At 72.4% G+C, this 56,810-nt stretch carries 52 protein-coding genes (2 of these 52 running past the window's edge); 29 read left to right on the top strand and 23 right to left on the bottom strand.

Annotation, left to right across the window (positions count from 1 at the left end):
- The 4 genes from ACFPCV_RS35515 to ACFPCV_RS35500 all read right to left on the bottom strand — a co-directional run.
- A protein-coding gene (locus ACFPCV_RS35515; RefSeq protein WP_378061525.1) for a DUF1416 domain-containing protein crosses the window boundary here: on the bottom strand, positions 1 to 142 show its beginning. Its footprint begins 170 nt before the window's first position; the window shows 142 of its 312 coding nt (coding positions 1-142); the start codon lies at positions 140 to 142; its stop codon lies off the left edge, out of view.
- Positions 143 to 153: 11 nt separating this feature from the next.
- Positions 154 to 996 carry a sulfurtransferase gene (locus ACFPCV_RS35510; protein WP_378061524.1) on the bottom strand — a complete coding sequence of 281 codons (843 nt, stop codon included), beginning with the start codon at positions 994 to 996 and terminating at the stop codon, positions 154 to 156.
- A gap of 289 nt (positions 997 to 1,285) precedes the next feature.
- Positions 1,286 to 1,456 (bottom strand): DUF397 domain-containing protein, encoded by a 171-nt coding sequence (locus ACFPCV_RS35505; RefSeq protein ID WP_378061523.1) that lies wholly within the window; start codon positions 1,454 to 1,456, stop codon positions 1,286 to 1,288.
- A gap of 13 nt (positions 1,457 to 1,469) precedes the next feature.
- Entirely contained in the window at positions 1,470 to 2,354 is an 885-nt protein-coding gene (locus ACFPCV_RS35500) for a helix-turn-helix domain-containing protein (protein WP_378061522.1), read from the bottom strand.
- A gap of 138 nt (positions 2,355 to 2,492) precedes the next feature.
- Between ACFPCV_RS35500 and ACFPCV_RS35495 the strand changes: the two genes are divergently transcribed.
- A complete protein-coding gene (locus ACFPCV_RS35495; protein WP_378061520.1) occupies positions 2,493 to 2,774 on the top strand; it encodes a hypothetical protein in 282 nt (93 codons plus the stop codon).
- A 472-nt stretch (positions 2,775 to 3,246) separates the two neighbouring features.
- Here the strand turns inward: ACFPCV_RS35495 and ACFPCV_RS35490 are convergent, their stop codons facing one another.
- Positions 3,247 to 4,125, bottom strand: coding sequence for an LmeA family phospholipid-binding protein (locus tag ACFPCV_RS35490; protein WP_378061518.1), 879 nt, complete (start codon positions 4,123 to 4,125; stop codon positions 3,247 to 3,249).
- A gap of 302 nt (positions 4,126 to 4,427) precedes the next feature.
- On the opposite strand from ACFPCV_RS35490, the gene ACFPCV_RS35485 reads away from it, so the two are divergent.
- From ACFPCV_RS35485 to ACFPCV_RS35440, 10 genes are all read left to right on the top strand, one after another.
- Complete coding sequence (locus ACFPCV_RS35485) at positions 4,428 to 5,150, top strand: winged helix-turn-helix transcriptional regulator (RefSeq protein WP_378061517.1); 723 nt, start codon at positions 4,428 to 4,430, stop codon at positions 5,148 to 5,150.
- Positions 5,151 to 5,264: 114 nt separating this feature from the next.
- Positions 5,265 to 6,128: a mycothiol synthase gene (gene mshD / locus ACFPCV_RS35480; protein ID WP_378061516.1), complete on the top strand. Its 864-nt coding sequence runs from the start codon at positions 5,265 to 5,267 to the stop codon at positions 6,126 to 6,128.
- 180 nt (positions 6,129 to 6,308) lie between these two features.
- Positions 6,309 to 7,418 (top strand): phosphate ABC transporter substrate-binding protein PstS, encoded by a 1,110-nt coding sequence (gene pstS / locus ACFPCV_RS35475; protein WP_378061515.1) that lies wholly within the window; start codon positions 6,309 to 6,311, stop codon positions 7,416 to 7,418.
- Between the two features lie 145 nt (positions 7,419 to 7,563).
- On the top strand, positions 7,564 to 8,526 hold the full coding sequence (gene pstC / locus ACFPCV_RS35470) for a phosphate ABC transporter permease subunit PstC (RefSeq protein ID WP_378061723.1): 963 nt from the start codon (positions 7,564 to 7,566) through the stop codon (positions 8,524 to 8,526).
- Positions 8,526 to 9,617: a phosphate ABC transporter permease PstA gene (gene pstA, locus ACFPCV_RS35465; protein ID WP_378061514.1), complete on the top strand. Its 1,092-nt coding sequence runs from the start codon at positions 8,526 to 8,528 to the stop codon at positions 9,615 to 9,617. Before pstC ends, pstA begins: the two co-directional genes overlap by 1 nt.
- Positions 9,618 to 9,638: 21 nt before the next feature.
- On the top strand, positions 9,639 to 10,418 hold the full coding sequence (pstB, locus tag ACFPCV_RS35460; protein ID WP_378061513.1) for a phosphate ABC transporter ATP-binding protein PstB: 780 nt from the start codon (positions 9,639 to 9,641) through the stop codon (positions 10,416 to 10,418).
- A 171-nt stretch (positions 10,419 to 10,589) separates the two neighbouring features.
- The gene (locus ACFPCV_RS35455) at positions 10,590 to 10,946 is read left to right on the top strand and encodes a hypothetical protein (protein ID WP_378061511.1); all 357 of its coding nucleotides are present in this window, start codon (positions 10,590 to 10,592) and stop codon (positions 10,944 to 10,946) included.
- Entirely contained in the window at positions 10,939 to 11,523 is a 585-nt protein-coding gene (locus ACFPCV_RS35450; protein WP_378061509.1) for a DUF3558 domain-containing protein, read from the top strand. The genes ACFPCV_RS35455 and ACFPCV_RS35450 overlap by 8 nt, the downstream gene beginning before the upstream one ends.
- Positions 11,524 to 11,532: 9 nt before the next feature.
- Positions 11,533 to 13,230 (top strand): PPE domain-containing protein, encoded by a 1,698-nt coding sequence (locus tag ACFPCV_RS35445; protein WP_378061508.1) that lies wholly within the window; start codon positions 11,533 to 11,535, stop codon positions 13,228 to 13,230.
- A complete protein-coding gene (locus ACFPCV_RS35440) occupies positions 13,230 to 14,000 on the top strand; it encodes an ESX secretion-associated protein EspG (protein WP_378061507.1) in 771 nt (256 codons plus the stop codon). Before ACFPCV_RS35445 ends, ACFPCV_RS35440 begins: the two co-directional genes overlap by 1 nt.
- A 102-nt stretch (positions 14,001 to 14,102) precedes the next feature.
- On the opposite strand, the gene phoU is transcribed toward ACFPCV_RS35440, so the two are convergent.
- The 8 genes from phoU to ACFPCV_RS35400 all read right to left on the bottom strand — a co-directional run bounded on the left by phoU (position 14,103) and on the right by ACFPCV_RS35400 (position 24,775).
- On the bottom strand, positions 14,103 to 14,768 hold the full coding sequence (gene phoU, locus ACFPCV_RS35435) for a phosphate signaling complex protein PhoU (RefSeq protein WP_378061506.1): 666 nt from the start codon (positions 14,766 to 14,768) through the stop codon (positions 14,103 to 14,105).
- An 81-nt stretch (positions 14,769 to 14,849) separates the two neighbouring features.
- A complete protein-coding gene (locus ACFPCV_RS35430; protein WP_378061505.1) occupies positions 14,850 to 18,494 on the bottom strand; it encodes an LCP family protein in 3,645 nt (1,214 codons plus the stop codon).
- A 265-nt stretch (positions 18,495 to 18,759) separates the two neighbouring features.
- Positions 18,760 to 19,485 carry a GGDEF domain-containing protein gene (locus tag ACFPCV_RS35425; RefSeq protein ID WP_378061722.1) on the bottom strand — a complete coding sequence of 242 codons (726 nt, stop codon included), beginning with the start codon at positions 19,483 to 19,485 and terminating at the stop codon, positions 18,760 to 18,762.
- Between the two features lie 386 nt (positions 19,486 to 19,871).
- Positions 19,872 to 20,339, bottom strand: a complete 468-nt coding sequence (locus ACFPCV_RS35420; RefSeq protein ID WP_378061504.1) for a hypothetical protein — start codon at positions 20,337 to 20,339, stop codon at positions 19,872 to 19,874.
- A gap of 45 nt (positions 20,340 to 20,384) precedes the next feature.
- Positions 20,385 to 21,038 (bottom strand): response regulator transcription factor, encoded by a 654-nt coding sequence (locus ACFPCV_RS35415; RefSeq protein WP_378061502.1) that lies wholly within the window; start codon positions 21,036 to 21,038, stop codon positions 20,385 to 20,387.
- 25 nt (positions 21,039 to 21,063) lie between these two features.
- Positions 21,064 to 22,710: a right-handed parallel beta-helix repeat-containing protein gene (locus ACFPCV_RS35410; protein WP_378061500.1), complete on the bottom strand. Its 1,647-nt coding sequence runs from the start codon at positions 22,708 to 22,710 to the stop codon at positions 21,064 to 21,066.
- A complete protein-coding gene (locus ACFPCV_RS35405; protein WP_378061498.1) occupies positions 22,710 to 23,429 on the bottom strand; it encodes a helix-turn-helix transcriptional regulator in 720 nt (239 codons plus the stop codon). Before ACFPCV_RS35405 ends, ACFPCV_RS35410 begins: the two co-directional genes overlap by 1 nt.
- Entirely contained in the window at positions 23,426 to 24,775 is a 1,350-nt protein-coding gene (locus ACFPCV_RS35400; protein WP_378061496.1) for a hypothetical protein, read from the bottom strand. Before ACFPCV_RS35400 ends, ACFPCV_RS35405 begins: the two co-directional genes overlap by 4 nt.
- A 187-nt stretch (positions 24,776 to 24,962) precedes the next feature.
- On the opposite strand from ACFPCV_RS35400, the gene ACFPCV_RS35395 reads away from it, so the two are divergent.
- From ACFPCV_RS35395 to ACFPCV_RS35350, 10 genes are all read left to right on the top strand, one after another.
- On the top strand, positions 24,963 to 25,634 hold the full coding sequence (locus ACFPCV_RS35395) for a response regulator transcription factor (RefSeq protein WP_378061494.1): 672 nt from the start codon (positions 24,963 to 24,965) through the stop codon (positions 25,632 to 25,634).
- On the top strand, positions 25,631 to 26,881 hold the full coding sequence (locus ACFPCV_RS35390) for a sensor histidine kinase (protein WP_378061492.1): 1,251 nt from the start codon (positions 25,631 to 25,633) through the stop codon (positions 26,879 to 26,881). The genes ACFPCV_RS35395 and ACFPCV_RS35390 overlap by 4 nt, the downstream gene beginning before the upstream one ends.
- A gap of 141 nt (positions 26,882 to 27,022) precedes the next feature.
- The gene (locus ACFPCV_RS35385) at positions 27,023 to 29,092 is read left to right on the top strand and encodes a fibronectin type III domain-containing protein (RefSeq protein WP_378061490.1); all 2,070 of its coding nucleotides are present in this window, start codon (positions 27,023 to 27,025) and stop codon (positions 29,090 to 29,092) included.
- Positions 29,089 to 30,051, top strand: coding sequence for an AAA family ATPase (locus ACFPCV_RS35380; protein WP_378061488.1), 963 nt, complete (start codon positions 29,089 to 29,091; stop codon positions 30,049 to 30,051). The genes ACFPCV_RS35385 and ACFPCV_RS35380 overlap by 4 nt, the downstream gene beginning before the upstream one ends.
- A gap of 54 nt (positions 30,052 to 30,105) precedes the next feature.
- Entirely contained in the window at positions 30,106 to 31,260 is a 1,155-nt protein-coding gene (locus ACFPCV_RS35375; RefSeq protein ID WP_378061486.1) for a DUF58 domain-containing protein, read from the top strand.
- Positions 31,257 to 33,368: a transglutaminase TgpA family protein gene (locus ACFPCV_RS35370; RefSeq protein WP_378061484.1), complete on the top strand. Its 2,112-nt coding sequence runs from the start codon at positions 31,257 to 31,259 to the stop codon at positions 33,366 to 33,368. Before ACFPCV_RS35375 ends, ACFPCV_RS35370 begins: the two co-directional genes overlap by 4 nt.
- A gap of 120 nt (positions 33,369 to 33,488) precedes the next feature.
- Entirely contained in the window at positions 33,489 to 33,875 is a 387-nt protein-coding gene (locus ACFPCV_RS35365) for a YbaB/EbfC family nucleoid-associated protein (protein ID WP_378061482.1), read from the top strand.
- Between the two features lie 5 nt (positions 33,876 to 33,880).
- Complete coding sequence (locus ACFPCV_RS35360) at positions 33,881 to 34,219, top strand: hypothetical protein (RefSeq protein WP_378061480.1); 339 nt, start codon at positions 33,881 to 33,883, stop codon at positions 34,217 to 34,219.
- Positions 34,206 to 35,465, top strand: a complete 1,260-nt coding sequence (locus tag ACFPCV_RS35355; RefSeq protein WP_378061478.1) for a WXG100-like domain-containing protein — start codon at positions 34,206 to 34,208, stop codon at positions 35,463 to 35,465. The genes ACFPCV_RS35360 and ACFPCV_RS35355 overlap by 14 nt, the downstream gene beginning before the upstream one ends.
- 18 nt (positions 35,466 to 35,483) lie before the next feature.
- Positions 35,484 to 35,978: a hypothetical protein gene (locus tag ACFPCV_RS35350; RefSeq protein WP_378061477.1), complete on the top strand. Its 495-nt coding sequence runs from the start codon at positions 35,484 to 35,486 to the stop codon at positions 35,976 to 35,978.
- 135 nt (positions 35,979 to 36,113) lie between these two features.
- On the opposite strand, the gene ACFPCV_RS35345 is transcribed toward ACFPCV_RS35350, so the two are convergent.
- Complete coding sequence (locus ACFPCV_RS35345; protein WP_378061475.1) at positions 36,114 to 36,407, bottom strand: hypothetical protein; 294 nt, start codon at positions 36,405 to 36,407, stop codon at positions 36,114 to 36,116.
- Positions 36,408 to 36,594: 187 nt separating this feature from the next.
- Positions 36,595 to 36,924, bottom strand: a complete 330-nt coding sequence (locus ACFPCV_RS35340) for a WXG100 family type VII secretion target (RefSeq protein ID WP_378061473.1) — start codon at positions 36,922 to 36,924, stop codon at positions 36,595 to 36,597.
- A 195-nt stretch (positions 36,925 to 37,119) separates the two neighbouring features.
- Here ACFPCV_RS35340 and eccCa point away from each other — a divergent pair, with 195 nt between their 5' ends.
- The 4 genes from eccCa to mycP all read left to right on the top strand — a co-directional run bounded on the left by eccCa (position 37,120) and on the right by mycP (position 44,220).
- The gene (gene eccCa / locus ACFPCV_RS35335) at positions 37,120 to 41,109 is read left to right on the top strand and encodes a type VII secretion protein EccCa (RefSeq protein ID WP_378061472.1); all 3,990 of its coding nucleotides are present in this window, start codon (positions 37,120 to 37,122) and stop codon (positions 41,107 to 41,109) included.
- Between the two features lie 36 nt (positions 41,110 to 41,145).
- Positions 41,146 to 41,433 carry a hypothetical protein gene (locus ACFPCV_RS35330; RefSeq protein WP_378061471.1) on the top strand — a complete coding sequence of 96 codons (288 nt, stop codon included), beginning with the start codon at positions 41,146 to 41,148 and terminating at the stop codon, positions 41,431 to 41,433.
- A 3-nt stretch (positions 41,434 to 41,436) separates the two neighbouring features.
- Positions 41,437 to 42,858, top strand: a complete 1,422-nt coding sequence (locus ACFPCV_RS35325; protein ID WP_378061469.1) for a hypothetical protein — start codon at positions 41,437 to 41,439, stop codon at positions 42,856 to 42,858.
- A 69-nt stretch (positions 42,859 to 42,927) separates the two neighbouring features.
- On the top strand, positions 42,928 to 44,220 hold the full coding sequence (mycP, locus tag ACFPCV_RS35320) for a type VII secretion-associated serine protease mycosin (RefSeq protein ID WP_378061467.1): 1,293 nt from the start codon (positions 42,928 to 42,930) through the stop codon (positions 44,218 to 44,220).
- Between the two features lie 42 nt (positions 44,221 to 44,262).
- Here mycP and ACFPCV_RS35315 read toward each other — a convergent pair whose 3' ends face one another.
- The 6 genes from ACFPCV_RS35315 to eccD all read right to left on the bottom strand — a co-directional run bounded on the left by ACFPCV_RS35315 (position 44,263) and on the right by eccD (position 49,824).
- The gene (locus ACFPCV_RS35315; protein WP_378061466.1) at positions 44,263 to 44,751 is read right to left on the bottom strand and encodes a hypothetical protein; all 489 of its coding nucleotides are present in this window, start codon (positions 44,749 to 44,751) and stop codon (positions 44,263 to 44,265) included.
- Between the two features lie 16 nt (positions 44,752 to 44,767).
- Positions 44,768 to 45,847 carry a WXG100-like domain-containing protein gene (locus ACFPCV_RS35310; protein WP_378061464.1) on the bottom strand — a complete coding sequence of 360 codons (1,080 nt, stop codon included), beginning with the start codon at positions 45,845 to 45,847 and terminating at the stop codon, positions 44,768 to 44,770.
- Position 45,848: 1 nt separating this feature from the next.
- Positions 45,849 to 46,196 carry a hypothetical protein gene (locus ACFPCV_RS35305; RefSeq protein ID WP_378061463.1) on the bottom strand — a complete coding sequence of 116 codons (348 nt, stop codon included), beginning with the start codon at positions 46,194 to 46,196 and terminating at the stop codon, positions 45,849 to 45,851.
- Positions 46,193 to 46,507, bottom strand: coding sequence for a YbaB/EbfC family nucleoid-associated protein (locus ACFPCV_RS35300; RefSeq protein WP_378061462.1), 315 nt, complete (start codon positions 46,505 to 46,507; stop codon positions 46,193 to 46,195). Before ACFPCV_RS35300 ends, ACFPCV_RS35305 begins: the two co-directional genes overlap by 4 nt.
- A gap of 511 nt (positions 46,508 to 47,018) precedes the next feature.
- Positions 47,019 to 48,440: a type VII secretion protein EccB gene (eccB, locus tag ACFPCV_RS35295; RefSeq protein WP_378061461.1), complete on the bottom strand. Its 1,422-nt coding sequence runs from the start codon at positions 48,438 to 48,440 to the stop codon at positions 47,019 to 47,021.
- Position 48,441: 1 nt separating this feature from the next.
- Entirely contained in the window at positions 48,442 to 49,824 is a 1,383-nt protein-coding gene (eccD, locus tag ACFPCV_RS35290) for a type VII secretion integral membrane protein EccD (RefSeq protein ID WP_378061460.1), read from the bottom strand.
- A 126-nt stretch (positions 49,825 to 49,950) separates the two neighbouring features.
- On the opposite strand from eccD, the gene ACFPCV_RS35285 reads away from it, so the two are divergent.
- Entirely contained in the window at positions 49,951 to 51,789 is a 1,839-nt protein-coding gene (locus tag ACFPCV_RS35285; protein WP_378061458.1) for a serine/threonine protein kinase, read from the top strand.
- On the opposite strand, the gene dusB is transcribed toward ACFPCV_RS35285, so the two are convergent.
- Entirely contained in the window at positions 51,790 to 52,917 is a 1,128-nt protein-coding gene (dusB, locus tag ACFPCV_RS35280; RefSeq protein ID WP_378061457.1) for a tRNA dihydrouridine synthase DusB, read from the bottom strand.
- A gap of 169 nt (positions 52,918 to 53,086) precedes the next feature.
- Positions 53,087 to 55,576, bottom strand: coding sequence for a DEAD/DEAH box helicase (locus tag ACFPCV_RS35275; protein WP_378061455.1), 2,490 nt, complete (start codon positions 55,574 to 55,576; stop codon positions 53,087 to 53,089).
- A gap of 177 nt (positions 55,577 to 55,753) precedes the next feature.
- On the opposite strand from ACFPCV_RS35275, the gene ACFPCV_RS35270 reads away from it, so the two are divergent.
- The 3 genes in view from ACFPCV_RS35270 to ACFPCV_RS35260 are tightly spaced (at most 27 nt apart) and all read left to right on the top strand, a layout consistent with a single transcriptional unit that may run on beyond the window.
- The gene (locus ACFPCV_RS35270; RefSeq protein WP_378061454.1) at positions 55,754 to 55,957 is read left to right on the top strand and encodes a hypothetical protein; all 204 of its coding nucleotides are present in this window, start codon (positions 55,754 to 55,756) and stop codon (positions 55,955 to 55,957) included.
- A gap of 27 nt (positions 55,958 to 55,984) precedes the next feature.
- Positions 55,985 to 56,794, top strand: a complete 810-nt coding sequence (locus ACFPCV_RS35265; RefSeq protein WP_378061452.1) for an FHA domain-containing protein — start codon at positions 55,985 to 55,987, stop codon at positions 56,792 to 56,794.
- A protein-coding gene (locus tag ACFPCV_RS35260) for an FHA domain-containing protein (protein WP_378061450.1) crosses the window boundary here: on the top strand, positions 56,791 to 56,810 show its beginning. It continues 772 nt past the right edge of the window; the window shows 20 of its 792 coding nt (coding positions 1-20); its start codon is at positions 56,791 to 56,793; its stop codon lies beyond the right edge, outside the window. The genes ACFPCV_RS35265 and ACFPCV_RS35260 overlap by 4 nt, the downstream gene beginning before the upstream one ends.

The following is a 56,810-nucleotide window of genomic DNA, read 5'->3' as shown; positions in this document are numbered from 1 at the left end:
CGTCGAGCAGCCGGACGTACGCACCGCCGACGGGCGAGCCGTCCGCGGTCACCTTGCCGCCGAGCACGATCTCCTTGCCGAGGTCGATGCCGGCGGGCAGCACTGCGGTCTGCTCAGGCGCGCCGCAACCGTCGTTGGCCATGCGTGTTCTCCTTAGTTGGTGCCGGGACCGACCTCGACCGGCACGCCCACGAGTGAGCCGTACTCGGTCCAGGACCCGTCGTAGTTCTTGACATCCGAGTAGCCGAGCAGCTCGTGCAGCGCGAACCACGTGTGTGAGCTGCGCTCACCGATGCGGCAGTAGGCGATGGTGGCCTTGCCCTCGTCGATCCCGGCTTCCTTGTACAGCGCGCGCAGCTCCTCGGAGGAGCGGAACGTGCCGTCCTCGTTGGCCGCCTTGCTCCACGGCACGTTGATCGCCGACGGGATGTGCCCGGCCCGCTGCGCCTGCTCCTGCGGCAGGTGGGCGGGGGCGAGCAGCTTGCCGGAGAACTCGTCCGGCGACCGCACGTCGACCAGGTTCTTCGCGTTGATCGCGTCGACGACCTCGTCGCGGAACGCGCGGATCGCCGGGTCCTGCTCCTGCGCCTTGTACTCGGTCTGCTCGCGGGTCACGGTGTCGGCGGACAGGGGACGCCCGTCCAGCTCCCACTTCTTGCGGCCGCCGTCGAGCAGTTGCACGTTCTGGTGGCCGTACAGCTTGAAGTACCAGTACGCGTAGGCCGCGAACCAGTTGTTGTTGCCGCCGTACAGGACCACGCGGTCGTCGTTGCCGATGCCCTTGGCGGACAGCAGCTTCTCGAAGCCCTCGCGGTCCACGAAGTCCCGCCGCACCTGGTCCTGCAGCTCGGTCTTCCAGTCGATCCGCACCGCGCCGGGGAGGTGCCCGCCGTCGTACGCGGAGGTGTCCTCGTCGACCTCGACGAACACCACCCCAGGGGTTTCGAGGTTGTTCTCGGCCCATTCGGCCGTGACCAGCACGTCTTCGCGGCTCATCGGAGCGCTCTCTCCTTCTTTGGGGTGAATCGACGGATCGCGGTCGCGACCATGCCCGGCCCGCGAGGGCCGACGTGTGATGGTCCGGCGGACATGGCGCACCTCCTGACTGCACGGCTGGGGGAACCAGCCGGACGGCGGCCAGAGAGCTGGGGGCCGTCCGGGTCAGTCAGACGCCAGACACAGGCTGGACTCGACGCGGCAGTAATCGACCGCGCGGCGCCTGGTCAGCATGGTGAACACGCCTAGCACATTACCGCCGAATCCCTGGTGCTGGGCAGGGCGTCCACTAGGTGGGACGCTTCACCCAGGAGAGGAATTCGCTGGTCACACGCAGCGCGGCAGCCGGGTTCTTGCTGTCCCGGATGTGCAGCCGTCCGGACTGAGGGATCGCCACCTCGACACAGTCCCCGCCGCTGGCGCTTCCGCCGCCGGAGAAGCTGCTCTTGCGCCACACCATGTCCGGGACCTCTTCACGCGCGGGCGTAGCTCTCGGCCATGTCGGCGAGCAACTTCGCTGACTTCTTCTGCGAGAGCGCTTGCTGGGTCAGCGTACCGAAGCGGAGGACGTATTTGCGGACGCTGTCGCGGTCCTCGAAGTAGACCGGACGAGGGGATCCTTCGACGTAGCCGATGTCGGGAACCGGCTCGGGCAGACTCAGGATCGAGAACGGCCCTTCCAAGGCCGGGCTCGCGCCCACCTCCTTGGGCAGCACCTGGATCGTGATGTTCGGGGTCTCGATCGCCTCCGACAACCGGCGGAGTTGGTCGCGCATGATGCGAGGCCCGCCGACGGGCCGCTCCAGCACGCCGACGTCGATGATGGCGTGGAGGCGAGGCGGGTTCGCGCGGGAGAGGATGCGCTGCCGCGCCAGGCGCGCGACGACGCGCCGTTCCACGTCGTCTTCTGGCAGGTTCATTTCGATGCCGGTGATCAGGGCGCGGGCATAGTCCGCGGTCTGGAGCAGGCCGGGCACGAGCAACGTTTCGAACTGGCGGCGGGCGACCAGCGCCGCCTCCCAGTCCAGGAACCGGTGGAGTTCCTCGGGGAGGTGCTTGCGGATGTCGAGGGCGAGGCCGCGTTCGCGTGGGGTGGCGGCCAGCTCGATCAGCCAGTCCCGCAGCGACTGGTCGGTCACCTCGTAGACGTCGAGCAACTGCTCGACCTCCCGCGACCGCACCCCCTGCTCGCGGTTCTCGATCCGCGACAGCTTCGGGCGCGACCACTTGCCGCCGCTCTCCCGCAGCTTCGCGATCGTCTGGTCGGACGTCAGCCCGGCCTGCTCGCGCAACTGCCGCAGCGTCTCGGTCAGCTGCCAGCGCCGCACGGCCGACCCGGCGGGACTTGACTCGGACATTTCACATTCCTCCACGGGGCGTGTAACACGGTGTAGCCCGATCCGGCGAACATCCGGAAGTTCGCTTTCGAAGCCGGACTTCCATCTGCACTCTGGGGCTTGCCTTTCACCGTTTGCCCACGTCACGCGGAGGTTCAGATGCTAGCCGACGACAAGCTGCCAGCCATGTGTGGCGAGGAGGAGTTCGCCCAACTGATGTCGGAGATGGTCGCCGAGGAGGCACCGCGCTTCTTCGCGCTCGTGCAGGAACTCGGGGACCGCGTCGACGGGCGGATCGCCGCGTGGGGCATGGCCTTCGAGAACAGCACCGAGGTCGTCGGAGCCACGCCCGGCACGCACCTCAGCCTGCGGTCACCGGAGAGCGCGGTGCGCTGGTTCAGCCGGGGCGAGCACATCCAGGCACGCCTGGTCTGGCTCTGAACGACCACCGCGACAAAGCTGCCGTGAACGGCCCATTGACGGCACACCCGACGCCGTGAACGGCCCATTGACGGCACTGAGCGCCGTAAAAGGCCCTTTGACGGCACCGCCGATGCCGTCAACGCGCCTTTCACAGCACCAAAACCAGGGCGCTCCGCGCCCGGCCCCCGCGAAGCGGGGCCAGGCCCACGCAACACCGACGGTGGCGCAAGCCCACCCGAAAGGGGCTCCCTGCCATCCCGTCGACCTGGCGAAGCCCGATCACACCGTGTCAAGGGGGGCCAAACACCCGAATCACAACATGCGGAAAAGGCCCCCTTGGCGCGGTGTGATAGCCCCGGGGAGGTCGACGGGATGGCAGGCAGACCCGAACCCAGCCGCAGCCGACCCGCCCCTCCGCCACCCCCGAGACCTGCCCGTCCGGCGAGGACAAACCCACAACACCAACCGCGGCTGACTCCGGAGCTCGCTACTAGCTGCCCAGCACCACGTCGCTCGCGGTGCCCTTCACCGACAGCATGCCGGAATCCACGGTGACCGCCGTCGGCGTGACGGTGAACGGCAGCTCACCGGGGTCGAGGGTGAAGGTCAGCGCCTGCTTGACGGTCGCGTCGAGGACCGGGGGCAATTCGCTGGCGCCGAGCACCGAGTTCCGCAGTTCGAGGCGGCCGGGCGTGAAGGTCATCTTCGCGTCGACCAGCGAGATGATGCCGAACGTGCACAGCTCGGTCTCCTCGCCCGCGAGGTCGATCGTGGCGCAGATCCGGGTACCCGCCGTGGTGTCCTCGATCTCCGCGTCCGCCGCGCGCTCGGCGGCCTCCTGCTCGGTGTCGGTGCGGTCGTCGGGGTTGGTGGCGACGTCCTGCTCGCTGACCGGGTCGATCGTGAGGTTCGTGATGGACCGGACCGCCGGGCTCTTGTTCTCGGCGACCGCGCGGTTCACGTCCGAGGCCTTCACCTTGACCTGGCCCTCGACCTCCCGGACCTTGACCTCCCGCAGCGAGCCGGACACCAGGTCGGACAGCGGCGCCTGCACGCCCCGCAGCTCGATGTGCACCTCGAGGTCGCGCAGGGTGTCCTCGACCGGCACGCCCTTCGCGTCGATCATGACGTGGCCGTACTCGCCGGAGATCGCCTGCGCCAGGAACGAGAAGCCGCCGACCTTGACCGCGGGGTCGTCGGTGAGGTGGAACTGCTCGCGGGCCCGCTTCGACACCTGGTACTCGAACACGGCCGCGGCGCCGAAGTCCGCGACGACCAGCAACCCGAGCAGCACGACGAAGGTGACGACGAGTCTGCGGACGGCCTTCCTGCGCTTGCGAGGCGCGGGATGGGCCGGTGTCTGCGTCATCGTGGTCATACTGCCAATCGCTCTCTGGTGTCGGTGTGAAGTCGGTAATGATCCCCGGTCGTGTGCACGGGCGGCACCGGGGTGGGGGCGCTACGGCCGAGGATCCCGACCGCGGCGGGAGGTACGAGGGCGGCGGTCACGTTACGTTCATGTTTCCGGCGCAACATCAGTCCCGCCAGTCTCACACCATCGCTCCAAGGTTGGTGCAGACGTGTGACGCAGGTGTCACGACCAGGACATTCGCTCACCACACCCGCTATTCTTCCGGAAAGCCACGGAGCGTATCCAGAGAGGCGGGCCTGATGAGCCTCGACCTGCTGCTGCTCACCGCGGACCCAACGCCGGGCTCGGTGGTGCCGTCACTGATGTTGCTGCCCCACCACGTGCGCACCCAGGCGCCCGAGGTCACCGCCCTCCTCGAGGCCGGGTCCCGGGACGTCGTGCTGGTCGACGCACGGACCGACCTCGCCGCCGCGAAGAGCCTCTGCAGGCTGCTCACCAGCGGTGGCGACAGCGCGCCGGTCATCGCCATCGTCAACGAGGGCGGTCTCGTGGCCGTGAACTCGGAGTGGCGTGTCGATGACATCCTGCTGCCGACCGCGGGTCCCGCGGAGGTGGACGCCCGGCTGCGTCTACTGACCTCACGCGGTCCCGCCGGTGCCCCGGGTGCCGACGGCGCCCTGCGGCTCGGCGAGCTGGTGATCGACGAGGCGACCTACATGGCGCGGCTGCGCGGGCGCCCGCTCGACCTGACCTACAAGGAGTTCGAGCTGCTCAAGTACCTCGCGCAGCACGCGGGCCGGGTGTTCACCCGCGCGCAGCTGCTGCAGGAGGTGTGGGGCTACGACTTCTTCGGCGGCACCAGGACGGTCGACGTCCACGTCCGGCGTCTGCGCGCGAAGCTCGGCACCGAGCACGAGCAGATGATCGGCACCGTGCGCAACGTCGGCTACAAGTTCGTGCAACCCCCGAAGGCGTCGCATTCCGCCGCCGACCCCGCCAACAAGCCGCTCGAAGTCAACTGACTCCCGCCTGGCGATGCCCTGAAAGGCGCGTTCAGGGCGCTGGGCGCCCTGAACGGCCCATTGACGGCACTTGTGCGGGCCGCAGGTCGGGTGGTGTCCCGGTACGGTCTTCGTGTGGAGCTGATTTGGCAGGACGACGCCGACGACACCGTTCCCGGGCTGCTGGCCGCTGTGCGTGCCGAGGACGGAGTCCCCGACACACCCGCTGACGGTGGAGTGCCGGCCGAGTTCCGGTCCGGGCGGCATCTCCTCGCCCGGGACGGGGGCGCCACGGCCGGGTACGCGCACGTCGACGTCCGGGGTGACTCGCTGGGCAACCGGATCGTCGAGCTCTTCGTGCATCCCGGGCACCGGCGGCGGGGGGTGGGTACCGCGCTGGTCGACGAGGTGCTGACCATCGACAGCCCGCTGCGCCTGTGGTCCCACCGGGACCACCCCGGTGCGGCGCGGATCGCCGCCGCCAAGGACCTCGCCAGGGTTCGTGAGCTGTTCCAGATGCGGCTCGACAACGCGGTGGAGCTGCCGGAGCAGACGCGGCCGCGGGAGGGGGTCACGCTGCGCACGTTCGTGCCCGGTCGCGACGAGCAGGCCATGGTCGACGTCAACAAGGCCGCTTTCGACTGGCATCCCGAGCAGGGCATGCTCACCGTCGCCGACGTGGTGGCCGCCGAAAAGGAAGCCTGGTTCGACCCGGCCGGCTTTTTCCTCGCCGTCGACGAGAACGGGGAAGTCGTCGGGTTTCACTGGACCAAGGTGCACCCGGACGGCACCGGTGAGGTCTACGTCGTCGGCATCCACCCGGACGCGCAGGGCGGTGGGCTCGGGCGGGCGTTGACGCTGGCCGGGCTGCATCACCTGCGTGCACGCGGCGTCCCGGAGATCATCCTGTACGTCGAGTCCGACAACGCGCCCGCGCTCGCCGTGTACCGGCGATTGGGTTTCACTCTCAGATACACCAACGTCGCCTACCAGCGGTAATAGGACAATCACCGTCACGGGAAGCAACAAAGGTCACAATCTGGGCTTGTTCACCTGTTGTTTACCTCAATACCCGGATGTGTCCATTCCGCTTCTTTAGCGTCCGCGCCGTGCGTGCCGTCGGGAGTACTTCTAGTGGGCGCACGGACTTGTGAAATCGACACATTCCGAGAGGACCAAGTGAAGCGCATCCGCTACGGCCGCCTCGCGGCCCTTGTCACTGCCAGCGCAGTGGCGCTCACGGCCTGCGGCTCCGACCCCGAGACCTCCTCCGGGAGCAACGACGGCGGTTCGGACAGCAACCTTTCCGGTGAGCTCGCAGGCGCCGGTGCGAGCTCGCAGGAAGCCGCCATGAACGCGTGGCGGTCCGGGTTCGGGTCGAACAACCCGGACGTCACCGTCAGCTACGACCCGGTCGGCTCCGGCGGCGGGCGTACACAGTTCGGTGAGGGCGCGGTCGCGTTCGCGGGCACCGACGCGGTCATGGACGAAGAGGAGCGGGCCGCCGCCAAGGAGTCCTGCGGCAGCGACGCCATCCACCTGCCGCTCTACATCAGCCCCATCGCGGTCGTCTACAACATCGAGGGCGTGGACGGGCTGCAGCTCTCGCCCGCCACCATCGCGGGGATCTTCGACCAGAAGATCAAGAAGTGGAACGACCCGGCGATCGCCGCGGACAACCCGGGCGCGAACCTGCCCGACCTGGCGGTCACCCCGGTGAACCGGTCCGACGAGTCGGGCACCACGGAGAACTTCACCGAGTACCTGGCCGCCGCCGCAGGCGACGCGTGGCCGCACGAGCCCAGTGGTGACTGGCCGGTGAGCGGCAGCCAGTCCGCGCAGGGCACCTCCGGCGTCGTGCAGACCGTCCAGGGTGGCCAGGGCACCATCGGCTACGCGGACGCGAGCCAGGCAGGCAACCTCGGCGTGGCCAAGGTCAAGGTCGGCGAGCAGTTCGTGGAGTACTCGGCGGACGCGGCGGCCAAGGTCGTCGACGAGTCGCCGAAGGCCGAGGGCGGGGTCGAGCACGACCTGGCCATCGAGCTGCAGCGCGACACCACCGCCGAGGGCACCTACCCGATCGTGCTGGTCTCCTACCTCGTGGTCTGCAGCGACTACACCAACGCCAAGGCCAACATGGCCGGCAAGGGTGAGCTCGTGAAGGCGTTCGTCAGCCACGTCGCGAGCCAGGAGGGCCAGGAGGCCGCTTCCGGTGCGGCCGGTTCGGCGCCGATCTCCGACACGCTGCGTGCGGATGTCGAGGCCGCGCTCGAGGCGATGAAGGTCTGACGAAGAATCTCGACGGACCAGCTGTCATGGTCTGCGCGACAGGGCGGGTGACCACCACCGGTGGTCGCCCGCCCGGTGCGGTCCGACCCTTCCCGTTACCGGAGAACCCACTGTGACCACCACGGGCGAACCGAAGGCCAAGCCCTTGCCGCCGATGCGGCAGGGCAAACAACCACGGGCACCCCGGCGACCAGGTGACGTGATCTTCAGCGGCGCCGCGAAGGCCGCCGGTGTGCTCATCCTGGTGATCCTCGCCGCGGTCGCCGTCTTCCTGGTGACCGAGGCGTGGCCGGCGATCAGCACCCCCTCCGAGGAGCTCTCGGAATCGGTCCACTGGGTCACGGAGGGGGACTCCCTCCTCGACTACGTCGGCCCGCTGGTCTTCGGCACCGTCCTCGCGGCGATGATCGCGTTGATCATCGCGACACCGGTCGCCATCGGGGTCGCGTTGTTCATCTCGCACTACGCGCCGCGCAAGCTCGCGCAGGCGTTCGGCTACGTCATCGACCTGCTCGCCGCCATCCCGAGCGTCGTGTACGGCCTGTGGGGCGCGCTGTGGCTGATGCCCCACATGTTCCCCGTCTTCGAATGGCTGAGCGAGTACCTCGGCTTCATCCCCATCTTCGAGGGGCCCGCCGCCAGCCCGCCGCGCACCGTGCTGACCGCGGGCATCGTGCTGGCCGTGATGATCCTGCCGATCATCACCGCGGTGTCCCGCGAGGTGTTCCTCCAGACACCGACCCTGCACGAGGAGGCGGCGCTGGCGCTTGGCGCGACCCGCTGGGAGATGATCCGCATGTCGGTGCTCCCGTTCGGCCGCTCCGGCATCATCAGCGCCGCGATGCTCGGCCTCGGCCGTGCCCTCGGCGAGACCATGGCGGTCGCGATGGTGCTCTCCCCGGGGTTCCTCTACTCGTTCTTCATCCTCAAGGCGGGCCAGCAGCAGAACATCGCGGCGAACATCGCCCTGCAGTTCCCCGAGTCGAGCGGCCTCGGCGTCAGCGTGCTGATCTTCACCGGCCTGGTGCTGTTCGCCATCACCCTTCTCGTCAACATGATCGCGCGGTGGATCGTCTCCAGGCGCGCCGAGTTCTCTGGGGCGAACTGATGACCACCACCGCTCAGAAACCGCTGGTCTCCCCGGGCCTGAGCGCCGGGAAGCTGCCCAGGTTCGCCCCGGTCGGCGTCGCGGTGCTCGCGTTCGCCGTGGTGTCGGGACTGCTCGCGGTCTTCGGCTCGTTCAGCATCCCGCTCGCCGTGTTCCTCGGCGTCGTCCTCTACGCCGTGTCGATCCTCGCGCTCACGACGGTCGTCGAGGGTCCCAGGGCCGGCCGGGACCGGCTCGCCACGACGCTGATGTACAGCGCGTTCGGCCTCGCCGTCATCCCGCTGGTCAGCCTGCTGTGGACGGTGCTGGAGAACGGCTTCGAGCGGTTCAACGGCTACTTCCTCAGCACCACGCTGCGCGGCGTGTACGGCGGCATGGACGCCGGTGGCGCCTACCACGCGATCATGGGCACGCTGGAGATCACCGCGTTCGCCACCGTCATCTCGGTCCCGATCGGCCTGCTCACCGCGATCTACCTCGTGGAGTACGGGCCGAAGACCAAGCTCGGCCGGGGCATCACGTTCTTCGTCGACGTGATGACGGGCATCCCGTCCATCGTCGCGGGCCTGTTCGCCTACGCCCTGTTCGTGCTGTTCTTCGGACCCGGGGTGCGGATGGGCGCGGCCGGGTCGGTCGCGCTGGCGGTGCTGATGATCCCGGTCGTGGTGCGGGCGTCCGAGGAGATGCTCAAGCTGGTGCCGAACGAGCTGCGGGAGGCCGCGTACGCGCTGGGGGTGCCCAAGTGGCTCACCGTGGTGAAGGTGGTGCTGCGCACCGCGGCGGCGGGGCTCGTCACCGGCGTCATGCTGGCGGTCGCCCGCGTGATCGGCGAGACCGCGCCGCTGCTGATCGTCGCGGGCGTGGTCGACTCGACGAACTTCGACCTGTTCGACGGCCGGATGATGACGCTGCCGGTGTTCGTGTACCGCCAGTACAGCCAGGGCTTCGCGCCCCCAGGGCCGGACAGCATCATCACGATCAACTACGACCGGGCGTGGGCCGCGGCACTGACACTGATCCTGATCGTCATGTTGCTCAACCTGATCGCCCGTATCGTCGCCCGTATCTTCTCGCCCAAGACCAGCCGTTGAGGCACACGACAAGGACTATCGATGGCTAAGCGACTGGACATCTCCGACCTCAGCATCTTCTACGGCGACTTCAAGGCCGTCGAGGGTGTGACCATGGCGGTCGAGCCGCGCGCGGTGACCGCCTTCATCGGCCCGTCCGGGTGCGGCAAGTCGACCGTGTTGCGGTCCCTCAACCGGATGCACGAGGTGATCCCGAGGGCCTACATCACGGGCAAGATCGCCCTCGACGGCGAGGACCTGTACGGCCGCGACGTCGACCCGGTGCGGGTGCGCCGGTCGATCGGCATGGTCTTCCAGCGGCCGAACCCGTTCCCGACCATGTCGATCGCCGCCAACGTGCTCGCCGGCATGAAGCTCAACAACAAGCGCATGTCGAAGGCGCAGGCCGACGAGGTGGTGGAGTCGTCGCTGCGCGGGGCGAACCTGTGGAACGAGGTGAAGGACCGCCTCAACAAGCCGGGTTCCTCCCTGTCGGGTGGGCAGCAGCAGCGGCTGTGCATCGCCCGCGCGATCGCGGTGGAGCCGGACGTGCTGCTGATGGACGAGCCGTGCTCGGCGCTGGACCCGATCTCCACCCTCGCGATCGAGGACCTGATCGGCAAGCTGAAGCAGGACTACACGATCGTCATCGTCACCCACAACATGCAGCAGGCGGCGCGGGTGTCCGACCAGACGGCGTTCTTCAACCTGGCGGGTGTCGGCCAGCCGGGTAGGCTGGTCGAGATGGACGCGACGGAGAAGATCTTCTCGAACCCGCACGAGAAGGCCACCGAGGACTACATCTCCGGCCGCTTCGGCTGACCGGCCCGGCGAGCACGAGCCACGCGACCCGCGAGCCGCTGTCTCGCGGGTCGCGTGCGCACGGCATTCCCGTTGGGGAACCTTCTCCGGCCGGGTTGCGTCAGAATGTGACTCGCACAGGGGTCGGCTGCGAAGGGTGGGGCGATGCTTGACGCAGGTGGAGGCGGGGTCATGGCGAAGATGGCCTCGTCCATGCGGGGGCTCAAGATGGCCGCCGCGGACGGGTCGTTCGCCGTCAGCGAGACCGGCGGCCAGGCGCTGCTCGTCGCCATCCGCGAGATGGCCAAGTGGGTCGACGACAACCTCGCCGACCTCGGCACGCTCGCGCAGCAGCCCGCGCTCGGCACGAGCCACGGCGCCGAAGCCATGAAGCCCTACGTGCAGGAGGTCGCCACCGACAACGAGGGCTTCCTCACCATGCTGCAGCAGTTCCGAGCGTCGCTCGTCGACGCGGAGGAAGGGGTGCTCGGCGCGATGGACAACTACCAGAGCAGCGAGCTGACCATCAAGGGCAACTTCAGTGCGTAGGTCTTTCCTCGCGGCATCGGCCGCGCTCGTGGTCCTCCTGTCCGGCTGCAGCGAACCGACCGAGGGCAACCCGACAGCGGGTGGCGACACCGGCGGTGAGACCACCGCCGACCGGACCATCGGCACCGACCCGGACGCGCCGACGGACTCGAGCCAGCCGCCGACCTCCGGTGGCGACGACCCGTCCGGCCTCGCCGACCTCGACCCGTGCGGGCTCGTCGACCAGGCGGGGCTGACCTCGCTCGGCCTCACCGGCGGCGAGGAGAAGACCCTCGGCGAGGCCAGGGTCTGCCGCTACCGGCACGACGGGCCGACGCTCAACGAGAGCTTCACCGTCTCCGTCGAGCTGTTCGACACCCGGGGCCTCGACGACATCGTCGGCTCGAACGTCCAGCAGCTGCCGAAGATCGGCGCGCACGACGCCGCGTCGTTCGTCGGCCCGACCGGCAGCTGCGGCGTCAGCCTCGCCGTCGGCGACTCGGCGCGGGTGGACAACACCGCGGTCGGCGGCGCCCAGCAACAGGGCTGTGAGCTCGCGGCGCGGCTGGCGGCACTCGTCGAACCGAACCTCCCCTGAGGACACGTGATGAGCGGAAACCACCAGTCACGGAACGACGTGTCCGACCCGTACAGCCCGCACTACGACCCGTCGAGCCCGTCCTACGACGCCACGCGGGACCCGAGCAGTCCCACCTACATCGACCGCAACACCACGACGCGGACCGGTGAACAGACCGAGCAGGCCGCCGAGTCCGAGGTGGACCGCGAGGTCGAACAGGGCACGTGGCTCGACCGGCTGCTCGACATGTTCAACCACGGCGACCGCGTGCAGGAGACCTACACCAACGAGATGAACGCGCGCGCGGCCGAGCTCGCGGCGGGCCTGCAGACCCGTGCCGGCCCGCTGATGATGTGCGCGAACTACCTGTCGACACCGCACCCGCGGCTGAAGACGATGGTCACCGAGGATGTGAACCCGGACGCCGTCGGCGAGACCGGTGACCTGTGGATCTCGGCGGGCAACGCGATGACCCGCTTCCAGTCCGGGGTCGCGTCGGCCATCAACAACAGCGAGTCCGACTGGCAGGGCCCGGCGGGCGACTCGGCCAGGACGTTCATGGCGCAGGTCGGCAACTGGGTCGGCGACGCGGGCCAGAGCGCGCAGCTCGCGGGCACGCAGACGAACCTGCAGGCGGCCGCGCTCGCCCAGGCGAAGCGGGACATGCCGGAGCCGGTGGACTTCGACCTCGACGCCGCCAACGCGGACCTGCAGTCCGAGTCGAACCCGTTCGAGCTGATCCGCAAGCTCAACGACTACCAGGCGCGGTACGACGCGCAGCAGGCCGCGCACGAGCAGGCCGCGGGGGTGGTCAACATCTACGACAGCGGCCTGTCCTCCGCGAGCACCATGCCCGCGTTCGGGCCGCCGCCGACGCTGTCCGGCGGCTCGCCCGGCAACTCGGAGCTCCAGAGCTCCCACGTCGGCACACCGGGCACGAACACCCCGGGAACCAACGCCCCCGGCGGTCACCAGCCCCCGCCGAGTGGTGGCACACCCCCACCGAACGGCGGCGACCCCGGCGTCCCGACCGTGCCGCCCGGCACACCGGGCCCCGGGGACCCCGGCTACCCGGGCGGTCCCGGTGGCCCTGGGGGCCCCGGCGGTCCGGGTGTCCCTGGCGGGCCGGGGGGCCCGAACATTCCCGGTGTCCCCGGTGTCCCCGGCATCCCTGGTGTCCCCGGTCCGAACGGGCCCGGTGGCAACGGCACCACCCCCAGCGGCGAGGTGCCCGGCCTGCCCGGTCCCGGCCAGTTCCCGCCCGGCCTGCCAGGGCCCAGCGGTGGCGGCAACCAGCCCGGCCAGCACCTGGGCGTCCCGCCGCTGCCGGTCGGCGGCCTGCCCGGCCCGAACGGCGGCGGTGACCACGGCCGCGGCGGCGGGCCCGGTGGGCGCGGGTACGGCCCCGGTGGCGGTCCCGGTTCGGGTGGCTACGGCAGCGGTTCCGGCGCGGGCGGCGGTCAGGGCGCGGCCGGGCGCGGGCCCGGCGGTCTCGGCGCGGGTGCCGGTGCCGGTGCGCTCTCGGAAGGCGCGGTGCGTGGCGGTGCCGCGGCCGGTGGTGTGGGTGGCCGTGGCGCCGCGGGCGGCATGGCGCCGCTCGGTGGCCGCCGCGGCGACGGTGAGGAGGACGAGGAGCACCAGCGGCCGTCGTTCCTCGTCGAGGGCGACCCGGACGCCGTGTTCGGCACCGACGAGATGACCGCACCGCCGGTGATCGGGCAGTGATGACCGGCTACCAGCTCACCTTGCCCGAGGTGGACGTGCTGGCGCAGACGCTCGACGTCAACGTCCGGCAGTTCCCGTTCGACATCCCGAGCTTCGGCGAGTTCCAGGTCGACCGGCAGCGCATCGCCCGCGAGGTGTTCCTCGGTCTCGGCAGGCGCGGCCTGATCCGCGGCGCGGACATCGACCAGGGCCTGACCCGTGCGTTGAAGGTCCTGTCGCGGCCCGTGATCTCGGTGGCCACCATGGGCACCGTCGAGAGGACCCGCAAGGTGTACGCGCGCGCCGCGACCGACGGCGAGCAGGGCGTGCTGGCGGTCAAGGAGGGCGAACGGTTCCTGCTGGAGCCGATCCGGCCGACCGCGCTGGCCATCTCCCTGGTCGGGCTGCTGCCGAAGGCGACGGCGGGCCCCGGCCAGTCGGTGACGGTGACCCGTCCTGCCCCGGTGTCGCGGGAGCAGGACGACTTCATGACGCCCGTGTACGGCGGTGGCGGCAACGACCACCAGATGCGGACCGCCGCGAGCTACCTCGCCAGGCCGAGGACCGGGACGGGGTTCTTCTCCGTCACCGGCCGCGACCCGCGCACCGGCAAGGAGCTGCGCGGTGGCAACCTGACATGGATCGACACGGACGCGGGCCGCTACCTGACGCTGTCCCGCCCGGCCGGCGAGGACGGTCAGGTACGCAGCACGTTCAGCCCGGCCGACTCGTCCCGCCTCGCACTGGCACTCGGCGAGATGATCGAGTCGGTGGCCCCGACCCGCCGCTAGATGTGAGTGTTGGCAATGCCCTGAAAGGCGCGTTCAGGGCGCTGAGCGTCCTGAACGGCCCATTGACGGCACATGATCTTCACGGAATGTCCAGGCGTCGCTCTAGACGTCCTCGTCCTCCGCGTAACCGGGCATCCGGCCGGTCACGACGAACACGACGCGCTTGGCGACCGACACGGCGTGGTCGGCGTAGCGCTCGTAGAACCGGCCGAGCAGGGTCGCGTCCACCGCGGCGGCGACGCCGTGCGGCCAGTCCTTGTCCATGATCACCGAGAACAGGCGGCGGTGCAGGTCGTCCATCTCGTCGTCGGCCTCCTCCAGCGAGCGGGCCTGGTCGATGTCCTTGTTCAGGATGACCTGCTCCGCGTCGCGGGCCAGCTCGACGGCCACGCGGCCCATCTCGGAGAACTGCGGGCGGATCTGCTCCGGCAGCACCGGATTCGGGTGCCTGCGGCGCGCGGCCTTCGCCACGTGCAGCGCCAGGTCGCCCATGCGTTCGAGGCTCTCGGCCGCGTGGATGGCGGCGAGGACGGTGCGGAGGTCGGTCGCCACCGGCGCCTGCAGCGCGAGGAGCGCGTAGGCGTGTTCCTCGCAGGACGACCGGGCGTCGTCGATCTTCGCGTCGTCGCCGATCACCTGTTCGGCGAGGCCGAGGTCGGTGTCCAGCAGCGCCCGGGTGGCGAGCTCCATCGCGGTCGCGGACATGGAGCACATGTTGGCCAGCTCTTCCGCGAGCTGACCGAGTTCGACATGGTAGGCCTCACGCATGGCGACAGCCTACGGGCGCGCACACACGACCACGGCATTCCCGGGTGAATCCCAGGTGAACCGACGACCACCAATCGGCGATCACGCGCACGAGACGTCACCGGCGTTGACGGTCTGCAGGTTGTCCGGCACCTCGGCGGTCTTGCCGCCACCGGCGGGCGACACGACCTCGCCGTCGAAGCCGGGGCCCACGACCAGCATGACCGCGCCCCCCACCGACTCGTCCTCGACCAGCTGCGAGCCAGGCACCGCGGCCTGCAGCGTCTGCGCCTCGGCGAGACGTTCCTTGCCGTGCTTGATGATCGCCGGCTTGTCGATGTCCTCCGGCGCCGGGTCGACGCGCATGATCTGGAAGCCGTACGAGGCGAGCGAGTCCGCGGTGTCGCCCGCGATGCCGTCGGTGTCGTTGCCGCCGTTCAGCACCTGGATCTTGATGGTCTTCGGGTCGATCGGGCCCTGCGGCTGGTCCTGCTTGAGGCCGGACAGCTGCGCGGTGTTCTGCGAAGCGTCGTCGACGGGCTTCTTCTCCGGGGCCTCGCCGGGCAGCGGGGTGTCCTGGCGGATCGCGTCGAACAGCGCGTCGGTGTCGTCGACCAGCAGGTCCTCGTTGCCGCGTTCGTTGGACTCGCCGACGGTCGGCACGGTGATGAACGTGACCTTGCCCGCGTCGATGCCCTGCATCGACTGGCCGAGTGTGAGCAGCTGGTCCACGCCGACGTTGTCGCCGAACGTGGCCTTCGAGAACGCGTCGACGAAGTCGGTCAGCTTGCCGGGGTCCAGCAGCACCTCGGCCGACATCGCCTTGCGCAGCAGCGAGGACAGGAACCGCTGCTGGCGGATGATGCGGCCGTAGTCGGAGGTCACGTCGCCCTCGACGTGGCGGGCGCGTACGAAGTTCAGCGCCTGGTCGCCGCTGAGCCGCACGTTCTTGCCAGCCTCGGCGACGACCGTGCCGAGCACGTCGTCCTTCATCGGCCGCTCGACGCACACCTCGACGCCCTTGACCGCGTCGACCATGTCCTTGAAGCCGTGGAAGTCGATGCCGACGAAGTGGTTGATGGCGAGACCGGACAGCTCCTGCACCATCTTCGTCACGCACTTGGGCCCGCCGACCTGGTAGGCGGTGTTGATCTTGACCTGCTGCTCGGCGGGGTGCTGCTCGTCGGTCAGCTCACCGGTCTTCGGGTCCCAGCCGTCACAGGCCGGCCGGTTCACCTCGAGGTCACGCGGAAAGGAGACGACCACGACCCGTTCCCGGCTCTTCGGGATGTGCGCGATCATCACGGTGTCCGACCGCGCGCCCTGGACGGTGTTCTCGTCGCCGACACCCTCCTCGGCGGCCGCGCCCGCACGGGTGTCGGAGCCGACGAGCAGGAAGTTCTCGTCACCGAGCTGAGCCTGTGCGTCCAGGATGGCCTTGGAGTCCGGGTCGAGCGCGTCGACGGTGTTGGACTTCGCGTCGACGTAGGCCTTGAAGCTCCACCCGGCCGCGGAACCCACGAACACCAGCGCCGCGAAGAACACGACGAACGCCTTGCCCGCCGACCGGCCGCGCAGCTTCTTGAACCCCTTCTTCCTGCGCAGCCGCGACTGCTTGGGCTCCTCCTCGGGCTCTGGCTCCTGCTCGTCGTCGGCGGGGATCACGGGGACCCGCATCGCCATCGACTGCTGGGCTTCCATCTCGTCGAGACTGTCCATCTCGGTGTCGTCGTTCTGCCACGGCAGAAGCTTGCGGCGCTTGGCCTTCTTCTCCCGCTCCTCGGCCCTGATCTCGTCGTGGACGGCGGAGAAGCGCGCGAGCGTGTGGTCGATGGTGCGCCGCTTCTGCACGTCCTCGCCGATGGCCTCCATCTCGGTGGTCATCGACACGAGGTCGTCGTCCCCGCGAGGCGGCACCGGCGGCGGAACCGGCGGCACACCGGTGGTCCTCGGTCGCGCGTCGGGGGCGTCGATGGCCGCCGGGGTCAGGCGCGGCTCGGACAGCTGCTCACCTGGCCACTGCCCTGGCGGCGGCGTCGGCGGGCCCTGACGGTGCGGGTCGGCACCGAACTGGGCGGACGCCTCGCCGGGGCGGCGGCCGTTGCGGGGGGCGTCGTCCCGGGGGAACGGCGCTTCGCCGGGCAGCGGGTGGACGGGGACCTGGTGGTGGGCCGAGACCTCACCGGGGCGGCGGCCGTTGCGGGGCGCGTCGTCGCGCGGGAAGGCGGGGTCGCCGGGAACGGCGTGGTGGGCGGAGGCCTCACCGGCACGGCGGGCATCGCGCCGCGGCCGGGGGCTGGGGCCCTCACCGGGGACCGGGTGGTGCGCGGACGCCTCACCGGGACGGCGGGAACCCGGCAGCGGGACGGGGGTTTCGCCGCCTCGGCGGCGGGGGCCGGAGCCTTCGCCGGGCGCGAAGGCACCCGTGGCGTCGGCCGGGAAGCTGGGGGGCTCGTCACCTCGGCGGGCACCTCGGGGTTCGCCCGGGTGGCCGGGGAAGCCGGAGCCGTCGGCACCACGGCGGCGCGGGCCGGAGCCGTCGCCCGGTGCGCCGGGGTGCGGGGCGTCCGCGCGGAAGCCGGGGTGCTCGGCGCCTCGGCGGTGCGGGCCGGAGGCGTCGCCTGGTGCGTCCGGGAGGAAGGCGTTCGGGGTGTCGGCCGGGAAGCCGGGGGCGCCGCCTCCGCGGCGGGGGCCGGAGCTGTGGCCGGGCGCGTCGGCCGGGAAGCCGGGACTCGCGGCGCCTCGACGCCGGGGGGCGGAGCCTTCGCCGGGTGCGTCGGGGAGGAAGGCACCGGGTGCGTCGGCCGGGAAGTCGGGAGGCTCGCCGCGCCGGGAGCCGCTGCGGGGGCCGCCGGGGTGGGGGGCGTCCGCGGGGAAGGCGGGGTGCTCGGCGCCCCGGCGGTGCGGGCCGGAGGCGTCGCCGGGTGCGTCGGGGAAGAAGGAGTCGGAGCCGCCTCGGCGGCCGTTGCGGCCCGTGTCGGGCGGGGTGTTCTGGGGGAAGCCGGGGGGTTCGGCCGCGTGGTGGCCGTTGCGGCCGGTGTCGGCGGGGAAGAAGGCAGAGCCTTCTCCTGGGCGGCGGCCGGGGGCTTCGCCCGGGGCGGTCGGGGGGAGCGCGTGGTGGCCGGAGGCATGACCGGTGCGGCGGCCGTTGCGGGTGGCGGCCGGATCCACCGGGAAACCGGGGCCCTCCGCCGCGTGGTGACCGTTGCGGGGGGCCTCGCCCGCGTCCGGGGGGAGTGCGTGGTGGCCGGACTGGGGGGCCTCCGCCGCCCGGCGGCCGTTGCGGGCGGCTTCGCCGGGGTGCGAGGTGGGACGGCGGGGAGCAACGTCCGGGGGGAAGCCGTTGCGGGGGGCGTGCCTGCTGGCGCGGGGAGCGTCGGCGCGGGGAAACTCGGGGGCGTCGTCGCCGAGGGCGTCCGCGATCGACGGTGGGGGCGGCGCCTGACGCCGGGGGGCTTCGCCGGGGTGGCCGCGGCCGGCGGGACCCTCGGCGCCCTGTCTGTCCTGACGGGCGCGGCGGCCGCTCACCAGCGCGTTCTGTTGCAGCTGTTGCGGGTCGACCGGGGTCATGTCGGACCTGGACGCGCTGTGCTTCTGCACCAGGTCCGCAACGGACAGGCCGCCGGACTCCATCGAGCGCCTGCGGCGCCTCGGCTTCTCCTCGCCGGGGGCCACGTCCTCGCGGCGGTGGCGTCTTCCGTACTCGTGCGGGTCGTGGGTGCCGCCGAGGCGTTCGTCGTCGGGCACCCGGACTCCTCTCACCTCGTGTACGGGCCACGCGTCGTGGCGCTTTCTTTATCAAGACGTTGTGGACTGCAACTTGGTTGCGAACCCACGGTGCCCTAGCCGCGCCCGATAGTACGGACGGATGCCACTTCTGACGACTATCAACTGAATTTTGCTCACTACCAGTGGGCAAGTGGCCTCAGCCGTATAGCCCGATCGGGGTATAGCCTTCTCGGCATCAAATGTTATCGAACCGACGCAAGGGGGCGGTCAAGGGTGACCACAACTAGCCACGCCGGCCTCTCAGCCCGGCCGCCCCGGAGAAGCGGACCTGGCCTCCGACCCGGTAGGCGACGCTGTTGCGGCCGGACTGCTTGGCCGTGTACAGCAACCCGTCCGCGAGCCGGAGTTGTTGCTCGGGGGTGGTGACGCCGCTGGCGCCGGACTCGTGGGCGACACCTATGGAAATGGTCACACGCAGGCCGCGGACGATCGACGACCAGGAGAACTGCTCGACCCTGGCCCTGGCCGCCTCCGCGACCGCCCACGCGGCCGCGGCTTCGAGACCCGGCAGCATGAGCACGAACTCCTCGCCGCCGTACCGGGCGCAGAACCCGCCCTCCGGCAGCCCTACCTGCAGCAACTCCACGACCTGCCGCAGTACCCGGTCGCCGACGAGGTGGCCGAACGTGTCGTTGACGCGCTTGAAGTAGTCCAGGTCGACGAGCGCGACCGCGAACTCGCCGCGCGGGTCGTCCACCTCCAGCAGCCGCTGGTCGAGGTAGCGGCGGTTGTAGCTCGCGGTGAGCGCGTCGCGGAGGCTCTGCTCGCGGGCCTCCGCGTGTTCCCTGCGCAGCCGCGCCACCTCCTGCCGGAACTGTTCCGGCACCTGGGGCGGCCGTTCCGCGGTGGCGAGGTCCAGCGCGTGCCGCAGGTGCTCGTACGCCTGCCGCCACTCGCCGCGCGACGCCAGCAGGGAGGCGATGGACTGGTGCAGTTCGACCAGGCTCATCTCCTCGGACTCGGCCCGGACAGCAGCCGCGCGGACGTCGGTGCGGACGTCGCCAGGTGCCTCGCCACGGGGCTCGGCACGAGCGTCCGCTCGCGGCTCGACTCGCCGGGACGGGTGCTGGATCGGTACCGTCGGCTCGTTGATCCTGCGTTCCCGCCACCTGGCGTCCCGCCGGACCGGCTCGGGCTGGGTGTCCAGTACTGCCATCGCGCTCACCTCCCTACGTGCTCTTGTTTCGACGGCAGGGGCAGCGGTCTTGAGATGTTGGCGGGTGCGTGTTCGGTTTTCCCCCTACCGGTGGAATCCAGACTGCTCCGAACCAGTGACGGCTACTCCGGGCGGATGGCGGAACGCAGTTCTCTCGACAGATTCGCTGCGTAGCGTCACTAACCTGTGGGACACGGCGTGAAGCCGTACGTCCTGCCCTCGAGCACGACCACCCGCTGGGACCCGATCTGCTCGCCGAGCAGCGCGCCGTCGTCGTCGCGGATGCTCACCGACACGCCGAGCACGTACACCAGCCCACGCGGGTGTTCCGCGTCGCGGCCCGCGTCCGGCGGCACCCAGTCCGGGTCCACCCGCAACGTCGACATGGCCGGGTCGATGGTGAGCGTGAGGCCGCCGAGTTCGCACATGCCGTCCGCGTAGTCCGGGTGCTGGCTGCGGCGCAGGAAGTCCCGCTGGGTCGACGGGCCCTCCTCGGCGGCGGCGTTCAGCTCGTCGAAGTAGTCCCGCACGAGCTGCCGGTCGTCCTCGGGGGACGCCGCGGGCACCGGCACACCGGGGACCGCCGAGCTGCAGCCCGCGATCAGCAGGGCGGCGAGCCCGAGGACGGCGAACAGGACGCGGCGCATGTCGTTCCCCCGGGGAGTGCGATGTGTTTTCCAGGCTAACCGTGTTCAGGCCGGTTCGATGCGATAACCGACACCTCGCACGGTGTGGATCATGGGCGGGTGCCGCAGCTTGCGGCGCAGCTGCGTGATCACCACGTCGAGCACGTTGGAGGCGGGGTCGACGTACGGGTCCCACACCTGGCCGATCAGGTCGGCGCGCCCGACCGGGGCGCGCTGGTGGGCGACGAGGAGTTGCAGCACGTCGAACTCCTTGCGGGTCAACGTGAGCAGCACACCGGCGCGCCGCACCTCGTGCCGTCCACTGTCGACCTCGAGGTCACCGCAGCGCAGCACGGTGGGCACACCACCACTCGCCACCCGCCTGCACAGCCGCCGCACCCGCGCCGCCAGCTCCTCGACCGCGAACGGCTTCACGAGGTAGTCGTCGCCGTGCTCCAGGCCGGCGATGCGGTCGTCGACGGTGTCCCGCGCGGTCAGGAACAGCACGGGCACGGCGGGACGGCGGGCCCGCACGTAATACAGGGCGTCACCGGAGGGCAGCATGCGGTCGAGGACCGCGCAGTCGTAGGAGTTCACCGACAGCGCCTCGTCCGCGGCGGGGAGGTCGCCGACCGCGTCCACGGCGAACCCGGCCCCGCGCAGCGACCCGGCGACCGCGATCCGCAGGTTCTCATCGTCCTCGACCACCAGCACCCGCACACCACCGACAGTATCGGAGCCCCTGTTATCCGGTCACCGCAAGGACATCCCGCGCGGTCAGCGCCCGCAGCTCGGCCGTCTCCGGCCGCCGGCCGAGCAGCCGCAACCGCTGCGACTGCGCCTTCCGCACCCCCTCGAACAGCCGCCGCGCGTCGCGGGCGTTGCCGAAGTTCGGGTCGGCCGCGATGCGCGCGAAGTGCTCCCGCAGCACCGGGGCGGCGGCGTCGTCGAGGCGGTAGTCGCCCGCGGCGACCATGCGCCCGACGATCTGCACGAGGTCCTCCGGCGAGTAGTTCTCGAACTCGATGGTCTTGGAGAAGCGGGACGCGAGACCGGGGTTGGCGTCGAGGAACTCGCGCATCTCGGCGGTGTACCCGGCGACGATCACGGCCACCTCGTCGCGGTGGTCCTCCATGAGCTTCACGAGCGTGTCGATGGCCTCCTGCCCGAAGTCGCCGCCGGCCCCGGCCTGCCGGGACAGCGTGTACGCCTCGTCGATGAACAGCACACCGCCGAGCGACTCCTCGAACACCACCGACGTCTTCTCCGCGGTGTGGCCGATGTACTGGCCGACGAGGTCGCGCCGCGACACCTCCCGGAACTGGCCCTTCGACAGCACACCGAGCGACTTCAGCAGCTGACCGTAGGTGCGTGCCACGGTCGTCTTGCCGGTGCCCGGCGCGCCCGCGAAGATCAGGTGGTGGCTCACGGTGCCGACCGACAGCCCTGCGTGCCGCCGCCACTCGTTGACCTGGATCTCGTCGACGACCGCGTGCACCTCGGCCTTCACCCCGGGCAGCCCGACCATGGCGTCGAGGTCCCCGAGCAGGTCGTCGAGACCACTGTCGCCGCTGGACACCGCGCGCCTGGCCGGTTCGGTCACGGTCGGCGTCGCGCCGTCGGCGACGAGGATCCCCGGGGCGGCCGAGTTGTCGACCTGGCACGAGTCGACGGCGCCCGCGCAGCCGGCCGCGAACGCGATGCCGACGCCGCCGACGTCGTGGACCTTGCACCGGCGGAGTTCCGGCCTGCTCTGCTGCGCCACCGAGATGCCGTCGTGGGCGGTGCGGGAAACCTCGCACGACTCGATCACGGGTCGCGCGTACCGGTACACGTACACGCCGCGCTGCCCGCAGTCGGACACCACGCAGTTCCGCAGCTCCGGGTCGGCGCCCAGCCCGAGCACGATCCCGTCACCCGCGATGTTCGCGACCGTGGTCTCGTCGATCCGGCCGGACGAACTCTCCACGACGATGCCCTGGTCGGCGCCGTCGACGGTGCACCGGTTGACGGTGAACCGCCCGCACCCGCGCACCACGAGCGCGGGCCCGGCCTCGGTGGACAACGCGCAGCGTTCGACGGTCAGCTCCACGTCCTCGGCCTGCACGGCCGCGGCGCCCGCCCTGATCGTGAGCCCGTGCAGTGCGAGGGAGCCGCCGCGCACCGCCAGCACGGGCCAGTCGCCGCCGGTGCCGTCGAGGACCACCTCGCCGCCCTCGTGCGCGCGGAGCGTCAGGCGCCGCCCGGCCAGCTCGAAGGTCTCGGGGTAGGTGCCCTCGGCGATCGCGACGACACCGCCGTCCGGCGCGTTGCCCAGCGCGTCGCCGATGGTCGGGTAGGCGCCGTGGCGGCCGGGCGCCACGAGCAGGGTCCTGGCAGCCATGATCGTCATCAGCCCGCCCGCTCCATCAGCCAGCCCCGGTCGGCGGCCTTGGCACCGGCCTGGAAGCGGCTGCGGGCACCGAGCCGGTTCATGATGTCGGCGACCATGCGCCGCACGGTCCGCACCGACACCCCGAGCCGCGCGGCCGCGGACTCGTCGGTGCTGCCCGAGAACAGCAGCGACAGCAGCTCCTTCTCCCGCCCGGCCAGCTCGGCCGCGTCCGGCAGGTCCGACGCGGTCATCGGCACCGCCGACAGCCACACCCGCTCGAACAGCTGCCGCGTCGTGGTCACCACGCTCGACAGCCCGAACACGGCGGTGCCGAGCGAACGGCCGCCCGCGGTGCGGTCCTCCGGCAGCACCACCTTGCCGCCGGTGAGCGAGCCGTCGATCACGAGCGCGTCGGTGGGCACCTCGGGAACGGTCCTGATGGCGGCGCCGGCCAGCGCGAGCGTGCCGAGCCGGGCCGCGAGCACCGGCGCGGTCCGCGCGGTGTCCGGCACGATCATGCGGTAGCGCACGCCGCGCCGCAGGTTCTCGTGGTCGACGCGGCGCACCCCGCCGATCGGGTCGCGGTCCGGGACCGACTGGGTGCTCATCACGAGCACCTCCTGCTTCGCCGACGCGAGCAGTGCCGTGACCCCCGCACTGGACGGGCAGCGGACCGCGTGTACCGACGTCGTGGCCGGACGCAGGACGGTGACTGGGTTTTCAGCGAGGACGGTCATGGAAACACTCCGATCGGAAGCGATGCGGCGACGCCGTGGACATGGGCGCCGTCGAGCCGGGCGAGGCGAATCCCCGAAGGCGCGAAACGGTCGGTGATGGTCCTGGCGGCCGCCTCGACGGCGGCCTCGGTGGTGGCGGCGAGGCGGAGGGTGGCGCCCGCGCGCGGATCGCCCCGGCGCTGCGCGCGGGCGGCGAGGGTCACGGTGGCCGCGACGCCCGGGATGCCCGCGAGCAGCCCGCTGACGACCCGCCGCGCCTGGGTGTCGGTGAGCGTGTCCCACCCGGTGAGCACGAAAACGGACTGGCTGACCGGGCCGGTGCGCCAGAACCGCCAGTCCTCACGCACCTCGTTGCGGCCGCCGGTGACGTGCGCGAGTCCCCCGATCGCGGACAGCGCGGGCTCCTCGGCGAGTGGCTCGGTCCGCACCCCGGCGCGATCGAGCGCCCTGCGCACCCGGCGCATGGCGTTGCGCACCGCGAGCGTCAGCTCGGCGTCGGCCGGGGTGTCGACCGTGCGGGCGGCGTGCACGGCGACCAGCAGCCTGCGTGGCTGCTCCGGCCGCACGCCGACGTGGAGCACGAGCTGCACGCCGAAGGTGTGGTGCCTGCCCGATCGGCCGACGGAACTGTCCGACACCGTGGGCAGCAGCGCGGCGGGCATGGGCAGCGCGTCGACGATCTCCGGGCTGACGGTGCGCGGCCTGAGCTGCGTGGTCAGCCCGCCCTGGTGGCTGATCGCCATGGCCGCACCCTGGCTGGTTTCCAGCGTCCGGATGGTCGAGCCCGGCAACAGCGTCCCCAGCAGCGCCAGCGTCATGCCCGGCGTCCCGCCGTTCCCCGGCAGGTCCTGCCTGCGGGCGCGGAGCGCGAACGCCGCGGCGAGCCCGGCCAGCTCGTACAACCAGCGCCCGCCGATCCGCACGCCCGTCAGCGCGAGCAGCACCGCGGCCGCCGCCGACGTGCCGGCCAGCACCGGCCACGGCTGCCGCACGGTCAGCACGACCGCGATCGCGGCGATCTGCCAGCAGATCACCTGCACCGGCGACAGGCGGCGCACGTACGCACGCACGTGCCGCGACCACGTCTCCTTCCGCGGCGGGCCCGGCTGTGGCGCCGCTGGCCGTGGGGCCGGCCGCACCGGCGGGGCCAGCAGCAGCGGCCTCGTGCGCAGATCGGCCTCGGACAGCAACCTCGGCATCGGCCGGGCGGCGGGTGCCGCCACCGCCCCCGGGTCCGCGAACCGTCGCGGCGCCGTCGCCCTGGCCGGTGCTGCCGCCGCCGCGGGCGGTGCCTGGGCCCGGCCGCCGGCCGTGGCGGCTGTACCCGTGTCGTGTCGAGTGTCCACCGGTCACCTCCTCCTGGCGCGAAAACGGTATGAACGACTGCGCGGGACCGGTCCCGCGCGGATGGTGACCACGTGCCCCGTGGTTCACCCGCGTCCGGTTCCGGCCAGTGCCGGTGCCGGACCTCCGTCGCGGGCTACGGTTCCGTCGTGGACCACGATCAACCAGCGCACATTAGGTTTCGATGACATGCGCGTGATGGTGGTCGAGGACGACGAGGACCTGCGGTTCTCCGTCGCGGTGGAGCTGGGGGCGGCCGGTCTCGAGGTGGTCGAGGCCCGCGACCTGGCGACCGCGGACGCCTGCCTGCGGCAGGGCCCGTTCGCCTGCGTCGTGTTCGACCGGATGCTCCCGGACGGTGACGCCCTCGACTACGTGCAGCACCGCAGGCAGGCGGGCTGGAACGTGCCGGTGCTGTTCCTGACCGCCCGCGACGCCGTCGCCGACCGGGTGGCGGGGTTCGCCGCGGGCGGTGACGACTACCTGGTGAAGCCGTTCTCCGTCGCGGAGATGGCCGCGCGGGTGCGCACGCTGTGCCGCCGCGCCGACGGACGCCCGGCCGTGCTGCGGCACGCGGACCTGGAGGTCGACTGCGCGCGCCGCGCGGTGCGCCGCGCCGGGGTGCTGCTCACGTTGTCCGACAAGGAGTTCGCGGTGCTGGAGTTCCTCGCGATCCGCCCGGAGCAGGTGGTCTCCCGCACCGACATCATCGAGCACTGCTGGGACTCCTCGGCCGACCCGATGTCCAACGTGGTGGACGTGGTGGTGAAGCGGCTGCGCAGGAAACTGGGGCAGCCGGAGCTGATCCACACGGTCCGCGGTCTGGGGTACCGGCTCGGGGCCTACGGTCACGTGTCGTGAACCGATCCTCCGCCGACCGGCTCCGGCGCCTGAGGTGGGTGCTGACCGCGGTGTTCACGGTCATGAACGCGATCGGCCTGATCGTGTTCGCGTGGCTGATCATCGACACTGACGCCGACAGCGGCGAGAAACAGCTGGACCTGGAGCTGGCCAAGGTCACCTCGACCGTCGTGCGGCTCATCGACCGTGACGGCGAGGCCGTGGTCACCAGCCTCATCCCCACCGACGAGATCAACCAGAAGTGCCCGCAGTTCGCGGTCCTGCCCGGCGACACCGGCAGCGGGTTCGACGACCACCTCAGCGAACGCGAGTGCGTGCGGATGGACCCGGCGGTCCTCCGGGACCTCGCGGTGCGGGCCACCTCGTCGGGCCGGGAGGTCTTCGGCTACCGGACCGGCCTGGAGGGCCAGACGGTGCGCGTGCGGGCCCAGCCGTTCCGGGGCGAGTCGGGTTACCTCGGCGCGGTCGTGGCGGTCGGCAACGCCGAGCCGACCCTGAGGAACCACGACCGGCTGGTGGTGTGGGTGGTCGTCGCGGCGGCCGTGCTCATCGGCAGCCTCGCGCTGGCGGGCCACCTGATCGCGACCCGCGCGATCCGGCCCGCGGTGGCGGCACTGGAACAACAGGAGGTGCTGCTCGCCGAGACCGCGCACGACCTGCGTACCCCGGTCGCGGCACTGCGGGCGCTGGCGGAGACCGCGCTGCGCAACCCGACCCAGCGCGGCGACCTGCTGCCCAGGACCGTCCGCCTGGCGTCCCGGATGGGCAGCATCATCGACGGTCTCCTCGTGCGGGCCCGGCTCGCCGCCGGTGTCGAACGGCTGGCGGCGCAGCCGGTGTGGCTGGACCAGCTGGTGACCGGCGTCGTGGACGAGACCCCGCACGGCGGTGCGCAGGTGACGGTGACCGCGGCGCCGTGCAAGGTGATGGCCGACCCCACGTTGCTCCAGCGCGCGATCGGCAACCTGCTCGACAACGCGATCCGCTACGGCCGCCAGCCCAACCAGCCCGCGATCGTGCACATCTCGGTCGCCGGTGGCCGGGTGACGGTCGCCGACAACGGCCCTGGTGTGGAGGGCGACTTCGCCGACGAGGCCTTCGACCGGTTCCGGACCGGGAGCGGGTCCTCCGGGCTGGGGCTCTCGATCGTCCGCTGGGTGGCCACCGCCCACGGCGGGACGCTGTCGGTATACAACGCGGAGGACGCGGGCGCGATCTTCGAGCTGGCTCTGCCGGTCATCCCCTGACCGGCACTGCCCGCCGATTTGTCCACACCGGTGTCCGTTTCCTGTCACCGGTCGTCGCCGGTGGTGAACCACCGGTTATTTTGGGGCGTGGCCATTACTCCGAAGGCAGCATCGTGGCGCACTCGACTGCCGGTGGTCGCCGTGGTGGTCGCCTGTGTGGCCGCGGTCGTGGCCGCGGTGACCGGTGCGGCCAACCCGGTGTCCGCGGTCCAGTTCCTGATGCCCGGCCACTGGGTCTACAACAGCGCGCTCGCGTCGGTCTTCCACGTCGACGGGTCGACCGGCAACGTCGACGCGCGGGCCGGCGTGCCCGGCAGCCCCGGCAACCAGGTGTTCCAGGGGGAGACCAGCGGGTACGTGGTCGGCAGCGACCGGATCACGGAGTTCGGCAAGTCGAGCCTCGACGTCAAGGGGTCGAGCACGCCGGCGTCGGAGGAGACGGCGTACGGCGTGGAGACCGCGGGTGGCCCGTACCTCGTGTACCGCGAGGCGGGCAAGGTCGTGCGGATGGGTGACCCGTCCGTCCTGATGGAGCTCGACGGGCCGGTCGGCACCCCGGTCGCGACACGGGACGGGACGTTGTGGCTGCCGCGCACGGAGGCGGGCCGGCTGTGCCAGGTGCGGAAGGATGCCCGCGCGCCTGCCTGTCAGGTGCCGCTGCCCCGCGGGCACAACGGCGCGCTGACCGTGGTGGGCGACGAGGTGATGTTCGTCGACACCACCGACGACACCCTCCACACGGTGGAGCGGGACGGCCTCGGCGAGGGCCGGGACCTCGGCCTCGACGCGTCGGACGACGCGGTGCTCGCCGACACCGACGTGGCAGGCCGGATCGCGATCATGGACGCGAACCGCATCCACCTCGTCGACACCGAGTCCGGCCGCGCGCCGATCGAGGTCGACCTGCCCGACGGCGACTACGCCGGGCCGGTGTCCACCGGTGAGGTCGTCGCGGTGGTCGACCGCGGGACCGACACGCTGCTCACCTACGACAGCGCGGGCGAGTTGAAGGACCGCAAGCAACTGCCCGCCGAGAAGGGCGACCCGCGCATCACGCGCGGCGAGGACGACCGGATCTACGTCGACGGTGACGAGGGCGAGCACGTGGTGGTCGTCGACCAGGACGGCGGCCTCACCGAGGTGCCGATCGAGAGCGGCGGCGACAACGACGCCGCGCCGCCGCGTGGTGGCGGCGACCCCGACGGGCCGCCGGTCGCGGCACCGAAACCGGACCGGCCGAACCTGCCGCAGCCGCCGAGGACCGAACAGCCGCCGAGGACCGAGCAGCCACCGCGGTCCGACCCGCCCGACACGCGCCGTCAGCAGCAGACACCGCCTCGGGTCCCGCCAACCCAGCCGGGTGCGCCCGCCGGGGTCAGCGCGACCCCGGGCGACGCGACCGCGACCGTCAGCTGGGGGCCCGCCCCGGACAACCGGTCCCCGCTCACCGGCTACCGGGTCTCGTGGGCGGGTGGCTCGCGGACCACCGGCCCCGGCGCCGGTTCGGTGACGATCCCGGGACTCGTCAACGGCACCAGGTACGTGTTCACGGTGGCCGCGGTCAACGGCGTCGGTGTCGGGCCGGGCAGCTCGTCGAACCCGGTGACCCCGGCCGCGCCGTTCCTGGCCGCGTCGGCGCCGAGGAACCTGGCCGCCACCACCGACTTCGACAACGACACGGTGACGGTGAACTGGGCCGCTCCTGCCGACATGGGCACCGGTGTGTTCGCGCACTACGCGGTCAACGTGGGCGGCGTGCAGGCGACCGCGACCGGCCTGTCGGCGACGGTCACCGTCGGCGTCGACACCGAGCTCACGGTCACGGTCACGGCGGTCACGACGAACCCGGCCGGGGCCCAGGTCGTCGGGGCGCCCGCGACCACGCGGACCGAGGGCCGCCCGCCCGCCAGCGACCCGACCGTGGTGTTGAGCCAGGGCGCACCCACCGACGAGTACTGCGGTGGCCAGGAGGGGTGTTCCTGGATGCACGTGGAGGCGTCGAACTTCCCGCCGAACACCATGATCAGGTTCGAGGCGCACTCCACCCAGGAGGACTACACCAACGCCCACTCGACCCCGACGGACGAGAACGGCTTCGCGGACATCGACCGGTTCGCCTACGCCGGGGTCGGGTACCGGGTGTGGGTTACCGTCACGACGCCGGACGGCGCCGAATACGTGTCCAACACGATTACCTGGGGAGCAGGGTGAGTCGACCCACCACCGCCGGTCAGGTGTACGAGCTGATCGCGGCCAACGTCCAAGGTGTCATCAGGGGGAAGCCGCGGCTGGTGCGGCTCGCCGTCGCGGGACTGCTCGCCGAGGGGCACCTGCTCATCGAGGACGTGCCCGGCCTCGGCAAGACGACGCTGGCCCGGTGTCTCGCACGCAGCATCGGCGGCTCGTACAGCCGCATCCAGTTCACCCCCGACCTGTTGCCGAGCGACGTCACCGGTGTCCAGATCTACCGGCAGGGCAGCGAGACGTTCGAGTTCCGGCAGGGTGGAATCTTCGCGAACGTGGTGCTGGCCGACGAGATCAACCGGGGCACCCCGAAGACACAGTCGGCGCTGCTCGAGGTGATGAGCGAGCGCACGGTCACCGTCGACTCGGTCCGCCACGAGGTGCCGAGGCCGTTCCTCGTGGTCGCCACGCAGAACCCCATCGAGATGGAGGGCACCTACCGGCTGCCGGAGGCGCAGCTGGACCGGTTCCTGATGCGGCTGTCGGTCGGCTACCCGAACCTCGAGGCCGAGGTGCTGGTGATCATGAGCGACTGCGCGGGCATCGGCCCGGACGAACTGTCGCCCGTCGTGGACATCGCGACGCTCCGGCAGGCGGTCGCGCAGGTGAAGTCCGCGCACATCGACCCGGCCGTGGTCGAGTACGCGGCCCGGCTCACCGCCGCCACCCGCGAGCACGCCGCGCTGCGCTACGGCGCCAGCCCGCGCGGCTCGATCGCGCTGGTGCGGGCCGGACAGGCGGTGGCCGCGACGTACGGCCGCGACTTCGTCACCCCGGACGACATCAAGGAGGTCGCGAAGCCGGTCCTCGAGCACCGGCTGATCCTGGGCGCCGAGGCCGAGCTGAACCAGCGGCGCACCGGCGACATCGTCGACGAGGTGCTCGCCGCGATCCCGGCGCCCGCCGTCTCCGCCACGGTGAACTAGGGCGTGTCCGTTGGATCTTCGTGGAAAGTCTGTTGAACCCGGGAAGGCGGACTAGTGCCACGGCTTACCCGTCGGGGCTGGGTGGTGCTGGCAGGCGCGGCCGTGGCGTACGTCGCGGGCGAGTGGGCGGGTTTCCCGCTCCTGCGGGCACTGGCGGGGGCCGGGATCGGCGCGGTGCTCGCCGCGCTGGTGGTGACCGCGCGCAAGCCGCGCGTCACCGTGATCCGTGAGGTGTACCCGGACCGGGTGCAGCGTGGCAGGCCCGCGTTCGCGCGGCTGCGGGTGCACAACGCGTCGGGGCGCCGCCACGGCGGTTTCGTCGCGGGCGACCGCATCGACGGCGGCTTCCACGCCGTGTCGGTGCGCCCGCTCGCACCGGGGGCGGACGCCGTGTACCACTACGACCTGCCGACGCGCAGGCGCGGCCGGTTCGAGGTCGGCCCGCTGACACTGGAACGCGTCGACCCGCTCGGCCTCGGCCGCAGCAGGCTGTCCACCGGCGACACCGCGACGTTGTGGGTGCACCCGAGGACCTACCCGGTGCGCGCGCTGGTGGCCGGGCACCCACGCCACCACCACGAGGGCCGCACCACCGACAACTCGCCGCACGGCTCACTGGACCTGCGGGACGTGCGCGAGTACGTGCCCGGCGACGAGGTCCGCCACCTGCACTGGAAGGCGACCGCCCGCACCGGGCGGCTCATGGTGCGAGACTACGTCGACCCGAACCAGCCCAGGTTCACCACGCTGCTCGACACCCGGACCGACCTCGTGCCGCCCGAGGTGCTGGAGGAGGCCGTGGACCTGACCGCGTCGCTGATGCGCGCCGCCGCGACCGAGGGCTACTGGTGCCGCCTGCTGACGACCTCCGGGTCGGACCTGAGGCTCCGCGGAGGGCAGCAGACCGTGCGCCAGTTGCTCGACGAGTTGTGCGAGCTGGCCCCGGTGGCCGGTGGCGCCCTGGTGCCCCCCGACCTGTCCCGCGGGCCGGACCGCGGTGGCTCGCTGGTGGTGGTGCTGGCGAGCGCGCGGCGCGACGACCTGACCGCCATCGCGGCGCTGCGGCCGCACTACGCGTCCACAGTGGTCGTCACCATCGCGGGTGGCACCGACACCGGGGTGCCCGTGCGCATCCCGAACACCCAGGTGATCCAGGCCCCGAACGCGAAGGGCGGCACGCGCCGCTGGAACGTGGCGGCCCTGCGATGACCAGCCGTGTTCCCGTTCTCGCCGTGCTGCTCGCCGCGGCCGCCCCCGGTCTGCTGTTCGCGCCCGTCTTCGGGATCGGTGCGCTGGCGCTGCCGCTCGCGCTGGTCGTGGCCGCCGGATTCGCGGTGTCGCAGCTGTGCGGGCGCAGGCCCGCGCTGGTGCCGTGGCGCCCGGTGCTGGTGCTCGTCGCCGGGTTGCTCGCACTGTCCTGGGCGATGCTGTTCCCCACCACCGTCGCCGGGCTGCCCACCGCGGAGACCGTCCGTGCGCTGGTCGCGGGCGTCGCCGACTCGTGGCAGCTGACACTGCAGTCCACCTGGCCCGCCCGCTCCGATCCCGAGCTGATGCTGTTCGTCCCGCTGGCCGCGCTCGCCGCCGCGGTGCTCGGGCTCGAACTGCTGCGGTGGCCGCTCCTCGCGCTGCTGCCCGGGATCGCGGTGGTGGTGCTGGCCCAGGCCTACGTCGCGCTCACCGGTCCGGCCGCGGTGCTCGCCGCGTTCGGGTTCGCGGTGGTGGCCGGGCTGCTCCTGTCTACTTCGGACGGACGGGGCGACGCGGTGCCCACGGCGAGCCGTCGTGGCTTCGTGGCCTTCGCGCTGGTCGTGCCCACGGTCGTGCTGGCCGTTGCGGGTGCCGTCCTCGCGACCACCGTGCACCCCGTGGACCGGCCCGCGGTTTCGTTGCGGGACAAGCAGTTCGTGCCGCTGCCACCGGACCGCGTGGCGAGCCCGCTCGACGAGCTGTCCGACCGCCTGCAGAACGGCGGCGAGACGGTGTTCACCTACTCCGCCGACGACCCGGTCGACCGCTGGCGCATGGTGGTGCTGGACAGGTTCAACGGCGTCGGCTGGACCCCGAGCGCACAGCCGCGGCGCATGGGGACCGAGCTGCGGCCCGTGCTGTCGGTGCCGAGGACCGAGCACAGCGCCCGCGTCCGCTACCCCCGCACAGAAAGTCCGTGGCTGCCGAGTCAGGCGCTGCCCGTGTCGGTGACCGGGCTGGCACCGCTGGTCGACGAGACGTCCGGCACGCTGCTGGACTACGACCGCACCGGACCGGCGGTCTACGACCTGACCTGGCTGGAGCCGCGCCCCGACCCCGCGGACCTGCGGGACGCCGCCATCGACCCGAACGCCCGCACCGGCCTCGGCGACCTGGGCGAGGTGCCCGCCGGCATCGCGGACCTCGCCCGCGAGGCCGTCGGGGACGACCGGCCCGCGTTCCAGACCGCGCTGGTGCTGGAACGGTTCTTCCGCGGCAACTACCGCCTCGCGTCCGGCGGCGACCTGCCGAGCGGCAGCGGATGGCCGCAGCTGCGGACGTTCCTGCTCGACACCGAGGTCGGCACGACGGAGCAGTTCGCGGCCGCGTACGTGGTGCTGGCGCGGATCGTCGGCATCCCGGCGCGGATCGCGGTCGGCTTCCGCGCCCCAGAGGAGACCGGCCGGGACGTGGCGGTCCACAACAGCGATGTCCTGGCGTGGCCGGAGGTGGCCGTCGCCGGTGTCGGCTGGGTGCCGCTGGACCCCGCCGGCGCGACCACCGGTGAGGGCGTCAACCCGAAGGGCCTGGCGGAGGCCACCGCCGCGGCCCGCGAACAGCTGCCACCCCCGGAGGACGTGCGCGACCCGGAACTGCCCGACGACGACACGCGGAACGACGGCGCGAGCGACGCCGACGGCGCCCCGTTCCCGTGGCTGTGGCTGCTGACCGGCGTCGCGGCGGTGGTCGTGGCCTGGACGGCGGGCGTACCACTCGCCCGGGCGATCCGCGCGTGGCGTCGCCGCCGCCGTCCGGGTGCCGCCGCCGTGGTGGGCGCGTGGGCGGAAGCGAGGGACCGGCTGAGAGCCCACGACGTGCCGTACACCGCGGGCATGACCGCCCGGGACCTGGCCACGGCGACGAACGACCCGCTGGTGGCCCCTGGCCTGCACTCCCTGGCCCGTGCCGTGGACGTGGCGCTGTGGTCGAAGGCGGGCCCGGCCCCGGCCACGGCGGCCGAGGCGTGGGCGGCCGTGCGCGCCGTCCGCGCGGGCTTGGCGAAACGCCCCTTCGCCGCGAGAGTGAAGGCGGCACTGGACCCGAGAAGCCTGGTCCCCCCTCGCTGAGTGCCAGGAGCGCCGCCCGAACCGCGATGAGCGGGAAACCGTTGGTACTGGCCGGAAGCGGCCAGCGGGACCCGGGCGTCGCGCCGGTGCCCGACACTCCACTCAGGAGCTGACCGACGGGTGGAGGTGGCGGTGTACGGGAGTGCCGGGCTGCCGGGCGAGGTGGCCGAGCAGGAACGGATGGCCCGCGCGTTCAAGCGGGTCCAGGAGAAGCTGGTGGACATCGAGGTCACCGAGGAGTCGGCCGACGGGCTGATCGCGGCGACCGTCGGGGCGCGCGGCGAACTGCGGGCACTGGACCTCGATCCTCGGATCTACCGCACCCAGGACGCCACCGCGCTGGCCGATGACATCCTCGCGACGGTCAGGAAGGCCGCCGACACCGCGGGGCGCCGGGCGTACGACACCGCGGCCGAGGTACTGCCCCCGCACGCGACCTACGAGGACACCGACGTCGCGTTCGACCCGGTGCTGCACCGGCTCGGCGCACGCACCCGACGGCGGTGACGGGCATGGCGGGTGCGGGAGACCGCGCGGCGATGGACCCCGCCGCGGTCGGCGACGCGCTGCGGGCGCTGCGGACCGCGGGCACCGAGTTCGTGAACGGCTGGTCGTCGGCCAACTCGCGGATCAGCGGGCTCGACGGGCAGCTCGGCAAGGGCCCGCTCGGGCAGGCGTTCATGGCCGGCTACCGCCCGGGAGCGGCCGAGATCGCCGGTTCGGCCGACCGGGGCTGCCGGATACCCGGCCAGTACGCCGACGCGGGCGAGGGGTGCGTCGGGCTCTACACCGGCATGGACGGCGACTCCGCCGCCGGCTTCGGTGCGGCGGGTGGTCATGGGCCTGCCTGAACCGGTCGGCCTGCTGTGGACAGAGGTCAAGGGTGTCCACGACCCGTGGCCACCCGACGACGAGCAGGCCGCGCTCGACCTCGGCGCGGCATGGCAGCAGGCGGCGGCGACCGCGCACACGGCCGCCGAGCAGGCGGTCACCGCGGGCGGCAACGCCCACGCGGCGTGGCAGGACGGGGCCGGCCGGCTCCTCGACGGCACCATCCGGGCCTACGGCGAGCAAGTGGTCCTGCTTGAGCAGGGCATGCTGATGCACGGCGACGCCGCGCGGCGCTACGGCGAGCAGGTGCGGTCGGTCAAGCAGACCATCGCCTCGGTCATCTCGACCTACCAGCCCTACTACGACCTGCTGTCCAACCCCGCGTTCGGCGAGGCGGGCCGGGCCATGCGGGACTGGCTCGTGCAGAACGTCGCCGGTCGCCTCCGGGACATGGTGCTCGGCGCCGCGGGGCAACTCGGTCCGCGGCTGTCCGCGTCCGGGCCGGACGCCGACTTCGAAGAGAAGTCCGCGGAGGGCGGCAAGTTCGGCGAGGCCAGGGCGTGGGCGGAGCTGTTCAAGCTCGGCGCACAGAACGCGGACGGCACGTTCAAGGGGGAGGCCGTCCTCGGTGCAGAGGCGTCGAGGTCCCACTCCCTGACGAACGAGGGCCTCAAGGCGCAGCTCGAAGCAGCGGCCGGGCTGAAGCTCAAGGGGGAGTACAAGGACGCGATCGGCCCGAACGGACTGGTCGGCTACGGCGCGGAGGCCGAGGCCTTCGCGGGCGGCAAGGCGGGTGCCGGGCTCAGCCTCGGCCCGGACGGGTTCGAGGCCAAGGCCGAGGCGTTCGCAGGCGGGCGGCTCGGCGGCAAGGTCCACGGTGACGTCGGCGGGATCGGCCTGGGGCTCACGGCCGAGGGCTGGGCCGGACCTGGCGCCGAGGCCGGGGTGACGGCCAGGAACGAGAACGGTGTCTGGACATTGGGCGCCGCCGCGGGCGCCTCACCGGTCCTCGGCGGGAAGCTCGGGGTGGAGCTCCGGGTGGACACGAACAAGGTCGTCGAGACCGCCGGCCATGTCCGGCAGGCCGTCGAGGACGGCATCGCGGAGGTCGGCCGGGGCTATGAGACCGTCAGACAGGGCGTGGAGGACGTCGGCGGCGATGTCGGGGAGGGCGTCGAGTCCGCCCGGCGAGGTGTCGAGGACGTCGGCCGCGACGTCGGCCGGGGCATCGAGGACATGCGCGACCGTGTTGGCAGGCTGTTCTGACCCAGGGAGTTGACCACGATGGCCACGGACCTTCCGGTTCCGATCGAGTTCCGGCTGCCCGACGGTTGGCACGCGGCGTCCCCCGACGAGGCCGGCCTGCCGAACGTCGCGTTCGTCGCGCTCAACGCGGCGACGCACGGCTCCGGGTTCACCGCGAACATCACCATCGACGGCGAGGTCCGCGGGGACGGCGCGTCGCTCGCCGAGATCGCCGACGAGTCGGTGACCGGCCTGCGCGACGCGGCGCCGACGGTGACCGTCGCGCACCGGGCCGACCTCGGCGTCGGTGCCGCTCCCGGCCTGGCCCAGGACATCCGCATCACCCTGCGCGACGGAGCGGTTCGTGAGCTGGTCCAGTCGCAGGTGTACCTGACCGTCCCGGACGCCACGGACAGCACCAGGCGGGCGGTGGTGCGCGCCGCGCTCACCGTCGCACTGGACCAGGTCGACACCGTGATCGACGACTTCCGGGAGTTCCTCGCGTCCATCCGGTTGGACACCGACCGGCGCTGAGCCGGGTGGTTCCAGGGTGTGCGGCGGGAGACCGTCCTGAGGTCCAGGCAGGACAGTTCACACAGGACAGTTCGCACAGCACAGCGGCCCCGGACTCTCGTCGCGGGGCCGCGGTGCCGTGCCGGTGCGGTCCGGTCACCCCGACACGGCGCGCTTGGCCGTGTCAAGCGCCTGCTGGCCGTTGGCCTGTGCCATGCCGACCTTGGCGGACAGCTCCATCTGGAAGTCGTTGGTCGCCATGGTCGCCTTGTCCCAGATGGCGTTCAGCTCACCGAACATGCTGCCCGCGCCGTCCAGCCAGGACTCCATGGTGAGCCCGACGGTCTGCCGCCAGGCGTCCTTCTCGGCACCGATCTGGTTCGCCGACGCGGCGAGCTGTGTCTGGCCGTCGCCGAGTGCGCCGAACTCGTAGCGGATTGGTCCACTCATGTGCGTCTCCTTTGCTGCTCGGTACTAGGGCGTGCCCCGCGGATCTTGATCGCGGTATTCGCGCCCATCTGGTCGCTGGCCGCGTTGTCGGAAAGCCCGAGTACAACCCGGTACGAGGGCCTTCCTCCGCCTTGCCAGCGACCAGATGGATCACGAATCCCATCGACCAAGATCCACGGGACACGCCCTAACCGCGGAAGCTCAGTCCGGTGAGGACCGCGCTGTTGACCTGGCTGGTGGTGTCGTCGTCGGAGGTCGTGTAGGCCGTGCCGGAGGTGTTGGCGGCCGCCCCCACCCGCTCCAGCTCGGCGACCAGCGCGTCGACCTGCTGGCGCCACTCCCGGTGCTTGCCTTCGAACGCGAGGGGCGCCCGGCCCTGCCAGGTGGCCATCATCGCGGCCACCTGACCCTCGATGCGGCTGATCGCCGACCTGATGTTCGTTGCCGAGTTGTTCGCCGCGACGGCCGCGTTGTGCAGGTCCTCCGGTGTGCCCCACTGGAGATCGCCGTTGGGCATCGATCGCTCCTTTCCGGTCATGTGCCTGTGTCGGACGGGCCCGATGAGCCCCCGCGCAAAGGCGGTCACAGCGAAAGCTAACGGGGACAACGGTTCTGGACGGTCGTCCGGCACGTTCCTGCCACCCGCTGCCACGGGCGGCCGACAGCGGCGACGATTCACCGGGTAACGCAGTCGATGGAGGGGCCGAGGAACGTGGCGACCGTGGTGGTGCGCCGGCCGTTGCGCCGGCCCGCGCCGGACATGCCGTCCGGTGAGCTGGTGCTCGACGCGCCGCCGGAGATCCCGGCGCCGCCTGCCCGGCAGTGGACACAGGCACTGATGGTGCTGCCGATGGTCCTGATGATGGGCGCGATGATCCTGCTGTTCAGCGGGCGCTTCGGGGCCAGCGGGCTCGGTGCGCTGCGCTACGTGGTGTTCGGGATCTTCGGCGTCGCCATGCTGATGATGGTCGGGGTCGCGTTCCTCAACGGTGGCGGACCGAGCAAGCGCGAGATGGGCAATGCCCGCCGGCTCTACCTGCGCGGCCTCGCCCAGCACCGGGTCCGCGTCGGCCGCACCGCGCGCAGGCAGCGGGCCGCGCTCTGGTACCTGCACCCCGACCCGGCGACGCTGTGGTCGGTGGCGGCGAGTTTCCGGCTGTGGGAGCGCCGCCGCGCCGACGCCGACTTCGGTGTCGCCCGCATCGGCGTGGGCAGGCAGAGCCTCGCCACCGCGCTGGTCGCGCCGGACACCAAGCCGATGGAGCAGCTCGAACCACTGTCCGCGCTCGCGTTGCGCCGGTTCATCACCACCTACTCGGCCGTGCCGGATCTGCCGCTTGCCATGGCGGTCAACGGTTTCAGCCGCATCCACGTGCGCTCTGCCGACCAGGCAGGTGAGGACGCGGCCGGGCTGGTCCGCGCGGTAATCGCCCAGCTGGCCACCCTGCATTCGCCCGACGACCTGCGCATCGCGGTGTGCGCGGGGCCGGAGCGCCGCGCCGCCTGGGAGTGGCTGAAGTGGCTCCCGCACGCCCTGCACCCGGAGCGGACCGACGCACTCGGCCCGCAGCGGCTCGTCGCGCCAACGATCCCGATGCTGGAGGCGATGCTGGACAACGTGCTGGCCGACCGGCCGCGGTTCGACCCGGAGGACGGTGGCAACCGGTTCGCGGGCCCGCACCTCGTCGTCGTGCTCGACGGCGGCTCGGTCGCCGGTTCGGACCACCTGATGGCAGGCACCGGGGTCGAGGGCGCCACGGTGATCGACCTGTCGACGGTGCCGCCGCGCGCCCCGGACCGGTCCGCCGTGGTGCTCGACGTCTCCGCCGCCGCGACACTGTCCAGCCGCACCGTGGACGGCGAGATCGAGCTGGGTCGCGCCGACACGATGCCGGTGGCGGCCGCCGAGGCGCTGGCCCGCCAGCTCGCACCGCTGCGGCTGACCTCCGGCGCGCAGGGCGACCAGCCGATGAGTTCCAAGCTGGGCCTCGAGGACCTGCTCGAACTCGGTGACCCGTTCGCGTTCGACCCGGCCGACAGCTGGGTGCAGCGGCCCAACCGGGACCGGCTGCGGGTCAGGTTCGGGATCCGGCCCGACGGCAGCCCGATCGAGCTCGACCTCAAGGAGTCCGCGCTCGAAGGGATGGGCCCGCACGGGCTGCTGATCGGTGCGACGGGTTCCGGGAAGTCCGAGCTGCTGCGCACCCTGGTGCTGGCGCTCGCGATCACCCACCCGCCGAACTCGCTGAACTTCGCGCTGATCGACTTCAAGGGCGGCGCCACGTTCACCCGGCTGGACCGGCTGCCGCACACCAGCGCGGTGATCACCAACCTGGCCGACGAGCTGCCGCTGGTCGACCGCATGGCCGACGCCGTCAACGGCGAGCTGCTGCGCCGCCAGGAGCTGCTGCGCGCCGCGGGGAACTTCGCGTCCCTGCGGGACTACGAGAAGGCCCGCGCGGCCGGTGCGCCGCTGCCCGAGGTGCCGACGTTGTTCGTGGTGATCGACGAGTTCAGCGAGCTGCTGTCGGCCCGGCCGGACTTCATCGACATCTTCGTCCAGATCGGCCGCGTCGGCCGCTCGCTCGGCGTGCACCTGCTGCTCGCCTCGCAGCGGCTGGAGGAGGGCAGGCTGCGCGGGCTCGACGCCCACCTGTCCTACCGGATCGGGCTGCGCACCTTCTCCGACATGGACAGCCGCACCGTGCTCGGTGTCTCGGACGCGTTCTCGCTGCCGCCGCGCGAGGCGGGCCACGGCTTCCTGCGTCACGGCGACGAGCCGTTGGCCCGGTTTCGCGCGGCCTACGTCTCCGGCGTGCACAGCCCGGAGCCGCGGAGCAGCGCGGGCGGCGTGCCCGAGCCGGCCGGGCTGGCCGAGTACTCGACCACCTTCGTCGCGCCGAAGGTCGAGGAGAAGCAGGACGCCACGACCGGGAAAGCCGACGACGACGCGGTCGGCGAGAGCCTGCTGGACATCCTGGTCGACCGGTTCGCGGGCCGCGGCGTGCCGGCGCACCAGGTGTGGCTGCCACCGCTGGCGGATCCGCCGCCGCTCGACGAGCTGCTCGGCGGGCTCACCACCGACCCCGACCGCGGGCTCCAGTCGGCCGACCGGTCGATGATCGGCACGCTGCGCGCGGTGATCGGCGTGGTGGACCGTCCCCTCGACCAGCGGCGGGACCCGCTCGTGCTCGACCTGTCCGCGGGCGCCGGGCACGCGGTCGTCGCGGGCGGCCCGCAGGCGGGCAAGAGCACCGCGTTGCGCACCATCGTCACGAGCCTCGCGCTCACCCACACGCCTGCCGAGGTGCAGTTCTACTGCCTGGACTTCGGCGGCGGCACGCTCGGGTCGATCCGCGGGCTGCCCCACGTCGGCGGGGTCGCCGCCCGGCAGAACGTGGGTGCGGTGCGCCGCACGGTCGCCGAGGTGGCCACGGTGCTCGCCGAGCGGGAGCGGCGCTTCGCCGAGCAGGACATCGACGGCATGGCGTCCTACCGGGCCATGCGGGCGGACGGCCGGGTCACCGACGACCCGCACGGCGACGTCTTCCTCGTCGTCGACGGGTGGCTGACCCTGCGCAAGGAGTTCGACGACCTCGAGGACGTGGTGGGAGGCATCGCCACCCGGGGGCTCGCCTACGGCGTGCACCTGGTCGCGAGCTGCGCCCGCTGGTTCGACCTGCGCCCGCAGGTCCGCGACCTGCTCGGCAGCAAGCTCGAGCTGCGGCTCGGCGACCCCATCGACACGATGGTCGACCGGGCGAGCGCGTTGCGGGTGTCCGAGCACAGCCCGGGCCGCGGCCTCGCGCAAAGCAAGCACCAGGTGCTGACCGCCGTGCCGCGCATCGACGGCCGCGCCACCGGCGAGGACCTGTCCGACGCCGTGGCGGGCATGGTCGAGTCGGTGCGCCGCGCGTGGACCGGCGAGCCCGCGCCCGAGGTGCGGATGCTGCCGGGCAGGCTGCCCTACCTCGCGCTGCCGCCGACCGACGACCCGGCGGCGCTCGCGCCTGCCGTCGGCATCGCCGAGCAGGACCTCGCGCCGGTCCGGCTCGACTTCGGCGCGGACGCGCACCTGCTGCTGTTCGGCGACGGCGACTCGGGCAAGACGACGTTCCTGCGCACGCTCGCCCGCCGGATCGTGGACTCCTACCCGCTGGAGAAGGCACGGATGATCATCGTCGACCACCGGCGCGGCCTGCTCGGCGAGGTGGGCAGCGACCACCTGCTCGGTTACGGCACCGACCGGCAGACGACGGGCGCACTGGTCGCGGACGTGGTGACCGCGATGCGCGACCGGCTGCCCGGCCCGGACGTGACGCCCGAGCAGCTGCGCAACCGGAGCTGGTGGCAGGGGCCGGACCTGTTCCTCCTGGTCGACGACTACGACCTGGTCGTGACCGGCGCGGACAACCCGCTGCTGCCGCTGATGGAGTTCCTGCCGCAGGCGCGGGACATCGGCCTGCACGTCGTCGTCACCCGCCGCACCGGCGGCGCGGGGCGGGCGATGTACGAGCCGTTCCTGACCCGGCTGCGCGACGTCGGGTCGATGGGCCTCCTGATGTCCGGCAACCGGGAGGAGGGCCCGCTGCTCGGCGGGCTCAAACCGGAGGCCCTGCCGTCCGGCCGGGGCCGGCTGGTCTCCCGGCGCGGCGACCCGCGGCTCGTGCAGCTCGCCTGGCTGCCGCCCGCGGACGAGTGACCGACCACAAACCCGACAAGTCGATCAGGAGGAGACATGGGCGATCTGCTCGCCGGGACACCGGACACGATGATGTCGTTCACGGCGGAAGCGCCGACCGTGACCGACTCAGGGGGCGCGCTCCAGGCCGGGATGGCGGAGAGCGCGGCGTTCCAGAGCGCGTACGAGCAGGCTTTCGGGCGGCTGCAGAGCTTCGTCACGCAGACCAACGCCCGCGTCGCGGACCACACCGCCGACGCGAGCGGCGCCGGGCGGAGCTACCTGGAGACCGACGAGGTCAGCGCGGCCAACCTCGACGTCGTCGACTTCCCGAAGCCGAGGTGACCCGTGGACTACACGACGATGCCGCTCCCGCAACAGCTCGAACAGATCGACGCGGAGGTGGCCAACGCGGGCCCACTGCAGGACAAGGCGCTGGTGTGGACCGTCGCGCAACAGCAGCTCACCACGACGGGGCAGACGCTGGGCGCCGCGACCAACCGGATCGAGCCGGACTGGCAGGACCCGGCCGGTGACCTGTTCGTCGCGGGCGCCAGGGAGACCGTGGGGAAGGTCGACACCTGGGCGGCGAACATCGCCGCCGCGAACCCGCAGCAGCTGATGCGTGACGTGGCCGGCCTGCTCGGCCCGACCCAGAAGGTGGTGCGGGAGAACCACGACCGGTGGCTGCAGGCGATGCGGGCGCTGTCCGCCGCGGGCGGGGTCACCGATGCCGCGCAGAGCCTGGTGCAGTACCAGATCGCCGCGGGCAACGCGATGAACGCGTTGGGAGACCTGTACGACAAGGCGGCCGCGGCGGTCACCGCCGCGAGCACCGGTGAGGCGATGGCCGCGCCGACGAGCACGTCCGCGCCCGGTGGTGGACCCACCGCCGCTCCCGGCGGTGCCCCGGGTGGTGCGCCGGGAGGCGCCCCTGGTGGCGCGCCCGGCGGTGCCCCGGGAGGCGCCCCTGGTGGTGCCTCGGGCGGTGCCCCTGGCGGTGCCTCGGGCGGTGCCCCCGGCGGTGCTCCCGGAGGCGCGCCTGGCGGTGTGCCTGGTGGTGTGCCTGGTGGTGTGCCGGGGGCGGATCCGTCGCTGGCCGGTGGGCTCGGCACCCCGCCGCCGGTGGTCCCGCCGCCGGTGGCCCCGCCGGCCCTGCCACCCGTCGCCCCGCCGAACATTCCGCCCGTCGGCGGCATGCCGGTCGTGCCGCCGGTGATCCCGCCGGCGTTCGGTGGGCTCGGCCGTGGCGGCGGCGGTGGAGGTGGTGGCGGCGTCGGCGGGGCGAGGATTCCGGGGGTCAGCGTCGGCGGTCCCGCGTCGGGGGTCACCGCCATCCCGGCCGCGGCCCAACCGGTCGCCTCCGCGTCGGCCCCGAAGCCCGCGGTGCCGCCGATCGGCGTGCCTACGGCACCCGGGGGTGCGTCGTCGCCGACCACGGGCGGCGGCGTGCCGATGATGCCGATGGGCATGGGCGGTATGGGTGCGGGCGGCCGGGGCGGCGGCCCGGGTCCCGGCTCCGGCGCGGTGCGGCGACCAGGCGGCCGTGGCCGCCCCGACGGCCCGCCACCCGGGCTCCCACCCGCGCTCAGTGGCAAGGCGGGCCGCGAGGACGCGCACGGCTTCGTCGCCAGGACCCGCCACCAGGCGGCCGACCTGGACCTGCCGAGCACCGTCGAGCTGATCGACGAGGACCTGTGGCGGGTCGCGGACAAGGCCCCCGCCGTGGTCGCGGCCGACCCGCCACCGCGAACCCGTCTCCGCCGCTGATCCAGGGACGACGGGCGGCCCCGGGAGCGTGACCGCCCCGGGGCCGCCGCGCGGCCGGAAGGGAACGACATGACCAGCAGGACCGCCGCCGTGCTGACCGCCCTCGCGGTCGCCGTGCCGGTGTGCATGGCCGCACCGGCGCACGCCGCGCCGCCCGAGGGCGCCTGCCGCGACCCGGAACCCGCGCACCCGGTGGTGACCGAGGAGCCGTGGGCGCAGAAGATGCTCGACCTGCGCGGTACGTGGAAACACAGCACCGGGGCCGGTGTCGTCGTCGGTGTGGTCGACTCCGGAGTGGACGCCGACCACCCGCAGTTGCGCGGCAAAGTGCTGCCCGGAAGGGACTTCTTCCTCGTCGGGCAGCTGCCGGGCAACTTCGACTGCGTCTCCCACGGCACCGCGGTCGCCTCGATCGTCGTCGCGTCCCCGGCCAGGGGCACCGGGTTCCGCGGAGTCGCGCCGGACGCGCGGGTGCTGCCGGTCCGGATCACCGACCGCGATCTCAACGACTCCGGCGACCCGGCCCCGATCGACCCGAACGCCATCGCGCGCGGCCTCCGGTACGCCACCGACCAGGGCGCCAAGGTGATCAACCTGTCGCTGTCCGGCTACCGCGACTACCCGGCGGTCCGCGACGCGGTGGCCTACGCCGGGTCGAAGGACGTGCTGCTGGTCGCCGCGGCGGGCAACCGGCAGACCGGCACGGCGACCTCTGCCCCGTCGTTCCCCGCCGCCTACGACGGCGTGCTGGGCGTCGGCTCGATCGACAGCGCGGGGCAGCGCTCGGGGAACTCGCAGATCGGCCCGTTCGTGGACCTGGTCGCCCCCGGCGAGGACGTGCTGGCCGCGACCAGGGTCGCGGGCCACGACTACTGGAAGGGCACCAGTTTCGCGGCACCGTTCGTGGCCGGGGTCGCCGCGCTGGTCCGGTCCGCGTGGCCGGAACTGACCGCGCCCCAGGTGGCGCGGCGGCTCGTCGCGACCGCCGCCCCGGCCCCGGGCGGGGCGACCAGCCCGGAGTACGGCGCGGGCATCCTGGACCCGTACCGCGCGGTCACCGAGGGACTGTCCGATGTGGAGCCCGCCGGTCTGCCCGCCGTCGTGACCCCGCCCCGGGACCTGGCCCAGGAACGGAACATCGCGTGGTGGCAGGACATGAGTGCGGGCGCGAAGCTGGTCGCGGGCGGCGTCGTGCTGGCGATCGCGCTGGCCGCGTTGCTCGCGGTCGTACTGCCGCGAGGCAGCCGCCGCCGCTGGGCACCCGCCCGCGCCGCGGCACTCCCGGCCGCACCACCCCGGGACGAACCCCCGGAGGAGGTGTTCCTCTTCCCACCACCGCCGATGGAACGTACTTCCGGCTGAGCACAGGGAAAGGCCCCGGGTGACCGGGGCCTTTCCCTGTGCTCAGGCCGGGAACGACACGGTCGACAGGATCTCGGCGAACAGGTGGGCGTCCGCTGTCCGGCGCTGGTCGTCCTGGACACCCAGCGTGAACACGACCACCCGGCCCGCCGGGTGCACGGCGAACGCGTGCTCCTCGACGATGGCGACACCGGCGGCTCGCTCCTGCCGGACGCAGGTCAGCACCGTGCCGCACGGCAGGTCGATCTCCCGGACCCCGCCCGGCAGCTCCGCGGCCAGCGCCGCGAAGTCGGGCGGCACGTCCGGCTCGGTGATCACGAAGTAGGCGGGCCGCTGTGGCGGCAGCACGAACACCGCGCCGTACCAGGCCCGGCTCGCCAGCAGCTGCTGCACGAACGCCTCGTTGCGCGCCACCAGGTCCTCGACATCTGGCGCCGAGGCCGGCAGCCCTGCCCGCACTACCGCGGCCCGCTCGTCCGGGCTCGCGGCCAGGTCGACCGGCGTGAATCCGGCCGGTACTTGGCACTGCACTGGAGTAGTGATCACATCAACGACCCGGCAGCAGGTCGACCACGCGGCTCGCCCCGTACCCGTTGGTGCCGGCATCCTGCACCGACTGGTTGTCCGACTCCGAGGCCAACTGGGGAAGGGACTGCGACGCGCTCTGCGCCACGCCGCCGATCTCCGGGGCGTGCGCGCCCGCACCCAGACCTTCCGCCCACCGCGTCCAGGCCGGTGCGGTGGTGCCGAAGGCGTCGACCAACCCCTGCGCACCGCCGCCGAGCCCGCGGACGCCCGGGACGAGCCCGACGCCGTCGATTGCCGCGGTGACGGTCGCGTCGATCCTGTCTTCCGTCGTGGCCTCGGGGTCCTGGAAGGTTCCAACAGCCTCCCGCGTGTGCTGGAACAGCGCGAACCCGCCGGCGACCAGCGCGACAGCGCCGAGCCCGACCGCGAGCGGAGGGAAGACCGCGGCCGTACCCAGCGCCGCCGCGGAGGCAAAGGCAGCGATCTTGCCCGCGTCGTCGGCCGTCTCCTCCATGCCGTAACCGTCCAGGGCATCCGGGTCGATGGCCACCGTGGGCCGCTCGGCCTGCGGGGCGATGCCGGGCTGGCGCCCGGCGACGTTGCTCGCCATCTGTTCGGCGAACGCGACGATCGCGCGCGCCACCTCGGCGGCGAACGTCTCCTGGGCGGCCGCGCCCGCACCGTCGGGCAGGGCGGCGAGGGCGTCGAACGCCGCTGCGTTGGCCTGGATCGTCTGGACGATCTGCTCCTTGGTGTGGGTCACGTCGTCGGCGAACGCGGTGGCGTGCGCGGCGAGGGTCCGCATCTCGGTGCCCTGCTTCTCCAGTTCGGCGCCCAGGCCCAGCCTGCGCGTCGTCCACGCGAGGCCGGCGTCGTCGGGCCACGCCGCGCCCTCGTCGGCCACCGGGCCGACGAACCCCGGAGGGCGCTGGTTGCCCGACATCGCCGAGCCGAACACCGCGCCGGCAGTGGTCCACTGCGCCGCGAGGTCGCGGACGGCGTCCTCGTCGGTGTCGACCCAGCCGCTGCCGCCGAGCGCGCCGGCGACCTGCGGCTTGACCGCCGCCCAGAGCGGCGACCGTGGTTCCTGGATGGGCATGTCAGCCTCCCCCGAGCGGATTCAGCGGGTCGGCCGCACCTGCCGCCCCGAACAGCGAGGTCGTCCCGTCGTCCATGCCGGTGTAGATGCCGGCGGCGAGCGAGGTGTCGGCCGCGAGGTCGGCGAACTTCGGGGGAAACGCGTCGGCGTTGGTCGTGACCGTCTGGCTCGCGGGCTGGTAGGTCTGCCGGAACGCGTCCGCCAGCCGGCCGGTCCCGATGCCGGCCTCGGCGCCGGAGATCGCGGACTTCGCCGCACCCCAGCCGGACGCGAGCTGCTCCCCGTGCTGGCGCAGCCGCTGCGCGGCCTCCTCGACGGGGCCGGGATCCATGGCGGCGAACCCGTTCACCGGCGCCCGCCCTCCTGGTCGGCGAGCAGGGAGCGGGTCAGCTCGTGGAGCCGCCCGCGGACCTGCTCGGCCGCGCGGCGCGTGGTCCCGAGGATGTCGGCGGCCAGCGCGGCCGAGTCCGGGGTGCGGAACACGCGCGGGTCGAGCTCCAGGCCGAGCAGCTCGTTGCGGGCGCCGACCGTCACCGTGATCAGGCCGTCGTCGGACTCGGCGGTCTCCCGCACGTCGGCCAGCCGCTCGCGCAAGGTCAGCAGTCCCGCCCGCATCCTGGGATAGTCGACCGCCGGGCCGACTCGTGGTCGTGTGTCCATCGCACGCTCCCGGGTCGTGTGGTCGATGTCGATTCTGACGACCGGCACGGGCGCCGGGCCGGTCGTTGACCGGTTGCGGCCACCAGTCCGCCTCCCCGGGAACAAAGTGTTGGTCCCGACCCAGCGACGCCTGCGCACCGCAGGCGGTTGGTGGCTGAGTGCGGACGCCCGACGGGGCTGAGCCGATGCCGTGAAAGGCGCGTTCACGGCACAACCGGTGCCGTCAAAGGCACATTCACGGCGCTGAGCGCCGTGAACGGCCCATTGACAGCACCCCGAATGCCGTGAACGCGCCTTTCACAGCGCCAAGCCCGGGGCGCTAAGCGCCCCTGACGGTGGCGTAAGCCCACCCGAACCAGCCGCAGCCAACCCACCCCTCCGCCACCCCCGAGACCTGCCCGTCCGGCGAGGACAACCCACCACACCAACCGCAGCCAGCACACCCAACCGAAACCGACGCGACCAGCACACGACAACCGGCCACCCACTCACACCGACTTCACGAGATCACCTAGACGTCCGGTGGTCTGCGCATCGCGGCGTCGTGCGAGAGCCCGGACCCCAGCGGGATCCTGCTGACCACACCGGCCGGGAGGCGCACCGGCTCGCTGTTCCCGTAACCGAGCACCGGCAGCACGTCCCGGTCCGCGAGCGGGAAGCCGATCCCCAGATCGGTGACCAGCACCAGCGTGCCCGCCGGGGCGGTCTCGCTCGGCATCGACTCGACGACGGCGGCGCCGCCCGGCGGGACCACCACGCGGTCGGCCAGTGCGACACCGTCGCCGGTGTGGCGTGGGGTGGCCGTCATCGGGTCGATCTCCGGCATCGCCGGGTCCAGTGCGAACCTCGGCACGGCCGCGCCGGGGTCGAACGTCAGGCACAGCGTGGCGGACACCCCGCCCTCCGCGAAGTCCGGGCGGACCGTCGGCGGGTCGCCATCGGCGGGCTCGGGCAGCGACGTCTGCCGGGCCGAGCCGACGTGGATCATCCCGACCCCGATGCCGGTCACCTCCGCGTCCGGGTATGCCTTCGCGGTCGAGGCGAAACCGCGCTGCAGGTCGTACTGCAGCTCGGTGATCGGCCGCAGCCGCGCCGGTTCCACCAGGTAGTGCTGGGGGCCCCCGGACGTCCCGACGACCACCAGCTGACCGTTGCGCAGCTCGGGGCGGCTGGGGACCGCCTTCGACGGCTTGCCCATGTCCGGCACCGCGATCGGCGCGATCGGCCTGCCCGCCGGGATCGCCTCGAGCACCGCGGGACTGATCCGGATCGCCGGGGTGGCCCGCAGCGCGAGCGACACCGCGACGGCGTCGGTCCTGCCGATCGCGTGCCGGTAGCCGTTCAGGAGCAGGTGCCGCTCACCGGTGTCCGGCACGTACGCGAGCACGGCCCGCTCGCCGAGGTCGGCTGGCGGCTGCATGCCGACCAGCATGACCGACCGCGTCAGCACGGTCCCGGTGTCGTCCGGCGACTGCTGCGAGCACATGGTCCAGCCGCCCGCGAGGAGCCCGTCCGTGCCGGGCAGCGCGTCCGGCGCGTCCGGGATGCCGATCCGCGGTCCGCGCGGCACACCGGCCAGCGAGTCGCGGGAGACGCTCGTCGTCGCGGCGTGGTCGCCGATCGCGAGCAGCGCCGAGGTGTAGTTCGCCACCGGGTGCAGCCGTTCGCCGAGGTACACGTACCTGGCGCCGGTCTCCTCCTCGACGATCACGGACCTGCCGTCCCGCCATGAGTCGTTGCCACCGGGGTTGATCAGCCCGTACACGCCGACCGCGGCCAGCGCGACGACCGCGATCGCGATGCCCGCGAAGGCGGCGGTCCCGGGACGGCGGAACGGCGGCTGCTCCGGGTCGGTCTCCCTGGTGACCAGCGCGGAGACGGTGCGCTGCACCAGGAACTGGTGGGCGTGCAGCTGATCTCGTTTGGACGCCATGTCAGCCGCCCAGCCCGCGCACCCAGCCGTACAGGCCGAGCACGGAACACGTCACCGGCACGACCGCCAGCAACAGCAGCACCTCGAGGATCTCCGCGTAGCGGCCCAGGTACGGGTTCGGCCTGCGGGTGCTGTGCACCATCCCGAGCAGTGTCACGAACGCGCCGGCGAGCAGCAGGCCCGGCCCGGCCACCAGGAGCAGGTCGTCCCGGTCGGCCATCAGCGGCCCCAGTCCGAGGCAGCACGCCCCGGCCAGGCCTGCGCAGAGCATCGGCACCCGCTGCCGGGCGATGGGGTGGAGCCTGGCCCGCAGCAGGTATCCGGCCGTCAGCAGGCACACCAGCACGAGGCCTGCCTCGCTGGTGCTCCTGACGAGCAGCACCAGGCAGACCGACGCGGCCACCGCCAGTCCGGCGACCATGCCCGTCAACAACGCGTCGGCCCGCAGCACGGCCGCGTAGACGGCGCTGCGCGGCGGCTGCGGGTCGTCGCGCACCAGGTCGGCCGCCCCGCGCGGCAGGACCGGCATCGGCACCCGGCTCAGCCGCAGCGCCAGCGGGGCCAGTGTGGGCGAGAACGCCAGGCCCAGCCCGGCGACCAGCGCGGCCGTCTCGTGGGCCGCCAGCGTGTCCCAGGTGGTGAGCCAGCCGCCGACCAGAGCGAGCAGCCCGGTGGTGGCCCCGGCGACGAAGACCGCGGCCCGGTCGACCACCCCGAACAGGCCCACCATCGCGGCCAGCAGCAGCGCGGCGCCCGAGGAGAGCAGTTGCGGCGCGCCGAGCGCGGTGAGCGCCCGGTCGCCCGCGAAGAGCAGACCGCCCCCGGCGAACGCGAAGGGCAGCGCGACCATGGCGCAGACCGCGCCCGCTCCGGCGTCGCCGCCTGCCCTGGCGAGTGCGATCCCGGCGACCAGCAGCACCGCCGCGGCCGCGAGCGACCACAGTGCCGGACCGGACCACGGCGGTCCGGCACGGAGCACGGCGACCAGGCACAGCCCCGCGGCCAGCGCGCCGGTCGCGAGGCTGGCGTGGCGCGTGTGGCGGGGTCCCCACGTGCTGCCGCCCCTGGCCGAGCCGGTGGCGATCGCGTCCACCAGGTCGTCGTACTCCAGTTCCGGCCAGTCGGTGTGGGCGTGGGTGAGGTGGAGGATCTCGCCGTCGCGGACGCGTTGCGCGGCCAGCGGGCGGGCCGGTTCCAGGACGGTGCCGTCGGGGCGGCGCAGTACCCAGCCGCCGGAGCGGGCGCCCGCGTCGGCGAGGTCCTCGCCTGCGTGGCGGAGCAGGCCGGGTAGCAGCTCGGCGAGGGGCGAGCGTTCCGGTAGGGCGAGGTCGATTCGTCTGGCGGGCGCCGCGACGGTCACCCGGACCAGGCCTGTGGTGTTCATGCTCGTCTTCCTGACGGGTTCGTGCGGCGGCGGCAGCAACCTGCCGGGCCGGTCCGCCGTGTCGGCGGGCAGACTTACCATGACTTGACGAGCAGGTAGCCGGTACCGCTTCGGCAGGTAGCGGACATGTCGGGAGGCGACACGGTGGCGACGATCGACAGCGCCGGGCTGCACCGCGTCGACGACGGCCCGGTCGCGACCGTCTACTCAGGACAGCGAGCCGGGCTTCCGGTGGTGTGGAAGGTCTTCCCGAAGCGACTCGACAAGCGCACGATGGCCGCGTTCAACAAGGAGCAGGCCAAGTTGTCCACCGTGCGGCGGGTCACCTCGATCCTGCCGGTCGCCGGTGTCGACGAGCTGGACACCGGCGAGTCCGCGGTCCGGATGGAGCGGTGCACCCAGTCCCTTGCCGCACTGGTGGAGCGCGTCGGACCGCTTCCCCCGGCCGACGTCGTGGTGCTGGGCCGGGCGGTGGCGGTGGCACTGGCCGCGGCCCACGGTGCCGGTGTGGTGCACGGCGGGGTGTCGCCGCACAACATCCTGTTCCGCACCACCGGCGAGCCGGTGCTGGCGGACCTCGGCGTGACACTGCGCCAGGCGTTCGCCCGGGATCCGTTGTACGCCATCGAGTTCCTGCCGCCGGAGACGCTGCGCACCGGCGTGCTCAACGAGGACACGGACCTCTACGGGCTGGGTGCCGTCCTGCACTACGCGCTGAGCGGCCGCTCGCCCCACCCTGGCCGCCTCGGTGAGCAGCCGGGCGAGCGGGTGCTGCGCATCCTGGGGGCACCGGTACCGGCGATCAACAACCCGGACGTCCCGATCGGACTGTCCACTTTGGTCGCTCGGCTGCTGGCCGCCGATCCGGCACGCCGCCTCGGCGACGCGAGTGCGGTGGCCGGTCAACTCGGTGCCATGCTGCCCGGCTCCCCGCAGCGCCCGGCGGCCGACGACTTCGACGACTTCGGCGCCTCCCGTCCGGCGCCCATGCCGCCCACCGGTCAGGCGCCGCCGCCCCCGCCCGTGGCGAGCCTGCCCGCCGTCGGCGACGACTTCGACGACTTCGCCTACCCCGGCCCCCCGGCGCCACCGGCCTACCGCCCGGCGGTCGCTCCGCGTCCCGTCGGCCCACCTCCCGTTGCCCGGGCTCCGGCCGTGGCACCGCCGGTTGTCCAGCCCCCGGTGCCTCCGCCGGTCGCCGCGGAGCCGCCCGCCGAGCAAACCTCACCGGGTGTTCCCGCCCCACCGGCGCTACCACTGGCCACGCTGACCCCGGCGCCCACCGAACCGCCCGCGGCATCGCCTGGCGCCGCCTCGCTGGCGGGATCGCCCAGCGAACTGCCGCCCGCACCTTCGGCGCCGCCCTCGGAACCACCCACCGCGGCGCTGCCCACTCCGGCGACCGTCGAGTTCCGGGCGCAGCCACGGTCCCCTGCCGTCCGGCACGACCTGGACTTCGACGACGATTTCGCCGGCGTTGCCGGTCCGCGTCCGGGGCGTGGGCAGGTGAAGGTGCTCGCCGGCCCGCTCCCGCCGCCAGGGCAGGGGCCGAGGAAGCTCCTCCGCTACGACCTGCTCGCCGGGGCCGCGCTTCTCCTCGCGCTGCTCGCCCTCGTCCCGTTGCTCCTCTTCCGGGGTGAGCCGGAGGAGATCTCCAGCGTGCCACAGCTTCCGTCGGACGGTGGCGGCTCGACCGGGAAGGACGTCGAGATCGAGCTGGCCGAGCCCGTCGAACTGACCGACAAGGTGCGCCTGAACTGGACCGCGCCCGAGGAGCTCGACTTCATCGTGGTCGTCGCGGCGGAGGGGAAGGACAGGCGGTATGAACCGGCCGAGCGGGACCTCTCGATGACCCTTCCGGTGGAGGACGGCCTCAAGTACTGCTTCCAGGTGCAGGCGAGCGACGGGAACGACGTCTACGAGAGCAACGTGGTGGCACTGCGGAACGCGGTCTGCCGGGAGTAGTCAGCCGCCCGAGTGCATCATGTCGGCGCCCGCCGGGATCGTGGGGTCGTCGGGGTCGTCCAGCCAGCCGTAGGGCAGCGTGACCCTGCCCGGTGAGCCCTGGCGGCCGCGTGGGCCCTCGGCCGTGGTCGGGAACGGGGCGTCGTGGTCCAGTTCTCCCAGGTGGTCGTCCAGTTCGGACAGGGCGGTGACCATGGCGAACTTACGGCGCAGTGCGGAGCCCACCGGGAAGCCCATGAGGTACCACGCCATGTGTTTGCGCAGGTCGCGCATGCCTTTCTCCTCGCCGTCGTGTTCGACGAGGAGTTCCGCGTGGCGGCGCAGCACCTTCGCCACCTCGCCGAGCGGCGGGGGCTCGGGGAGCGGGCGGCCCTCGAACGCGGCCTGCAGCTCGCCGAACAGCCACGGGCGGCCCAGGCAGCCCCGGCCGATGACCACGCCGTCGCAGCCGGTCTTCTCCACCATGGCCAGCGCGTCCGCCGCCGTGAAGATGTCGCCGTTGCCCAGCACGGGGATCGACGTGACCGCTTCCTTCAGGCGCGCGATGTGGGTCCAGTCAGCCTGGCCCGAGTAGCGCTGCGCAGCGGTCCTGGCGTGCAGTGCCACCGCCACGGCGCCCTCGGCCTCGGCGATGCGGCCCGCGTCGAGGTAGGTGTGGTGTTCGTCGTCGATGCCGATGCGGAACTTCGCGGTCACCGGGATGTCGCCCGCCGCGTCCACCGTCGCGCGGATGATGTTCGCGAACAGCTTCCGCTTGTACGGGAGCGCGGCGCCGCCGCCCTTGCGGGTGACCTTGACGACCGGGCAGCCCCAGTTCGTGTCGATGTGGTCGGCGAGGCCCTCACCGACGATGATCTTCACGGCCTCGCGCATGGTGGCCGGGTCGACGCCGTAGAGCTGCACCGACCGGGGGTGCTCGCTCGGGTCGAACGTCATCATGTGCCACGTCTTCGGGTCCCGGATGACCAGGGCCCGCGCGGTGATCATCTCGCACACGTACAGCCCGGCGCCGTACTCGCGGCACAGTCGCCGGAACGCCACGTTCGTGATGCCCGCCATCGGGGCGAGCACCACCGGCGGGTCGACCTGGTACGGGCCGATCCGCAGCGTGGACGGGACAGCTGCCATGCCTCCATTGTGAGCGGTGCCCGGCCCGGCGCGTCCCGGGGGTTCACCGGCGCGGTGTCGCACAGTCTCGCGGCAGTCGACGAGACCTCGGGGCAGCCAGCCACACGTCACCGGCTGTGCGGAGCGTTCGCTGCGACCGACACTTCGAATCGCGGGGAGGCGGAACAGTTCAGACCAGCAGTTCACGCACCTCCTCCGCGGTCAGCGCCGGGCTGAACAGGTCGCCGTCGTCCATGACGCCCTTGAACAGCTCCGCCTTCCGCCGCTGCAGCGCCAGCACCTTCTCCTCGATCGTGTCCCGCGCGATCAGCCGGTAGACCATGACGTTGCGGGTCTGCCCGATGCGGTGCGTCCGGTCCACCGCCTGCGCCTCGGCCGCCGGGTTCCACCACGGGTCCAGCAGGAAGCAGTAGTCGGCCTCGGTCAGGTTCAGCCCGAACCCGCCCGCCTTGAGGCTGATCAGGAACACCGGCGCGGCGCCCTCCTTGAACCGGGCCAGCACCTCGGCGCGGTCCCTGGTCCTGCCGTCGAGGTAGCAGTACTCGACCCCCTCGGCGTCCAGCCGGTCGCGCACCGTCGCAAGGAAGCCGGTGAACTGGCTGAACACCAGCGCCCGGTGCCCGCCGCCGAGCACGTCCCGCAACTGCTCGACGAGCGCGTCGACCTTGGCCGAGGGCAGGTCGGCGTGGTCGGCGTCGACCAGGCCCGCGTGCAGGCACAGCCGCCGCAGCGACGTCAGCGACCGCAGGATCGCGAACCGGTTGCCGTCCAGGTCGGAAAGCAGGCCCAGCACCTTCTGCCGTTCCCGCTGCAGCACCGTCTGGTACAGCTTGCGGTGGCGCGGGTGCAGGTCCACCTCCAGCACCTGTTCCAGCTTGGGCGGCAGGTCCTTCGCCACCTGCTCCTTCGTGCGCCGCTTCATCAGCGGCCGCACCCGCCGCCGCAGCCGCGCCAGCAGCTCGGTGTCGTTCTCCTTCTCGATGGGGCGCGCGTAGTGGTCCCTGAACCGCGTGGGGCTGGGGAACAGGCCGGGCGCGGTGATCGACAGCAGCGACCACAGCTCCATCAGGTTGTTCTCCATCGGCGTGCCGGTGATCGCGACCTTCACCGGCACGGGCAGCCGCCGCAGGCACTGGTACACCTTCGACTGGTGGTTCTTGGTGTACTGCGCCTCGTCCATGAGCAGCCCGGCCCACGACACGTCCGCGTACGCGTCGACGTTCAGCCGCAGCAGCGTGTACGAGGTGACGACCACGTCGACGTCGACGGGCAGGGGCCCGCGCCTGGTCACCGCGGCCACCCGCAGGTGCGGGGTGAACCGCGCCGCCTCCGCCACCCAGTTGCCCACCACGCTGGTCGGCGCGACGATCAGGAACGGCTCGGCCGCGGCGGCGTGGCAGATCAGCGCCAGCGACTGCAGTGTCTTCCCCAGCCCCATGTCGTCGGCGAGGATGCCGCCGAGCCGGTGCTCCCACAGGAACGCGAGCCACTGGAACCCGTCCACCTGGTAGGGGCGCAACCGGGCGTCCACGGTGGACGGCACCGCCGCGCGCGGCACCGAGTCGAGCGACAGCAGCCCGTTCACCTGCCGCTCCCACGTCGCCGACTGCCGTTCCACGACCCCGAGCCGCGTCAGCTCGTCCCACAGCCCGGCCTGGTAGCGGCTGATCCTCAGGGTCCCGTCGGACGCCTCGTGCAGCGACCGCGCCTCGTCGATCAGCTCGCGCAGCGTCCGCAGTTCCGGCTTCTCCAGCGAGAAGTAGGCGCCGTCGGCCAGCAGCAGGTGCGACCTGCCCCTTGCCAGCGCGACGAACACGTCGAGGAACGGCACCTCGCGGCCCTCGACCGAGATGGTCACCCCGAGGCCGAACCAGTCGTTGTCCCCCGGCACGTCCGAGGTGGACACGCCGATCGTCAGCGAGTCGCCGACCTCGCGGTAGTCGGCGGGCTCGCCGTCCACCGAGACGACCACGCCGGGCCGGGCGAGCAGCGGCAGCACCTCGGTGGTGAACAACATCGTGTCGATGCCCCGCACGCGCCTTGGCTGCAACCGGCGACCTCGGCGCAATCCGAACCGGTCCAGCGGCAGGTCGTCCAGGTCGGCGAGCAGCGCCGACTCGGCCGCCAGGTCGCGGTGGGGCACGGCAGGCCCTCCCGGCGTGGCACGTACCAGCTGGTCACCGACCTGGTACTCCCACTCCCACGACACCTCCAGCCAGTGCTCCTCGCCGTAGGTGGCGTGCACCAGGAGCTTCGGCGGCGAGACTTTGGGCGGTCCGTCGCGCCAGGCCGCGGTCGCCGCCAGCAGCGTCGACCACAGCTCGGCGCCGCCATCCGGCGACGGCCGCGGAGCCGACCGGCCCGCGGCGGTCAGCACCAGGGCCACGGTGTGCTTGCAGTCCATCGCCACCGGGCAGCTGCACTCGCCCTCCGCGAACGCGAGCGCGGGACCGCCGCCGGACCGGAAGTACGCGGTGGTGTCGTAGACCTCGCCCCACGAGCCGCGTACCCGGCCCCGCACCGCGCACGCGTCCTCGTCCCACCACAGCGACAGCACGGCACGGTCCCGCGCGTACTTCACGCCACGGGCATAGGAGGACTTCCCGGCCGCCTCCTCGACGCCGGCGATGTCGACACCGGACAGCAACGCTGACTGCATGCCGGTCAAGCTATCCGGCGGCACCGACAATTCCGGTCCGCCGCGCGGCGGGCGCCGCGAGCAGCCACACCACCCCGAGGCACGCCGCGGCACCTGTCCACAGCAGCGTCGCGCGGGTCCCCAGCACGCAACCTGCGCCAACGGCTCGCGCAGCGCGTGCCGGGCTCGGAGATGGTCGTGACCGACGCCGAGCTGTGGGTCGAGCCCGCGGTGTGGACCGAGTACCGCAAACGTTTGCACGACCTGATGCACGAGCTGCACGAGCACTCCCGCCCACCCCGCACCCCCGGCACGGCGCCGGTCGGGGCGACGCTGATGGCCTTCGAGATGGCGCCGCGAAAAGCGCAGGGGACCGGTCCCGGGGACCCCGGCCCATACTGAGAAAGCACCGCACCCCGGGGAGGTCGCATGGACGGGAGCACCCTGTTCGCCGACGGTCAGCACCTGTCGAGCAGCCACGACAGCCTCGCGTTCGGGGTGCCCCGCTCCGCGCCCGGCGCGATCTACGCACTCGCGATCGGCGGCGGGTTCGCCGTCGGCCCTCGGGAGGGGCGCACCGTCGTGTTCGGCCGCAACAAGCCGGAGGTGCACATCTGCATCGGCGAGGACGACCGGCGCGTCAGCCGCCAGCACGGCCTGCTGACCTGCCAGGACGGGCGCTGGTGGGTGAGCAACACCGGCCGCCTGCCGATCCGGCTGCCCGGCTCGCAGTGGCTGTTCAGCAACGAGGAGTCGCTGCCGCTCGCCGCCGGGTACACACCGCTGTTCGTGCCTGGCACGCGCGGCCGCGAACACCTGCTCGAACTGTACGTGGCCGGTGACGACGGCTCCCGTCCCGCGCCGAGGCCGGGCGACCCGACCGAGCCGCCCCGCACGTGGCGGCTGGAGGCCGACGAGCGGCTGGTGCTGGTCGCGCTCGGCCAGCGCTACCTGCTGCACGAGGCCGACCCGCAGCCGATGGGCCGCCAGCAGGTCGCCGGACAGCTCAACGAGCTGGCACCCGGCACGTGGACCGCACGCAAGGTGGAGCACACGGTCACCGCCGTGCGGGCGCGCCTGTCGAGGTCCGGGGTGGCCGGGCTGACCCGCGAGGAGGTCGGCGAGCCGGTCGGCAACAAGCTCAACGACAACCTGCTGCGTGAGCTGCTGCTGTCCACCACGCTCGTGCCGCCGGACCTGCGCCTGCTCGAACCGGACGACGCGGAGACCGGATCGTGAGCGAGTTCCCGCCCCA

This window comes from Actinophytocola glycyrrhizae, assembly GCF_042653545.1.
GTDB lineage: Bacteria > Actinomycetota > Actinomycetes > Mycobacteriales > Pseudonocardiaceae > Actinophytocola > Actinophytocola glycyrrhizae.
This window is presented reverse-complemented; position numbering and strand designations above follow the sequence as displayed.

Coding starts and splice junctions, on each gene's coding strand:
- ACFPCV_RS35510 (WP_378061524.1), bottom strand. CDS start 996: ATGAGCCGCGAAGACGTGCTGGTCACGGCCGAATGGGCCGAGAACAAC.
- ACFPCV_RS35505 (WP_378061523.1), bottom strand. CDS start 1,456: ATGGTGTGGCGCAAGAGCAGCTTCTCCGGCGGCGGAAGCGCCAGCGGC.
- ACFPCV_RS35500 (WP_378061522.1), bottom strand. CDS start 2,354: ATGTCCGAGTCAAGTCCCGCCGGGTCGGCCGTGCGGCGCTGGCAGCTG.
- ACFPCV_RS35495 (WP_378061520.1), top strand. CDS start 2,493: ATGCTAGCCGACGACAAGCTGCCAGCCATGTGTGGCGAGGAGGAGTTC.
- ACFPCV_RS35490 (WP_378061518.1), bottom strand. CDS start 4,125: ATGACGCAGACACCGGCCCATCCCGCGCCTCGCAAGCGCAGGAAGGCC.
- ACFPCV_RS35485 (WP_378061517.1), top strand. CDS start 4,428: ATGAGCCTCGACCTGCTGCTGCTCACCGCGGACCCAACGCCGGGCTCG.
- pstA (WP_378061514.1), top strand. CDS start 8,526: ATGACCACCACCGCTCAGAAACCGCTGGTCTCCCCGGGCCTGAGCGCC.
- pstB (WP_378061513.1), top strand. CDS start 9,639: ATGGCTAAGCGACTGGACATCTCCGACCTCAGCATCTTCTACGGCGAC.
- ACFPCV_RS35455 (WP_378061511.1), top strand. CDS start 10,590: ATGGCGAAGATGGCCTCGTCCATGCGGGGGCTCAAGATGGCCGCCGCG.
- ACFPCV_RS35445 (WP_378061508.1), top strand. CDS start 11,533: ATGAGCGGAAACCACCAGTCACGGAACGACGTGTCCGACCCGTACAGC.
- ACFPCV_RS35440 (WP_378061507.1), top strand. CDS start 13,230: ATGACCGGCTACCAGCTCACCTTGCCCGAGGTGGACGTGCTGGCGCAG.
- phoU (WP_378061506.1), bottom strand. CDS start 14,768: ATGCGTGAGGCCTACCATGTCGAACTCGGTCAGCTCGCGGAAGAGCTG.
- ACFPCV_RS35425 (WP_378061722.1), bottom strand. CDS start 19,485: ATGAGCCTGGTCGAACTGCACCAGTCCATCGCCTCCCTGCTGGCGTCG.
- ACFPCV_RS35420 (WP_378061504.1), bottom strand. CDS start 20,339: ATGCGCCGCGTCCTGTTCGCCGTCCTCGGGCTCGCCGCCCTGCTGATC.
- ACFPCV_RS35410 (WP_378061500.1), bottom strand. CDS start 22,710: ATGACGATCATGGCTGCCAGGACCCTGCTCGTGGCGCCCGGCCGCCAC.
- ACFPCV_RS35405 (WP_378061498.1), bottom strand. CDS start 23,429: ATGACCGTCCTCGCTGAAAACCCAGTCACCGTCCTGCGTCCGGCCACG.
- ACFPCV_RS35395 (WP_378061494.1), top strand. CDS start 24,963: ATGCGCGTGATGGTGGTCGAGGACGACGAGGACCTGCGGTTCTCCGTC.
- ACFPCV_RS35370 (WP_378061484.1), top strand. CDS start 31,257: ATGACCAGCCGTGTTCCCGTTCTCGCCGTGCTGCTCGCCGCGGCCGCC.
- ACFPCV_RS35360 (WP_378061480.1), top strand. CDS start 33,881: ATGGCGGGTGCGGGAGACCGCGCGGCGATGGACCCCGCCGCGGTCGGC.
- ACFPCV_RS35355 (WP_378061478.1), top strand. CDS start 34,206: ATGGGCCTGCCTGAACCGGTCGGCCTGCTGTGGACAGAGGTCAAGGGT.
- ACFPCV_RS35350 (WP_378061477.1), top strand. CDS start 35,484: ATGGCCACGGACCTTCCGGTTCCGATCGAGTTCCGGCTGCCCGACGGT.
- ACFPCV_RS35345 (WP_378061475.1), bottom strand. CDS start 36,407: ATGAGTGGACCAATCCGCTACGAGTTCGGCGCACTCGGCGACGGCCAG.
- ACFPCV_RS35340 (WP_378061473.1), bottom strand. CDS start 36,924: ATGCCCAACGGCGATCTCCAGTGGGGCACACCGGAGGACCTGCACAAC.
- ACFPCV_RS35330 (WP_378061471.1), top strand. CDS start 41,146: ATGGGCGATCTGCTCGCCGGGACACCGGACACGATGATGTCGTTCACG.
- mycP (WP_378061467.1), top strand. CDS start 42,928: ATGACCAGCAGGACCGCCGCCGTGCTGACCGCCCTCGCGGTCGCCGTG.
- ACFPCV_RS35310 (WP_378061464.1), bottom strand. CDS start 45,847: ATGCCCATCCAGGAACCACGGTCGCCGCTCTGGGCGGCGGTCAAGCCG.
- ACFPCV_RS35300 (WP_378061462.1), bottom strand. CDS start 46,507: ATGGACACACGACCACGAGTCGGCCCGGCGGTCGACTATCCCAGGATG.
- eccB (WP_378061461.1), bottom strand. CDS start 48,440: ATGGCGTCCAAACGAGATCAGCTGCACGCCCACCAGTTCCTGGTGCAG.
- eccD (WP_378061460.1), bottom strand. CDS start 49,824: ATGAACACCACAGGCCTGGTCCGGGTGACCGTCGCGGCGCCCGCCAGA.
- ACFPCV_RS35285 (WP_378061458.1), top strand. CDS start 49,951: ATGTCGGGAGGCGACACGGTGGCGACGATCGACAGCGCCGGGCTGCAC.
- dusB (WP_378061457.1), bottom strand. CDS start 52,917: ATGGCAGCTGTCCCGTCCACGCTGCGGATCGGCCCGTACCAGGTCGAC.
- ACFPCV_RS35275 (WP_378061455.1), bottom strand. CDS start 55,576: ATGCAGTCAGCGTTGCTGTCCGGTGTCGACATCGCCGGCGTCGAGGAG.
- ACFPCV_RS35265 (WP_378061452.1), top strand. CDS start 55,985: ATGGACGGGAGCACCCTGTTCGCCGACGGTCAGCACCTGTCGAGCAGC.